Origin of the sequence: Agromyces sp. NDB4Y10, from assembly GCF_001620055.1 — a bacterium.
GTDB classification, from domain to species: Bacteria; Actinomycetota; Actinomycetes; order Actinomycetales; family Microbacteriaceae; genus Agromyces; species Agromyces indicus.
This window is the reverse complement of record NZ_LQGY01000058.1, coordinates 1-44,093: the sequence shown is the minus strand read 5'-3', so window position 1 is coordinate 44,093 and position 44,093 is coordinate 1. Positions and strand designations below refer to the sequence as shown.

45 protein-coding genes and 1 tRNA gene are annotated in these 44,093 nt (G+C 71.9%); 31 read left to right on the top strand and 15 right to left on the bottom strand.

Features of this window, described 5'->3' with window-relative positions; all coding sequences use genetic code 11:
* From AVP42_RS14025 to AVP42_RS14005, 5 genes are all read left to right on the top strand, one after another.
* Nucleotides 1–1,292: S1C family serine protease (locus AVP42_RS14025; protein WP_157356852.1), on the top strand; the 1,292-nt coding region annotated here is incomplete at its 5' end.
* A 117-nt stretch (nucleotides 1,293–1,409) separates the two neighbouring features.
* Nucleotides 1,410–2,465 (top strand): glycosyltransferase family 2 protein, encoded by a 1,056-nt coding sequence (locus AVP42_RS14020; RefSeq protein ID WP_067950093.1) that lies wholly within the window; start codon nucleotides 1,410–1,412, stop codon nucleotides 2,463–2,465.
* Nucleotides 2,466–2,467: 2 nt separating this feature from the next.
* Nucleotides 2,468–3,280: a CDP-alcohol phosphatidyltransferase family protein gene (locus AVP42_RS14015; RefSeq protein WP_067950091.1), complete on the top strand. Its 813-nt coding sequence runs from the start codon at nucleotides 2,468–2,470 to the stop codon at nucleotides 3,278–3,280.
* Nucleotides 3,267–4,166 (top strand): glycosyltransferase family 2 protein, encoded by a 900-nt coding sequence (locus AVP42_RS14010; protein ID WP_067950089.1) that lies wholly within the window; start codon nucleotides 3,267–3,269, stop codon nucleotides 4,164–4,166. The genes AVP42_RS14015 and AVP42_RS14010 overlap by 14 nt, the downstream gene beginning before the upstream one ends.
* A gap of 29 nt (nucleotides 4,167–4,195) precedes the next feature.
* Nucleotides 4,196–5,500, top strand: a complete 1,305-nt coding sequence (locus tag AVP42_RS14005; RefSeq protein WP_067950087.1) for a hypothetical protein — start codon at nucleotides 4,196–4,198, stop codon at nucleotides 5,498–5,500.
* Here the strand turns inward: AVP42_RS14005 and AVP42_RS14000 are convergent.
* The 4 genes from AVP42_RS14000 to AVP42_RS13985 form a co-directional block, all read right to left on the bottom strand.
* Nucleotides 5,497–6,492 (bottom strand): hypothetical protein, encoded by a 996-nt coding sequence (locus AVP42_RS14000; RefSeq protein ID WP_067950085.1) that lies wholly within the window; start codon nucleotides 6,490–6,492, stop codon nucleotides 5,497–5,499. The genes AVP42_RS14005 and AVP42_RS14000 overlap by 4 nt on opposite strands.
* Before the next feature lie 64 nt (nucleotides 6,493–6,556).
* A complete protein-coding gene (locus AVP42_RS13995) occupies nucleotides 6,557–7,297 on the bottom strand; it encodes an ABC transporter ATP-binding protein (RefSeq protein WP_067950083.1) in 741 nt (246 codons plus the stop codon).
* A complete protein-coding gene (locus tag AVP42_RS13990) occupies nucleotides 7,297–8,094 on the bottom strand; it encodes an ABC transporter permease (RefSeq protein ID WP_067950081.1) in 798 nt (265 codons plus the stop codon). Before AVP42_RS13990 ends, AVP42_RS13995 begins: the two co-directional genes overlap by 1 nt.
* 114 nt (nucleotides 8,095–8,208) lie before the next feature.
* Nucleotides 8,209–8,901 (bottom strand): NTP transferase domain-containing protein, encoded by a 693-nt coding sequence (locus AVP42_RS13985; RefSeq protein WP_067950079.1) that lies wholly within the window; start codon nucleotides 8,899–8,901, stop codon nucleotides 8,209–8,211.
* A gap of 323 nt (nucleotides 8,902–9,224) precedes the next feature.
* Here AVP42_RS13985 and AVP42_RS16950 point away from each other — a divergent pair, with 323 nt between their 5' ends.
* Genes AVP42_RS16950 through AVP42_RS13970 form a run of 3 tightly spaced genes read left to right on the top strand, consistent with a single transcriptional unit; the run spans nucleotide 9,225 to nucleotide 12,988 of the window.
* Nucleotides 9,225–11,129: an ABC transporter ATP-binding protein gene (locus AVP42_RS16950; RefSeq protein ID WP_231878640.1), complete on the top strand. Its 1,905-nt coding sequence runs from the start codon at nucleotides 9,225–9,227 to the stop codon at nucleotides 11,127–11,129.
* Nucleotides 11,105–12,679, top strand: a complete 1,575-nt coding sequence (locus AVP42_RS13975) for a hypothetical protein (RefSeq protein ID WP_231878639.1) — start codon at nucleotides 11,105–11,107, stop codon at nucleotides 12,677–12,679. The genes AVP42_RS16950 and AVP42_RS13975 overlap by 25 nt, the downstream gene beginning before the upstream one ends.
* Before the next feature lie 21 nt (nucleotides 12,680–12,700).
* Complete coding sequence (locus tag AVP42_RS13970) at nucleotides 12,701–12,988, top strand: DUF3039 domain-containing protein (RefSeq protein WP_067950077.1); 288 nt, start codon at nucleotides 12,701–12,703, stop codon at nucleotides 12,986–12,988.
* A 36-nt stretch (nucleotides 12,989–13,024) separates the two neighbouring features.
* Here the strand turns inward: AVP42_RS13970 and AVP42_RS13965 are convergent, their stop codons facing one another.
* Nucleotides 13,025–14,347 (bottom strand): nicotinate phosphoribosyltransferase, encoded by a 1,323-nt coding sequence (locus AVP42_RS13965; protein WP_255361492.1) that lies wholly within the window; start codon nucleotides 14,345–14,347, stop codon nucleotides 13,025–13,027.
* 103 nt (nucleotides 14,348–14,450) lie between these two features.
* On the opposite strand from AVP42_RS13965, the gene murI reads away from it, so the two are divergent.
* From murI to AVP42_RS13945, 4 genes are all read left to right on the top strand, one after another.
* Nucleotides 14,451–15,326: a glutamate racemase gene (gene murI, locus AVP42_RS13960; protein ID WP_067950075.1), complete on the top strand. Its 876-nt coding sequence runs from the start codon at nucleotides 14,451–14,453 to the stop codon at nucleotides 15,324–15,326.
* On the top strand, nucleotides 15,323–16,093 hold the full coding sequence (gene rph / locus AVP42_RS13955) for a ribonuclease PH (protein WP_067950073.1): 771 nt from the start codon (nucleotides 15,323–15,325) through the stop codon (nucleotides 16,091–16,093). The genes murI and rph overlap by 4 nt, the downstream gene beginning before the upstream one ends.
* 14 nt (nucleotides 16,094–16,107) lie before the next feature.
* On the top strand, nucleotides 16,108–16,734 hold the full coding sequence (rdgB, locus tag AVP42_RS13950) for an RdgB/HAM1 family non-canonical purine NTP pyrophosphatase (protein ID WP_067950103.1): 627 nt from the start codon (nucleotides 16,108–16,110) through the stop codon (nucleotides 16,732–16,734).
* An 80-nt stretch (nucleotides 16,735–16,814) separates the two neighbouring features.
* Nucleotides 16,815–17,744 (top strand): cation diffusion facilitator family transporter, encoded by a 930-nt coding sequence (locus AVP42_RS13945; RefSeq protein ID WP_067950071.1) that lies wholly within the window; start codon nucleotides 16,815–16,817, stop codon nucleotides 17,742–17,744.
* 33 nt (nucleotides 17,745–17,777) lie between these two features.
* On the opposite strand, the gene AVP42_RS13940 is transcribed toward AVP42_RS13945, so the two are convergent.
* From AVP42_RS13940 to AVP42_RS13930, 3 genes are all read right to left on the bottom strand, one after another.
* Nucleotides 17,778–18,596: a DedA family protein gene (locus tag AVP42_RS13940; protein WP_067950069.1), complete on the bottom strand. Its 819-nt coding sequence runs from the start codon at nucleotides 18,594–18,596 to the stop codon at nucleotides 17,778–17,780.
* A gap of 104 nt (nucleotides 18,597–18,700) precedes the next feature.
* Nucleotides 18,701–19,447 carry a response regulator gene (locus tag AVP42_RS13935; protein WP_067950067.1) on the bottom strand — a complete coding sequence of 249 codons (747 nt, stop codon included), beginning with the start codon at nucleotides 19,445–19,447 and terminating at the stop codon, nucleotides 18,701–18,703.
* Complete coding sequence (locus AVP42_RS13930) at nucleotides 19,440–21,080, bottom strand: ATP-binding protein (protein ID WP_067950065.1); 1,641 nt, start codon at nucleotides 21,078–21,080, stop codon at nucleotides 19,440–19,442. The genes AVP42_RS13935 and AVP42_RS13930 overlap by 8 nt, the downstream gene beginning before the upstream one ends.
* A 181-nt stretch (nucleotides 21,081–21,261) precedes the next feature.
* Between AVP42_RS13930 and AVP42_RS13925 the strand changes: the two genes are divergently transcribed.
* The 4 genes from AVP42_RS13925 (at nucleotide 21,262) to AVP42_RS13910 (ending at nucleotide 25,517) form a co-directional block, all read left to right on the top strand.
* Nucleotides 21,262–22,683 (top strand): cation:dicarboxylate symporter family transporter, encoded by a 1,422-nt coding sequence (locus AVP42_RS13925; RefSeq protein ID WP_067950063.1) that lies wholly within the window; start codon nucleotides 21,262–21,264, stop codon nucleotides 22,681–22,683.
* On the top strand, nucleotides 22,680–23,639 hold the full coding sequence (locus tag AVP42_RS13920) for a CoA ester lyase (RefSeq protein WP_082847292.1): 960 nt from the start codon (nucleotides 22,680–22,682) through the stop codon (nucleotides 23,637–23,639). Before AVP42_RS13925 ends, AVP42_RS13920 begins: the two co-directional genes overlap by 4 nt.
* A 120-nt stretch (nucleotides 23,640–23,759) precedes the next feature.
* Nucleotides 23,760–24,620 carry a M23 family metallopeptidase gene (locus AVP42_RS13915; protein WP_067950061.1) on the top strand — a complete coding sequence of 287 codons (861 nt, stop codon included), beginning with the start codon at nucleotides 23,760–23,762 and terminating at the stop codon, nucleotides 24,618–24,620.
* 102 nt (nucleotides 24,621–24,722) lie between these two features.
* Nucleotides 24,723–25,517: a ZIP family metal transporter gene (locus AVP42_RS13910; protein ID WP_067950059.1), complete on the top strand. Its 795-nt coding sequence runs from the start codon at nucleotides 24,723–24,725 to the stop codon at nucleotides 25,515–25,517.
* A 10-nt stretch (nucleotides 25,518–25,527) separates the two neighbouring features.
* Here AVP42_RS13910 and AVP42_RS13905 read toward each other — a convergent pair whose 3' ends face one another.
* Both AVP42_RS13905 and AVP42_RS13900 read right to left on the bottom strand, forming a co-directional pair.
* A complete protein-coding gene (locus AVP42_RS13905) occupies nucleotides 25,528–25,770 on the bottom strand; it encodes a DUF1653 domain-containing protein (protein WP_231878638.1) in 243 nt (80 codons plus the stop codon).
* Nucleotides 25,771–25,854: 84 nt separating this feature from the next.
* Nucleotides 25,855–27,513, bottom strand: coding sequence for a thiamine pyrophosphate-binding protein (locus AVP42_RS13900; RefSeq protein ID WP_067950057.1), 1,659 nt, complete (start codon nucleotides 27,511–27,513; stop codon nucleotides 25,855–25,857).
* 237 nt (nucleotides 27,514–27,750) lie between these two features.
* Between AVP42_RS13900 and merB the strand changes: the two genes are divergently transcribed.
* From merB to AVP42_RS13880, 4 genes are all read left to right on the top strand, one after another.
* The gene (gene merB, locus AVP42_RS13895) at nucleotides 27,751–28,416 is read left to right on the top strand and encodes an organomercurial lyase (RefSeq protein WP_067950055.1); all 666 of its coding nucleotides are present in this window, start codon (nucleotides 27,751–27,753) and stop codon (nucleotides 28,414–28,416) included.
* Between the two features lie 59 nt (nucleotides 28,417–28,475).
* Nucleotides 28,476–28,913: an alternative ribosome rescue aminoacyl-tRNA hydrolase ArfB gene (arfB, locus tag AVP42_RS13890; RefSeq protein ID WP_067950053.1), complete on the top strand. Its 438-nt coding sequence runs from the start codon at nucleotides 28,476–28,478 to the stop codon at nucleotides 28,911–28,913.
* Between the two features lie 152 nt (nucleotides 28,914–29,065).
* Nucleotides 29,066–29,341, top strand: a complete 276-nt coding sequence (locus tag AVP42_RS13885) for a hypothetical protein (protein ID WP_067950051.1) — start codon at nucleotides 29,066–29,068, stop codon at nucleotides 29,339–29,341.
* A 230-nt stretch (nucleotides 29,342–29,571) separates the two neighbouring features.
* Nucleotides 29,572–30,168 carry a DUF1992 domain-containing protein gene (locus AVP42_RS13880; protein ID WP_067950049.1) on the top strand — a complete coding sequence of 199 codons (597 nt, stop codon included), beginning with the start codon at nucleotides 29,572–29,574 and terminating at the stop codon, nucleotides 30,166–30,168.
* Between the two features lie 73 nt (nucleotides 30,169–30,241).
* Here AVP42_RS13880 and AVP42_RS13875 read toward each other — a convergent pair whose 3' ends face one another.
* Nucleotides 30,242–30,865: a TetR/AcrR family transcriptional regulator gene (locus AVP42_RS13875; RefSeq protein WP_067950047.1), complete on the bottom strand. Its 624-nt coding sequence runs from the start codon at nucleotides 30,863–30,865 to the stop codon at nucleotides 30,242–30,244.
* A 108-nt stretch (nucleotides 30,866–30,973) separates the two neighbouring features.
* Here AVP42_RS13875 and AVP42_RS13870 point away from each other — a divergent pair, with 108 nt between their 5' ends.
* Entirely contained in the window at nucleotides 30,974–32,137 is a 1,164-nt protein-coding gene (locus AVP42_RS13870; protein ID WP_067950045.1) for a GDSL-type esterase/lipase family protein, read from the top strand.
* Here the strand turns inward: AVP42_RS13870 and AVP42_RS13865 are convergent.
* Nucleotides 32,124–32,741, bottom strand: a complete 618-nt coding sequence (locus AVP42_RS13865) for a TetR/AcrR family transcriptional regulator (RefSeq protein ID WP_067950043.1) — start codon at nucleotides 32,739–32,741, stop codon at nucleotides 32,124–32,126. The genes AVP42_RS13870 and AVP42_RS13865 overlap by 14 nt on opposite strands.
* A 115-nt stretch (nucleotides 32,742–32,856) precedes the next feature.
* Between AVP42_RS13865 and AVP42_RS13860 the strand changes: the two genes are divergently transcribed.
* Entirely contained in the window at nucleotides 32,857–33,801 is a 945-nt protein-coding gene (locus AVP42_RS13860) for a prolyl oligopeptidase family serine peptidase (protein ID WP_067950041.1), read from the top strand.
* A 290-nt stretch (nucleotides 33,802–34,091) separates the two neighbouring features.
* Complete coding sequence (locus tag AVP42_RS13855) at nucleotides 34,092–35,024, top strand: hypothetical protein (protein WP_157356850.1); 933 nt, start codon at nucleotides 34,092–34,094, stop codon at nucleotides 35,022–35,024.
* A gap of 57 nt (nucleotides 35,025–35,081) precedes the next feature.
* Here AVP42_RS13855 and AVP42_RS13850 read toward each other — a convergent pair whose 3' ends face one another.
* Nucleotides 35,082–35,321 (bottom strand): hypothetical protein, encoded by a 240-nt coding sequence (locus AVP42_RS13850; protein ID WP_067950037.1) that lies wholly within the window; start codon nucleotides 35,319–35,321, stop codon nucleotides 35,082–35,084.
* 336 nt (nucleotides 35,322–35,657) lie between these two features.
* Here AVP42_RS13850 and AVP42_RS13845 point away from each other — a divergent pair, with 336 nt between their 5' ends.
* Nucleotides 35,658–36,602, top strand: coding sequence for an ABC transporter ATP-binding protein (locus tag AVP42_RS13845; protein ID WP_067950097.1), 945 nt, complete (start codon nucleotides 35,658–35,660; stop codon nucleotides 36,600–36,602).
* 2 nt (nucleotides 36,603–36,604) lie between these two features.
* Complete coding sequence (locus AVP42_RS13840) at nucleotides 36,605–37,438, top strand: ABC transporter permease (protein ID WP_067950035.1); 834 nt, start codon at nucleotides 36,605–36,607, stop codon at nucleotides 37,436–37,438.
* A 7-nt stretch (nucleotides 37,439–37,445) separates the two neighbouring features.
* Here the strand turns inward: AVP42_RS13840 and AVP42_RS13835 are convergent, their stop codons facing one another.
* Nucleotides 37,446–37,838 (bottom strand): helix-turn-helix domain-containing protein, encoded by a 393-nt coding sequence (locus AVP42_RS13835; RefSeq protein WP_197467032.1) that lies wholly within the window; start codon nucleotides 37,836–37,838, stop codon nucleotides 37,446–37,448.
* A 110-nt stretch (nucleotides 37,839–37,948) separates the two neighbouring features.
* Here AVP42_RS13835 and AVP42_RS13830 point away from each other — a divergent pair, with 110 nt between their 5' ends.
* Together AVP42_RS13830 and AVP42_RS17000 are read left to right on the top strand one after the other, a co-directional pair.
* Nucleotides 37,949–38,350: a RidA family protein gene (locus tag AVP42_RS13830; RefSeq protein WP_067950031.1), complete on the top strand. Its 402-nt coding sequence runs from the start codon at nucleotides 37,949–37,951 to the stop codon at nucleotides 38,348–38,350.
* An 86-nt stretch (nucleotides 38,351–38,436) separates the two neighbouring features.
* A complete protein-coding gene (locus AVP42_RS17000; protein ID WP_067950029.1) occupies nucleotides 38,437–38,859 on the top strand; it encodes a pyridoxamine 5'-phosphate oxidase family protein in 423 nt (140 codons plus the stop codon).
* A gap of 80 nt (nucleotides 38,860–38,939) precedes the next feature.
* Here the strand turns inward: AVP42_RS17000 and AVP42_RS13820 are convergent.
* Nucleotides 38,940–39,021, bottom strand: a tRNA-Leu gene (locus AVP42_RS13820).
* A 46-nt stretch (nucleotides 39,022–39,067) separates the two neighbouring features.
* Here AVP42_RS13820 and AVP42_RS13815 point away from each other — a divergent pair.
* The 4 genes from AVP42_RS13815 to AVP42_RS13800 form a co-directional block, all read left to right on the top strand.
* Entirely contained in the window at nucleotides 39,068–39,379 is a 312-nt protein-coding gene (locus tag AVP42_RS13815; RefSeq protein ID WP_067950027.1) for a hypothetical protein, read from the top strand.
* Nucleotides 39,380–39,481: 102 nt separating this feature from the next.
* On the top strand, nucleotides 39,482–41,749 hold the full coding sequence (locus tag AVP42_RS13810) for a PAS domain S-box protein (protein ID WP_067950025.1): 2,268 nt from the start codon (nucleotides 39,482–39,484) through the stop codon (nucleotides 41,747–41,749).
* A 4-nt stretch (nucleotides 41,750–41,753) separates the two neighbouring features.
* Nucleotides 41,754–43,415, top strand: a complete 1,662-nt coding sequence (locus AVP42_RS13805; RefSeq protein WP_067950023.1) for an FAD-dependent oxidoreductase — start codon at nucleotides 41,754–41,756, stop codon at nucleotides 43,413–43,415.
* Between the two features lie 46 nt (nucleotides 43,416–43,461).
* Nucleotides 43,462–44,093: hypothetical protein (locus AVP42_RS13800; RefSeq protein ID WP_067950021.1), on the top strand; the 632-nt coding region annotated here is incomplete at its 3' end.

The window sequence follows — 44,093 nt, the reverse complement described above, 5'->3', positions numbered from 1 at the left end:
CCGCGGGCCGCCCGGACGACGGCGGCGGCTCCGTGCCGCCCGCGTTCGGCGGACCGGCGCCCGCCGCATCCGCTGCCCCCGAGGGTCCGCAGAAGCGCCGGGCCGGGTTCGGCATCGCCGCCGCGGTCGTCGCGGCCGCGCTCATCGGCGGCGCGTCCGGCGCGGGCATCACCGCGCTCATGAACGACGACGGCGACGACACCGTGCTCCAGTCGAGCACGGGCGAGCGGATCGTCATCAACGACACGGAGTCGGTGAACCAGATCTCGGCGGTCGCCGCAGCGGCGAGCCCGAGCGTCGTCACCATCGCGGTGTCCGGCGGCCAGGGCCAGGGCACGGGATCCGGCGTGATCCTCTCCGAGGACGGCTACGTGCTCACGAACACCCACGTGGTGACGCTCGACGGCGCCACCGGCGACCCGAGCATCCAGGTGCGCACCGACGACGGCCGGCTGTACTCGGCCGAGCTCGTCGGCACCGACCCGCTGAGCGACCTCGCCGTGATCAAGCTCGTCGACGCGTCCGGCCTCAGCCCGATCGAGTTCGCCGACTCCGACGAGCTCAACGTCGGCGACACCGCGATCGCGATCGGCGCACCGCTCGGCCTGTCCGGCACGGTGACCAACGGCATCGTGAGCGCGCTGAACCGCAGCATCGACGTGCAGTCCGCTGCGGCGCCCGAGACGCCCGACGACGGCGGCGAAGGCGAGGGCGAGCAGGGCGAGAGCCCCTTCGACTTCTGGAACTTCGACGTGCCCGGCCAGCAGGGGCAGTCGCAGGGCAGCGGCCTCATCTCGATCCCGGTGATCCAGACGGATGCCGCGATCAACCCCGGCAACTCCGGCGGTGCGCTCCTCGACTCCGAGGGTCGGCTGATCGGCGTCAACGTCGCGATCCTCTCGGCGGGCGGCTCGTCGGGCGAGGCCGGGAACATCGGGGTGGGCTTCGCCGTCCCGTCGAACCTCGCCGAGCGCGTGGCGAACGAGATCATCGAGAACGGTGCGGCCACGCACGGCCTCCTCGGCGCGACCGTCACGTCCGCGCAGGCGGCGGGGGAGGGCTCGACCGTGGGCGCGCTCATCTCCGAGGTCACGCCGGGCGGTGCGGCCGAGGCGGCGGGACTCGAGGCGGGCGATGTCGTCACGGCGCTGAACGGCATCCCCATCACCGACCAGACCGACCTCACCGCGCAGGTCCGGGCGCTCCCCGGCGGCGCCGATGCCGAGCTGACGTACACGCGCGACGGCGAGTCGAGCACGGTCACCGTGACGCTCGGCACCTTCGAGGGCTGATCGCGTCGTCGTCCCTTCGGACGGGGCCCGGACCGCATGCGGTCCGGGCCCCGTCGCGTCCCGGTCGGCGCACCCCCTGCTGCTAGGCTCGATCGACCCAGTGCACGAGTGAGGACCATGCCCGAGCAGCACCATCCGGCGGAGCTGTCGCCGCCGATCGGCGTCTCCTACGTCATGCCCGTGTTGAACGACGCCTCCCATGTGCGCGCGGCCGTCGCGTCGATCCTCGAGCAGGACTACGACGGGCCGGTCGAGGTGCTCATCGCACTGGGCCCGTCGATCGACGGCACGAACGAACTCGTCGCCGACCTCGCCGAGCGCGACGCCCGCGTGCGCGTGCTCGAGAACGCGGTCGGGTCCACGCCCGCCGGCCTCAACATCGGCATCCGCGCGGCCGCTCACCCGGTGGTGGTCCGGGTGGACTCGCACTCGATGCTGCCCGCCGAGTACACGCGCATCGCCGTCGAGACCCTCGTCCGCACCGGCGCCGACAACGTCGGCGGCATCATGGACGCCCGCGGCGAGACGTCGTTCGAGCGCGCGGTCGCGCTCGCCTACACGACCCCCGTCGGCCTCGGCGGGGCCGCGTTCCACGTCGGCGGCCAGGAGGGCCCGGCCGACACCGTCTACCTCGGCGTCTTCCGGCGCAGCGCCCTCGAACGCGTGGGCCTGTTCGACGAGACCATCAAGCGCGGGCAGGACTGGGAGTTGAACCGGCGCCTGCGCGACACCGGCGGAACCGTCTGGTTCACCCCGGAGCTCGCCGTCACCTATCGTCCCCGTTCCACGGTGGAGCGGCTCGCCCGGCAGATGCTCTCGACGGGCCTGTGGCGTGGCGAGCTCGCGCGCCGGTTCCCCGCCGACAACGGCATCCGCTACTTCGTGCCGCCCCTGATGGTGGTCGGCGTCGTCGTCGGAACCCTGCTCGGGATCGGCGGCCTCGTGCAGCTCGCGGTGGGCGCGACCCCGTGGCTGCTCCTCGGCTTCGCCGTGCCGGGCGTGTACCTGCTCTTCGTGCTGCTCGCGGCGCTCGCGTACGCTCGCGGCCGCGGCGCCGGGGTGTTCGGTTGGTTCCTCGTGGTGCTGCCGTGCATCCACGTGTCGTGGGGAACGGGCTTCGTGCTCGGCTACCTCTCGCTCACGAGCAACATCGCGAGCCACACGGGAAGGTGAGCATGACGGAGACTTCGCCGGGCCGCGGGCGGCCGACGAGCATCGCCGAGCTGCGCGCGGTCACGCAGCCGCCCGAGGTGCGCAACCGCCGCAACGCGGAGCACTGGACGGCGTCGCTGTACCTCCGCGACCTCTCGCCGTACCTCACCTGGCTCCTGCTGCGCACGCGCATCTCGGCGAACGGGGTGACGGGGCTCATGATCCTCGTCGGCTGGTCGACCGCAGCGGCGCTACTCATCCCGGGCGTGTGGGGTGCGCTCCTCGCGGTCCTGCTCGGCCAGTTGCAGATGCTCGTCGACTGCTGCGACGGCGAGGTCGCGCGCTGGCGCGGCACGCGGTCGCCCGCCGGGGTGTTCCTCGACAAGGTCGGCCACTACTCGACCGAGGCGCTGATCCCGATCGCGCTCGGCATCCGCGCCGCCGCGTATCCGCTCGAGTTCCCGGCGGACTTCCTGTGGACCACGGTCGGCGCGCTCCTCGCGCTCGTCATCGTGCTGAACAAGGCGCTGAACGACATGGTGCACGTGGCCCGGGCGAACGCCGGGCTGCCGAAGCTCGCCGACACCCACGGCGAGACCGCGCCCCGGGGCGGGCTCATCGCGAAGCTCCGCCGCGCCGCACGCTTCCTCCCGTTCCACCGGCTCTACCACTCGGTCGAGCTCACGCTGATCGCGCTGGCGGCGGCGCTCGTCGGCCTGGTCGCCGGCCAGCCCGAGGTCGACCGCATCGTGGTCCTCGCGCTGCTGCCGCTCGCGACGCTCGCCCTCCTCGGTCACTTCGTCGCGATCATGGCGTCCCGCCGTGTCCGGGCCTGACCTCTCGCCGGTGCCGCGCGTCGGCGTCGTCGTCCTCACGCAGGGGCGGCGCCCGGTCGAGCTCGCGCGCGGCATCCGGAGCGTGCTCGACCAGGCGGGCGTCGCGGTCGACGTCGTGTGCGTCGGCAACGGGTGGGACCCCGCGACCGCCGACCCGCGGCTGCCGGACGAGGTGCGCACCGTGCACCTGCCCGAGAACCTCGGCATCCCGGCCGGACGCAACCGCGGTGTCCCGCACGTCGCGGGCGAGGTGCTGTTCTTCCTCGACGACGACGCGTTCCTGCCGAGCCCGACCTTCCTCGCCGACGGATGCCGCCTCCTGGCCGAGCATCCCGACGTGGGCCTCGTGCAGCCCCGCGTCGTCGACCCGACGGGAAGCACCGCCCCCCGCCGGTGGATCCCGCGGATCCGCAAGGGCGATCCGGCGCACTCGAGCAACGTCTTCTCCTGCTGGGAGGGCGCGGTGCTCATGCCGCGCTCGGCGTTCGACGCGACCGGCGGCTGGGCCGACCCGTTCTTCTACGCGCACGAGGGCATCGAGCTGGCGTGGCGCGTCTGGGACTCGGGCCGACGCGCGTGGTACGCGGGCGACCTCGAGGCCGCGCATCCGGTGATCGATCCGGCGCGACACGCGTACTACTACCGCCTCAATGCACGGAACCGGGTGTGGCTCGCGCGCCGCAACCTGCCCGCGGTGCTCGTGCCGCTCTACGTCGGATCGTGGACGGCCATCCAGGTGCTGCGGTGGGCGCGGCATCCGAAGGCCCTCTCGGCCTGGTTCGCCGGGTGGCGAGCGGGATGGCGCGAGGACCCGGGGCAGCGGCGCCCCATGTCGTGGCGCACCGTGTGGCGGATGACGCTGGCCGGGAGACCGCCCGTCGTGTGAGGCCCGCGAGCGGCGGCTACCCTTGGACGGTGGGTTTGAGGACTGATGCGCGTCGTGCCGTGAAACTCGTCCAGAACGTCGTTCGCTCGCGGAGCGCGCAGCGACGGCTGGCACGGGAACTCGCCGCCCGACCGCCGCTCGAACCGCACCGGTACCGGATCGGCGTCTACTTCGCCGACGGCAAGGTCAACCTCTACCAGCTGCGCCAGTGGTACCAGCCGCTCGCCCGGCTCGCCGAGCGGCACCCGGTGCTCATCCTCAGCCGGGCCTCCGGCGCAGCGCTCCAGCTCCTCGAGGAGTCGCCGCTGCCCGTCGCGTACGTGCGCCGCGTCGCCGACCTCGAACAGGTCATCCACGACCAGGACCTCCACCTGGTGTTCTACGTCAACCAGAACGCCAAGAACTTCCAGATGATGCGGTACGGGCGCCGTTGGCACGTGTTCATCAACCACGGCGAGTCCGACAAGATGTACATGACCACGAACCAGTTCAAGGCGTACGACTACGCGCTGATCGCGGGGGATGCCGCCCGCACCCGCCTCGAGAAGGTCCTCTGGGACTACGACTTCGACAAGCGCGCGATCCCGATCGGCCGACCGCAGGCCGACCACTACCTCGACGGCTCGCCGCTGCCGTACACGCCCGACGACCGCGAGGTGGTGCTGTACGCGCCCACCTGGGAGGGCGACCGGGGAGCGGCGGCGTACGGGTCGATCGCCTCGCACGGCGTCGCGCTCGTGACGAGCCTGCTCGCGACGGGTCGTCACCGGGTGATCTACCGTCCGCACCCGCGGTCGGGAGTCGTCGACCACGAGTACGGCGCCGCCAACCGGGCCATCATCCAGGCGATCGGCGCGGCGAACGCGGCCGACCCGACCGCGCAGCACGTCTTCGACGACGGCCCGGCCCTCGGGTGGCAGCTCGCCGCGGCGGATGTCGCGATCGTCGACATCTCGGCGATGGTCTACGACCGTCTCGCCGCGGGTCGGCCGCTGCTCGTCACGCGACCGGTCAATCCCGAGGCGCAGATCGACACGGGCGGCTACCTGTCGGCGTGCGAGTGGCTCGACGCCGCCGACGGCGAGGCGATGGCGGCGCGCGTCGACGAGGTGGCGCACGACGAGGCGGCGCTCCAGCGGCTGGGGTTCTGGGTCGAGCGGTACTTCGGCGACACGACGCCGGGCGCGACGACCGCGCGATTCCATGCGGCGGTCGACCGACTCATGGCCGAGTGGGAGCGCTTCGCGGCGCTGCACGCCGACGACCCGGAGATCGAGGAGCACGACGCGGAGGGCGAGGTCGCCGAGCGGTCCGACGAGATCGACGTCGACTAGCGGTCGGCTCCGGCCTCGGGCCCGTCGGGTGCGGGTGCGCCGCCCTCGACCTCGGCCTGCTCGTCGTCGCGCCGGCGCCGGCCGATGGCACGTCCGGCCGAGCGGATGCCACGACTCGTCGCCCCGGCCACGGCCGCCCCGATGGACGCCCCGCGTCGCGCCGTCCGCGTGACGGCCGAGACGCCGGCATCCCGCGGCTCGAGTTCCACGGGAAGTATCGCGGGCGCCGCGCCGAACGCGAGCCGGGCGTGCTGGAGCACGCGCCGGCCGAGCACGTGGTTGCCCACGCCGCCGATGGCCGCGCCGATGCCGAACGGGATGGCGCGGCCGATGATGCCGGCGCCCCCGCGGACCGCGAACTGCTTGATGAACTTCCGCCGCAGCCGGTCGACGACCTGGCCCATCACGGCCTTGGGCAGGCTGCTCGTGATGATCTCGCCCCAGTAGGCGTCCCGGCTCACGCCGCCGCCGACGGCCCGGGCGGCGAACTGCTTGACCAGGTCGACGCCCTCGCGGCCCATCATGAGGGTCATGACGAGCGCGCGCGCGCGGTCGGGGTTCTCGACGTGCAGGCCGTGCACCTCGGCCACCGACTGCGCGAACAGCGCCGTCGCCTCGAGGAATGCGGCGGTCTCGACCCCCGAGAGCGCGAGCGTGACGCCCGTGCCGATGCCGGGCACCACGGCGGTCGCGCCGACGGCGGCACCGCCCGTCGTCACCGCGGTGAGGTAGCGGCGCTCCAGGATGCGCACGATCTCGTCGGGCGTCGCGTGCGGGTGGTTGCGCCGGATGGTGCGCAGGTGCGCGAGCACCACGGGACGCTGGATCGAGATGAGCCGGTCGAGCCCGCGCTCGAGCCCCTCGGCCCGGTTCGCGGCATCCGGCTGCTGGTGCCCCGCGCTCGCGAAGGCGGGGTCGTCGGGCACCTCGGTGCCCGCCTCACGCGGGGCGCCGGGACCCATCGAGGTGATGCGGTGCACTCGGTCGGACATGGCGAGCATCCTAGGACGCCATCGTGGGAACCCGCCGCAGGATCGCAGGGCTTGACGATGCCGGTCAGCGTGTGCCGTAGTCGGCGTTGTACCGGTCGATGACCTCGTCGATGCCCGCGTCGAGCACCAGGCGGCCCTTGTCGAGGTACAGTCCGCGGGTGCAGAAGCGGCGCAGGTCGCGTTCGTTGTGCGAGACGAAGAACAGCGTGCGGCCGCTCTCGAGCAGTTCCTCGATGCGCCGGTAGCACTTCTCGCGGAACGCCTTGTCGCCGACGGCGAGGACCTCGTCGACGAGGAGGATCGGCTCGTCGAGCTGGGACACCACGGCGAAGGCCACGCGGACCTTCATGCCGCTGGACAGGTGCTTGTACGGGGTGTCGAGGAAGTCGGCGATCTCGGCGAAGTCGATGATCTCGTCGAACTTCGCGTCGATCTGCGCCCGGTTCATGCCGTGGAGCCCGGCGGTGAGGTAGACGTTGTCGCGCACCGTGAGGTCGTCGACGAATCCGCCCGTGATCTCGATGAGAGGGGCCACCCCGCCGTTGACGACGACCTCGCCCTCATCGGGGATCAGCACGCCCGCGACGAGCTTCAGGAGCGTCGACTTGCCCTGGCCGTTGCGGCCGACCACGCCGATCGCCTCGCCGGGCAGCACGTCGACGCTGAGTCCGCGGAGCGGCCAGAACTCGTCCGGCCGGATCTTCCGACGGCTGCGGGAGAAGAGGTCCTTGAAGGTGCGCCGGCCCCGGCGGTTGCGGCGGAAGCGGATGCCGAGGTCGATGGTGCGGATGGCGGCGTCGGTCATCAGATCTCCTTCAGCACCTGACGCTCGGCGTTGCGGAACACCCACAGTCCGACGGCGAGGAACGCCGCCGACATGGCCGCCGCGACGCCCACGGCGAACCAGTCGAGCTCACCGGGGAAGAAGCCCGCCCGGTAGAGGCTGAAGATGCCCGTGAGCGGGTTGAACGCGGCCCAGAAGTGGAGCGGCTCGGGCAGGTTCGAGATGCCGTAGATGATGGGGGAGGCGTAGAAGAGGAACCGCAGCACGAGCTTCGTCGCACGCTCGAGGTCGCGGAAGAACACCACCAGCGGGGCGACGATCATGCCGATGCCGGCGGTGAGCGCCGCCTGCAGCACGATCGCAAGCGGGAAGTACGCGAGTTCCCAGCCGACCCGGGCGCCGCCGAAGATCGCGAACAGCGCCAGCACGGGCAGGGCGAGCACGAACTCGATGCCCTTCGAGAGCACGATGCGGTTGACCCAGATGGTCCGCGGCAGCTTGGTCGACCGCACGAGCTTGGCGTCCTTCAGGAACGCCCGCGTCGAGTCGGACACGGCGCCGTTGAACCACATCCAGGGCAGGAGGCCGGCCAGCAGGAACACGATGTACGGCTCGGTGCCGACCAGTCGCTGGAAGACCTGGGTGAAGACGAACCAGTAGATCGCCGCCATCACCAGCGGGTCGAGGATCGACCACAGGTAGCCGAGCGCCGACGTGGTGTACCGCACCTTCAGGTCGCGCGTGGTCAGCAACCAGAGCGAGTGACGGTACTCCGACCACCGCGTCCGCGAGAACGGATGCGAGTCGGCGTAGCTCATGGCTCTCATCGTAGAGGCCCCGCGCACGGCTCCCGAACCGCGCGGGCGGGCCCCGACATGCGAGAAGCGGATGCCACGTGGCATCCGCTTCTCACGCTGTCGGTGGGGCGCAGGTCACACGAAGTGGTTGGCCCGCTCGAGGTCCTCGGCGAAGTCGATCTCGACCGCGTAGAGGTCGGAGACGTCCATCGGCTCGACGAGCATGCCGTTCTGCTCGATCGCGAGCTCGATGCCGCGCTCGAAGTAGTCCTGGTCGCCGACGCGCTGGAGGTGGGCGAGCAGCGTCGCCTTGTCGCGGCTGGAGATGTAGTTGATGCCCACGGCCTCGCCGAGCCCGCCCTTGACGGTCTTGGAGAGTTCCTTGATGTAGCCCTCGGCGCTCGTGGTGTACTTCACCTCTTCGTCGGACACCTTCGCGGTGTTCACGGTGACGAACGACTGGTCGCGCGCGATGAACGGCAGCGCCCGGTCGAGGATGCGCGGGTCGAAGACGACGTCGCCGTTCATCCAGAGCACGCCGCCGGGCTGCGATGCCTGCAGCGCGCGCATGAGCGACTTCGAGGTGTTCGTCTGGTCGTACTCCTCGTTGTAGACGAAGGACGCCTGCGGGAACGCCTCGATGATGTGCTCGAGCTTGTAGCCGACGACGATGGTGACCGCGGCGTTCCGACCGAACGCGTGCTCGATGTTGTCGAACTGCTGGCGCATGATCGTGCGGCCGTCGCTGAGCTCGGTGAGCGGCTTGGGGAGGCTTCGCCCGAGCCGGCTCCCCATGCCGGCTGCGAGGATCACGATCTGGGTGGTCACTGCATCTCCTTCATCGGTCGGATGAAGCGGCGCGCCGTGTCACGACGAGTTCGCCAGGAGTTCATCCGGAAGTTGTTGGGTGGACACGCCGTTATGCCGATCCTCAGGATACCGGGTCGGACCGTTCGAGCCCTACCCCTTGCGCCCGTCGTGGCGGTTTCGTGATGTGACGCCCAGCCGTTGCCCAGTTTCATGGCCCGAAACCCGGCGCGGCGTGCAGGGGATTCGGAGGCGGGGACGACGCGACTTGGTAGGTTGTCGTGGTGACTTCCGTTTCGCGATCAGGCCCTGACGACGAGACTCCCGAAGGCACCGGCACGGGGGTGTCCGCCGATCGGGGGGCGTCCGTCGCGCCCGAGACCACGGATGCCGCGGCGAGCCCGGCGCGTCCCGTGAAGGCGAAGCCCGCAGCCAAGCCGAGGTCGTCGGCGGCGCGGTCGTCGTCGGCCCGCACGAAGGCGTCGACGACGTCGAAGCCGGCAGCGAAGACGAGCACCGCGAAGTCGGCGAGCACGAAGACGACCGCGGCGAAGGCGGATGACGCCCCGAAGGCGGATGACGCGAGCGGCGCCGACGCCGCGCCGAAGCCCGCCCGCAAGCCCGCCGCCCGCCGCTCGAACCCGACCGCGGCCAAGGCACCGGCGCCCGTGGAGGCTGGTCCCGCGGACTCCGACGCGACCGAGGCCGCCTCCGCGGCTCCCGGTGACGCCGCGACGTCGGCGGCGGCGCCCGCGTCTGCCGCGGCGAAGACCACCGCGGCCCGCAAGCCCGCAGCCCGCAAGCCCGCGGCCCGCAAGCCATCGTCGCGATCGACGGCCGCGCCCGCCGAGGTCGAGCCCGAGGCGGTCGACGCCTCGCCCGAGGAACCGACCGAGGCCGCCGCGTCGAAGCGCAGCGCCGCATCGCGGTCGGCGTCGTCGTCGGCCGCAGCGAAGCGCACGGCCGCCGCGAAGAACGCCCGGACGCCCTCCATCTCGCTCGCCCAGGCGAAGGAGCGCGCGGCGGACGCGCGGAAGAAGGCCGTCGCCCGCCAGCGCGTGGCTGCCGCGATGACCACCGACACCACCGAGGCCGAGCGCCCGCCGCGCCGTTCTGATGACTCGGTCGCGCCGGCGAAGGCCGATCCGGCACCGGTGGCGGAGGAGGCACCGGTCGTCGAGGCGCCCGTCGCCGAGGAGCCGGTCGTCGAGGCGCCCGCTGAGGACGTCGTCGTCGAGGAGCCCGAGGCCGGCAGGTCGGTCGCCGAGGAGTCCCTGGCCGAGGAGCCCGCGGCAGCCGAGCCGGTGGTCGAGGAGCCGGTGGCGGAGGAGCCGGCGGCCGAGCCCGTCGAGGCGCCGTCGGAGGTCGACGACGACGCTCGTGCCGTGGGCGACGAGCGCGGCGTCGCCGTGATCCCGGTCGGCTCGTCGAAGCCCGCTCCGCGCAAGAAGCGCACCCTGCGGGTGGCCCGTCCGGCTCCGGAGGCCGCGTCGCGCGTCCTCGCGATCGACGGACTCGTGAAGCGCTACGGCGACACCACCGCCGTCGACGCGATCAGCCTCGAGGTGCGCGCCGGGTCGTTCTACGGCATCGTCGGGCCGAACGGCGCCGGCAAGACCACCACGCTCTCGATGGTCACGGGCCTGCTCCGGCCGGACGCCGGCACGGTGCACATCAACGACATCGACGTGTGGAAGGATCCGCGTGCGGCCAAGCGCGCGACGGGCGTGCTGCCCGACCGGCTCCGACTGTTCGATCGCCTGACCGGTTCCGAGCTCCTCTACTACTCCGGCTCGCTGCGCGGACTCGACCATGCGACCGTGCTCGACCGCAGCGCCGACCTCGCGACCGCGTTCGGCCTCGAGGACGCCCTGGACCGCCTCGTCGCCGACTACTCCGCCGGCATGACGAAGAAGATCGCCTTGGCCTGCGCCATGATCCACTCGCCGCGGCTGCTCGTGCTCGACGAGCCGTTCGAGTCCGTCGATCCCGTCTCGGCGGCGAACCTCACCGACATCCTCGAGCGCTACGTGGCAGGCGGCGGCACGGTCCTGCTGTCGAGCCACAGCATGGACCTCATCGAGCGCGTCTGCGACTCGGCGGCGATCATCGTCGGCGGTCGGGTGCTCGCATCCGGACCGCTCGACGAGGTGCGCCAGGGGCAGACCCTCGAGGACCGCTTCGTCGAGCTCGCCGGCGGACGCAAGGCAGCGGAGGGGCTGGAATGGTTGCACAGTTTCTCCGACTGAAGCTCCGGCTGCTGCGGAACATCTTCCGACGCAGCCCCTGGCAGGTCGTCGGCATCACGGTGGGCCTCGTCTACGGACTCGGCGCCGCCATCGTCGTGTTCCTCCTGCTGTCCGGACTCCGCGGCAGCGATGACGTGACCCTCGTGCGCGACGTGCTCGTGGTCGCGGGCTCGGCCGTCGTCGTCGGATTCCTGCTCGTGCCGCTCGTCTTCGGCGTCGACGACACGATGGACCCGCGCCGGTTCGCGCTCTTCGGCCTGCCCGACCGCACGCTCGCGCTGGGGCTCGCGATCGCCGCGACCGTCGGGGTGCCCGCGTTCGCGCTCGCCATCGCCCTCCTCGGCACGGTGGTGACCTGGTCCCGCGGGATCCCCGAGACGCTGCTCGCGATCATCGCGGCCGCCCTCGCCTTCGCGACATGCCTGCTCGCGGCGCGCCTCACGGCCGGGCTCGGCGGACTCCTCCTCGAGACCCGCCGCGCGCGCGAGGTGGGCGGCGTCATCGGCGTGCTCCTCGTCGTGATGGCCGCGCCCGTCGTCGTCGCGCTCGCGACCGTCGACTGGGCCTCCTCCGGCCGGAGCGCGCTCGCGGCGATCGGCGGCATCCTGTCGTGGACCCCGCTGGGCGCGGCCTTCGCCGTGCCCGGCGACGCCGCGGCGGGCGAGTGGGGTCCGGCCATCCTGAAGCTCGTCATCGCCGCGGCGACGGTGTGGCTCGCCTGGCGCGCGTGGGAGCGACTGGTCGCCCACATGCTCGTGACCCCCGGCCGCGAGGCCGCGCCGCGGTCGTACCACGGGCTGGGGTGGTTCGGCCGGATGCCGCACGGCGCCACGGGCGCCATCGCGGCGCGCAGCATCACCTACTGGTTCCGCGACGCCCGCTACTGGGTGGCGCTCGTCATGGTGCCGGTCACCCCGCTGCTCGTGATCGTCCCGCTGGCCATCGCCGGCGTGCCCGCCACCTACCTCGGGCTCATCCCCGTGCCGCTCATCTGCCTGCTGCTGGGCTGGAGCCTGCACAACGACACCGCGTACGACAGCACCGCCGTCTGGCTCCACGTGGCCTCCGGTGTTCGCGGCGTGGCCGACCGCATCGGCCGCCTCGTGCCCGTGCTCATCTCCGGCGTCCTCGTCATCGGCCTCGGCAGTGCGGTGACCGTGTTCGTCATCAACGACTGGCGGCTGCTGCCGTCGCTGCTCGGCGTCAGCACCGCGCTCCTGCTCGCCGGGCTCGGCATCGGCTCGATCACGTCCGCGGCGCTGCCGTACCCGGTCGTGAAGCCGGGTGACAGCCCGTTCCAGCAGCCGCAGTCCAGCGGCACCGTCACCGCCCTCGTGCAGTCCGTCACGATGCTCGGCACCGTGCTGGTCGCGGCGCCCGCGATCGTGTTCGCCGGCCTCGGGATCTTCCTCGACCCCGCCTGGCATGCGGCGTCGCTCGCATCGGGCGTCGGCCTCGGACTCATCGTGCTCGTGCTCGGCGTCCTCGTCGGCGGCCGCGTGTTCAACCGCCGCGCCCCCGAGATTCTCCAGGCCGCCGTCCGCGCCTGAGTCGCGCGTAGAATCGAGCGCATGATCCGTCCCGTGCAGGCGAGCATCGCCGACCCCGACGCACCCGGCGGCGGCACTACGGTGCTCGACCGCGAACTCGAGAAGCTCCTCGAAGAGGAGGCCATCGAACCCGGCGACCACGAGCGGTTCTCGCACTACGTGAAGAAGGACCAGATCCTCGAGTCGGCGCTCACCGGCAAGCCCGTCAAGGCGCTCTGCGGCAAGAAGTGGACGCCGGGCCGCGACCCGGAGAAGTTCCCGGTCTGCCCGACGTGCAAGGAGATCTACGAGCGGCTGAAGCAGGGCTGACCCGCTCGCCGTCCGGGGGCGGGGAGCCCGCGGGCCTCAGCGGTAGGAGGTGGGGATGACCGCCTCGCCGCGGCCGAGCCGGAACGCCTCGATGGGCAGCTCCTGCATGACCTCGGCCCGGTGGGCGCGTGCGGCCTGCACGCCCGCGTGGCCCGTGTACGCGGCATCCGCTCGACCCTCGCGCATGAGCGGCACCATGAGCGGCCGCAGCGAGTCGTCGTCGGCGAACTCCGCCTCGCCCCCGGGTCCGTCGCCGACGAAGACGAGCTCCTCGCGCGCCGTGCGCGTGCGATCGAGTCGACGGGCGGCGTTCTTGCGCCCGCCGATGCTGAGCTTGTTCGTGGACGCCTTCGCGACGTCGACCCATTCGCCGTCGTCGCCGCGCCGGGCGACGAGCTTGAACACCATGCCGGCCGCCGGGAAGCCCGAGCCGGTCACGACCGACGTGCCCACCCCGTACGCGTCGACCGGCGCCCCCGAGAGGGCCGCGATCGTGTACTCGTCCAAGTCGCTCGTGACGGTGATGCGGGTCCGCACGGCGCCGAGCGAGTCGAGCTGCTCGCGCACCGCCGCGACCACGGTCGGGAGGTCGCCCGAGTCGATGCGCACCGCGCCGAGCTCGGTGCCCGCGACCCGGATCGCCGTCTCGACGCCGCGCTCGATGTCGTACGTGTCGACGAGGAGCGTGGTGCCGGGGCCCAGGGCCTCGACCTGAGCGCGGAACGCCGCCTCCTCGCTGTCGTGCAGGAGCGTGAACGCGTGCGCCGCGGTGCCCATCGTCGGGATGCCCCAGCTGCGGCCGGCCTCCAGGTTGCTCGTGGCGTCGAAGCCGGCGATGTAGGCGGCGCGCGCGGCGGCGATCGCCGAGCCCTCGTTGGTTCGCCGCGACCCCATCTCGGCGATCGGTCGGCCGAGCGCCACCGACACCATGCGCGCGGCGGCGCTCGCGACCGACGAGTCGTAGTTCAGCACCGACAGCACGACGGTCTCGAGCATGACGGCCTCGGCGAACGACGCGCGGATCGTCAGGAGCGGGGAGCCCGGGAAGTACGCCTCGCCCTCGCGGTAGCCCCAGATGTCGCCGCTGAACCGGTAGTCGGCCAGCCAGTCGAGCGTCTCGTCGCGCACCACGTGCTGCTCGCGCAGGAACTCGAGCTCCTCGTCGCCGAAGCGGAACCGCTCGATGAGCTCGAGCAGCCGCCCGGTGCCGGCGACCACGCCGTAGCGGCGACCCTCCGGCAGGCGGCGCGCGAACGCCTCGAACAGGCTCTCGCGGTGGGCGGTGCCGTCGAGCAGCGCGGCATCCACCATCGTCAGCTCGTAGCGGTCGGTGAACAGCGCAGCAGACCCGGTCGTCACGCGCCCAGCCTAGCCCCGGGGCGAGCGGATGCCGCGGGGCGGCGATGCGCGTCACGCGGGCCGGCGGGCAGCCGCGGCATCCGCTCATCTAGGCTGGGTACCCGTGACGGACGCACCAATCGGGATCTTCGACTCGGGCGTCGGCGGACTCACCGTTGCCCGCGCCGTTCGCGATCAGCTCCCGAACGAGGCGATCCTCTACGTCGGCGACCTCGAGCACTCGCCGTACGGGCCGAAGCCCATCGCCGACGTGCGCCGGTACGCGCTCGCGGTGCTCGACGACCTCGTCGCGCAGGGCGTGAAGATGCTCGTGATCGCGTGCAACACCGCATCGTCGGCCATGCTGCGCGATGCGCGCGAACGGTACGACGTGCCCGTGGTCGAGGTGATCCAGCCCGCGGTGCGGCGCGCGGTCGCCGCGACCCGCACTGGCCGAGTCGGCGTCATCGGCACCGCCGGCACGATCCAGTCGCGCGCCTACGACGACGCGTTCGCCGCGGCGCCGCACCTCGAGCTGACCTCGGCCGCCTGCCCGCGGTTCGTCGAGTTCGTCGAGGCGGGGGTCACGACCGGGCCCGAGGTGCTCGCCGTCGCCGAGGAGTACCTCGCGCCGCTCCGCTCGGCCGACGTCGACACCGTGGTGCTCGGCTGCACGCACTACCCGTTCCTCAAGGGTGCGATCTCGTACGTCATGGGCGACGGCGTCTCGCTCGTCTCGAGCGACGTCGAGACCGCCAACGACGTCTACCGCGTGCTCGTCTCGCAGGGTCTCGAACGTCGCGCTCCGACCCCGCCCGTGCACCGCTTCGAGGCGACCGGCGGGTCGAGCGCCGCCTTCCTCGACCTCGCGCACCGACTCATCGGCCCCGACATCTCGAGCGTCGAGCTCGTGCAGACGGGCGCCCTCACCCTTCCAGGCCTCCGCGACCGCGGTCCGGCCGGCCACACCGCATCCGTCACCGACAGGAGAACCACGTGACCGAGCACTCCCACCCCGACCTGGTGCGCGCCGACGGCCGCACGCCCGACGCCCTCCGCGAGGTCGTCATCGAGCGCGGCTGGAGCGCCCACGCCGAGGGCAGCGCCCTCATCTCGTTCGGGCAGACCAAGGTGCTCTGCACCGCGAGCTTCACCAACGGCGTGCCCCGCTGGATGACCGGCAAGGGCACGGGCTGGGTCACCGCGGAGTACGCGATGCTGCCCCGGTCGACGAACACCCGCAACGACCGCGAATCGGTCAAGGGCCGCATCGGCGGGCGCACGCACGAGATCAGCCGACTGATCGGCCGAAGCCTCCGCGCGGTCGTCGACACGAAGGCGCTCGGCGAGAACACCATCCAGATCGACTGCGACGTGCTGCAGGCCGACGGCGGCACGCGCACCGCCGCGATCACGGGCGCCTACGTGGCCCTCGCCGATGCCATCGAGTGGGCCCGCGGCAAGCGGTTCATCGCGCAGAAGGCGACCCCGCTCATCGACACGGTCGCCGCCGTGTCGGTCGGCATCATCGACGGCACCCCGATGCTCGACCTCGCCTACGTCGAGGACGTGCGCGCCGAGACCGACATGAACGTCGTCGCGACCGGGCGCGGGCTGTTCGTCGAGGTGCAGGGCACCGCCGAGGGCGCGCCGTTCGACCGCCGCGAACTCGACGCGCTGCTCGACCTCGCACTCGCCGGCACCGCCGACCTCGCCGCCGCCCAGCGGCACGCGCTCGACGCGGCCCTGCCGGGCCGGGGCGAGTGACCGGGGGCGAACGGATGCCGCAGCCGCTCGAGATCGTCCTCGCCACCCACAACGCCCACAAGGTCGAGGAGTTCCAGCACATCCTCGGCGAGCACGTGCCGGGCGTGACCGTCCTGCCCTACGACGGGCCGGAGCCCGTCGAGGACGGCACGTCGTTCGACGACAACGCCTTCATCAAGGCGCGGGCTGCGGCATCCCATACCGGGCGCATCGCGCTGGCCGACGACTCGGGCATCGCGGTCGACGTGATGGGCGGGGCGCCGGGCATCTTCTCGGCGCGCTGGGCCGGACCGGGTCGCGGCGCCGAGGCCAACCTCGAGCTGCTCCTGGCGCAGCTGTCCGACATCCGCGACCCGCACCGCACGGCGCACTTCCACTGCACGATCGCGCTCGTGGTTCCGGATGCCGCGGGCGGGGCGCCCTACGAGTTCGCCGCCGTCGGCACGTGGCCGGGCCGGATCGCCACCGAGCGCGCCGGGGTCAACGGCTTCGGCTACGACCCGATCTTCGTGCCCGACGGCTTCGACGTGTCGGCCGCGGAGCTCGCACCCGAGGTGAAGAACCGGCACAGCCACCGCGCCCGCGCGTTCGCGGCGCTGCTGCCCGAGCTCGAGCGGATCGCGGCCGCGCGTCGCGACTGACGCGGGGGAGCGCCGCCCGAGAACGGCTCTCATTCCCATCAGCGCCGGGGCGCGTCATCCGCGCCTACGCTGGAAGGACCATGGCCCACACGCACGACCACTCGCACGCCGCACACGCCGCGAACCGCACCCGGCTCGGCGTGGCGATCGGGATCATCGGCGTGTTCCTCGTCGTGCAGGTGATCGGCGGCCTGCTCAGCGGTTCGCTGGCGCTGCTCGCCGACGCGGGGCACATGGCCGGCGACCTGCTCGGGCTCGTCCTGGCGCTCGGTGCGGCCGTCGTCGCGGCCCGTCCGGCGACCGACCGCCAGACCTACGGGTTCCGCCGGTTCGAGGTGTTCGGCGCGCTCGCGAACGGCGTGATCCTCGTCGTCGTCGCGGTCGCCGTGACGGCCGGCGCGATCGGGCGGCTGCTCGCGGGCGGCGGGGGCGAGGCGCACGAGGTCGCCGGCGGGCCCATGCTCGCGGTCGCGATCGCCGGCCTCGTGGCGAACCTCGTGGCCCTGTTCGTGCTGCGCGGCGGCGCGAAGGACTCGATCAACCTGCGCGGCGCCTACCTCGAGGTGCTCGGCGACACGCTCGGCTCGGCGCTCGTCATCGTCGCCGCCGTGGTCATCGTCACCACCGGCTGGGATGCGGCCGACCCGATCGCGTCGCTCCTCATCGCCGCCCTGATCCTGCCGCGGGCGCTCATGCTGCTCCGCGACGTCATGCGGGTGCTGAGCCAGTCGGCGCCGGCCGAGACGGACGTCGCGGAGATCCGCGACCACCTGCTCGGCACGCCCGGCGTGGTCGCGGTGCACGACGTGCACGTCTGGGCGATCACGACGGGCGCCCACGTCTTCAGCGCCCACGTCGAGGTCGAGCCGGCGGTGTTCGCCGAGGGACGCGTCGGCGCGCTGCTCGACGAGCTCGGCGGCTGCCTCAGCGACCACTTCGACGTCGCCCACTCGACGTTCCAGCTCGAGCCCGAGGGGCGCGCCGGACGGGAGCCGCAGCTCCACGCGTGAGGCGAGCGGATGCCACGCGGCATCCGTTCGCGGTCAGCGCTCGCCGGGCGGCCGCTCGTCGCCGTGGCCCGGGTGGCCGTGGCCGTCGTGGTCGCCGTCGAAGTGCGGCGGACGGTCGAACACGTCGGGGTCGAGGACGAGCTCCTCGGCCTCGTCCTCATCGGTGACGACGTCTTCACCGGCCTGCTCGGCGCGGCGGGCCTTGGCCCGCTCGCGGAAGTAGTGCCAGGCGGTCACGAGCGCCGTGCCGCCGACCGCCACGAGCAGGATCACGTCGATGTACTCGCGCACGAGGAAGGCCACGGGCGGGATGAAGCCGATGAGGTAGCCGAACATCGTGAGGCCGAAGCCCCAGATCACGGCGCCGATGAAGTTGTAGAGCGTGTACCGGCCGCGCTGCATGTGGCCCACGCCGGCGGCGACGGGCGCGAACGTGCGGACGATCGGCACGAAGCGGGCGAGGATGATCGTGAGGCCGCCGAAGCGCTCGAAGAAGGCGTTGGTGCGCTCGACGTTCTTGACGCTGAAGACGCCGCTCTCCTTGCGTTCGAACACCCTCGGCCCGCCGCGATGGCCGATCTCGTAGCCGACCTCGCCGCCGACGAACGCCGCGAGCCCGATGAGCAGCGCGACGACCCACGCGGCGACCCCGAAGACGCCGTTCGGCAGCGCCGGCGTCGAGTGCGCGAGCAGGCCGGAGATGATGAGCAGCGTGTCGCCCGGCAGCAGGAAGCCGACGAGCAGGCCCGTCTCGGCGAACACGATGAAGCAGACCACGAGCAACGCCCACGGGCCGGCCGCGCCGATGATGTTCTCGGGATCCAGCCAGGGGATCAGCGCGGTGTGGATCACGGACGGCTCCTGTCGACGGACCCGGCGGAGGGCCGGTCACGGGTGCGTGGTGTCCGTGCAGTCTACCGAGCGCGACGCGGTGCGACGCCCGGGTCGTCCCGGAGTCAACCGAGCGGATGACGGACGGGCCGATCGTCGGCATGCCGGCGGCGGTACTCCACCTCCGGCCTGCCCGGCGCGCCGTAGCGGTTCGCGCGCTCGACCGCCCCGGTGTCCGCGAGGTGCTCGAGGTAGCGCCGCGCGGTCACGCGCGAGAGGTCCAGGGCGGCGGCGAGTTCGCCGGCCGAGACGCCGGCGTCGCCCGGCGCGTCCCGGATCGCCGTTCGGACCCGGTCGAGCGTCTCGCGCGTGAGCCCCTTCGGCAGGTCGCCGCCCGATGAGGTGCGGAGCGCGGCGAACGACGCGTCGACCTCCTGCTGGTCGGTCACTCCGGCACCGTGCACGCGCGACCGGTAGTCGCGGTACGCGCCGAGCTTCTCGGCGAACGCCGCGAAGGCGAAGGGCTTGATGAGGTACTGGACGACGCCGAGCGACACGGCGGAGCGGACCACTGCGGCATCCCGCACCGCCGTCACCGCGATGACGTCGATCTCGATGCCGGCCGCACGGAGCGAGCGGCACAGCTCGATTCCGGTCGTGTCGGGCAGGTTCACGTCGAGCAGGATCAGGTCGACCCCGGCCACCCGCCCGTCGGCGTCCCGCGCGTCGCGCAGGACGCGCACCGCCTCGGCGCCCGTGTGCGCGATCCCGGCGACCTCGAAGCCGGCGAGGCGCCCCACGTACGCCGCGTGCGCCTCGGCGGTGAGCGGCTCGTCCTCGACGACGAGCACGCGGATCGGCGCGTCAGGCATCGGCGGACTCCGGGTGCACCGTCGCCGCCGCCGCGGGGAGCGGCAGCGTCACCTCGAACCGCGACCCGTCGACCTCCAGTGCACCGCCGAGTCGCGCCACGGATTGGCGCACGAGGGCGAGGCCGATGCCGTGCCCGTGGTCGCCGCCTCCGGCGGTGGCCTGCTTGGTCGTGACGCCGAGGTCGAACACCCGGGCGCCCGCGGCCGGCCCGGGGCCACCGTCGGCGACGGCCACCACGAGGCATCCGTCGCGCGTGTCGATCGCGACGTCGACCGCGGGTGCGGGTGTCGTCGCCGCGGCGTCGAGCGCGTTGTCGATGAGGTTCCCGACGATCGTGATGGTCTCGCGCGGGTCGATACCCGTGGCGGGGAGCCGTTCGGGCAGGTCGACGTCGAAGCGGATGCCGCGCTCGCCGGCCTGCGCCGCCTTGCCGAGCAGCAGGGCGAGGAGCACCGGCTCCTCGACGGCGGAGAGCAGCCGGTCGGCGAGGGCCTGGCTGAGCGCGAGCTCGCTCGAGGCCAGCTCGACGGCCTCCTCGGTGCGACCGAGCTCGATGAGCGCGATGATCGTGTGCAGGCGGTTGGCGAACTCGTGCGCCTGCGATCGCAACGCATCGGAGAGCGTCGTCATCGTGGCGAGTTCGCCCGTGAGCTCCTGCAGGCGGGTGTGGTCGCGGAGCGTCGTGACGGTGCCCACGCGGCGTGCGCCGCGGTCGCCGGGGCGCTCTCGGGAGACGATGACGTCGCGGTCGACGACGAGCACGTGGGTGGGCGTGATCACGATCTCGTCGACGACGGCGTCGTCGCGGGCGAGCACGTCGGCGACCGCGGGCGCGAGGTCGAGCGCCTCGAGGGCGGCGGGCGCGGCGTCCCGTCCGGCGGGCTTCGGCAGTCCCAGCAGCTCGACCGCACGGTCGTTGGCGAGCACGACGCGGTTCCGGTCGTCCTGCAGCACGAGCCCCTCGCCGATCGAGTGCAGCACGCCCTCGTAGTACGCGAACATGCGGCTCATCTCCTCGGCGCCGCGCCCCCACGTGACCCGCCGCAGGTAGCGACTGAGCAGCCACGCGCCGAGCGCGCCGAGCGCGATCATCACCCCCGCCGCGATCACGACCGTCGCGATCCTCGCGCCGAGCGCCACCTGCGTGGTGGACACCGTGATGCCCGCGGCGACGAGCGCGACGATCTCGCCCGCGGCATCCTCGATCGGCACCACCGAGCGCACCGACGGCCCGAGGGTCCCCGTGTACGTCTCGCTGAACGGCTCGCCGCCCAGCGCGCGGTCGATGTTGCCGAGGTACGCCCGGCCGATCTCGGCGGGGTCCGGGTGGGTGAAGCGCACGCGATCGGGCGCCATGATCGTCACGAAGTCGATCCGCGCCTCGCGCATGACGTCGACGGCATACGGCTGCAGGTCGGCCGACGGGTCGTCGCCCTGCACCGCGGCGACCACGAACGGATCGTTCGCGATGGTCTGCGCGACCGCCATCGTCGTCGACGCGGCATCCCGTTCGACATCGGCGCGCGCGTCGGCCCAGATCAGGGCGACGGCGATCCCGGCGAGGACGACGATCACCGCGAGCTGCAGCGCGAACAGCTTCGCGGCGATGCTCCACCCGCGGATCCGCCGCACCGTGTCCTCCTCGCAACGCCGTCGTCGGTCTCACCCTACGACCGTCGGCGGCGGCCGGGGCCGCGTCGACCGCGAACAGTATGAACACAAGCGGATGGCGCGGCATCCGCTCGCGCATGCTGGCCCGACACCCCGACTCGTCGCCCCCGGCGACGACCGACCAAGGAAGGCAGGGACGGCAATGGCGCTCCAGTCTCGCGTCGACGGCTCGAAGCCCAAGCGGAGGATCGACCCGTCGCACTACCTCTACATCGCGGTGATCGCGGCGGTCGTCGCCGGCGCCGTCGTCGGCCTCGCGGCCCCCGAGTTCGCCGTCGGCCTGAAGCCCATCGGCGAGGCGTTCGTGCTGCTCATCAAGATGATGATCGCCCCGATCATCTTCTGCACCATCGTGCTCGGCGTCGGCTCGATCGCGAAGGCGGCGACCGTCGGCAAGGTCGGCGGGCTCGCCCTGCTCTACTTCATGCTCATGTCGACGTTCGCGCTCGGCATCGGACTCGTCGTCGGCAACCTGGTGCACCCGGGCGAGGGCCTCAACATCGCGGGCGCCTCGTACGACGCCGGAACCGGCGAGGCGAAGACCACGACGGAGTTCATCCTCGGCATCATCCCGACCTCGATGCTGTCGTCGCTCACCGACGGCAACATCCTCCAGGTGCTCTTCGTGGCGCTCCTCGTCGGGTTCGCCCTGCAGAAGATGGGCGCGAAGGGCACGCCGATCCTCGGCGCCATCCGCCAGATCCAGGCGCTCGTGTTCCGCATCCTCGCCATGATCATGTGGGTCGCCCCGATCGGGGCGTTCGGCGCGATCGCCGCGGTCGTCGGCAACACCGGTGTCGCCGCGATCATCTCGCTCGGCACGCTCATGATCGCCTTCTACGTGACCTGCGCGCTGTTCATCGTCGTGGTGCTCGGCACACTGCTGTGGACCGTCGCCCGGGTGTCGATCTTCCGCATGATGAAGTACCTCGGCCGGGAATACCTGCTCATCGTCTCGACCTCGTCGAGCGAGGTCGTGCTGCCTCGCCTCATCGCGAAGATGGAGCACGCGGGCGTGTCCAAGCCGGTCGCCGGCATCACCATCCCGACCGGGTACTCGTTCAACCTCGACGGCACGGCGATCTACCTGACGATGGCGTCGCTGTTCATCGCGTCGGCCATGGGCACGCCGCTCTCGCTCGGCGAGCAGATCGGCCTGCTGCTGTTCATGATGGTCGCCTCGAAGGGCGCGGCCGGCGTCACCGGCGCTGGCCTCGCGACGCTCGCGGGCGGACTCCAGGCGCACCGTCCCGACCTCGTCGACGGCGTCGGCGTGATCGTCGGCATCGACCGGTTCATGTCGGAGGCGCGCGCCCTCACCAACTTCACCGGCAACGCCGTGGCCGCCCTCCTCGTCGGCACGTGGACCCGGGAGCTCGACCGCGAGCAGCTGCGGTCGGTGCTCGCAGGGGAGCGACCCTTCGACGAGGCGACCATGAGCGTCGACGACCACCTCTCCGCCGACGAGCAGGCCGAGGTCGAGCGCGAGCAGCGTCCGTCGACCGAGTCGATCGCCGCGATCGTCGGCGAACTCCAGGCCGAGAAGGCCGGAGCGCGCCGGTGAGCACGCAGGTCACCGGCACGACCGGCGCCGTCGACGCGGGACGCCCCGCGCCGGCGGCGCCGGCCGCGGCATCCGTCACCACCTCGACGAAGGTGGCACCGGCCATCGCCCGCTCGTGGCTGCTCGTGCCCGGTACCGCGGACCGGCTCGCCGACCGCATCCGCTCGTCGTCGGCCGACGTCGTCGTGGTCGACCTCGAGGACGGCGTCGCGCCCGACCGCAAGGGCGAGGCCCGACGCGCGCTCGCCGCGGCCGTCGCCGAGCTCGACCGCGCCGGCATCGCCGAGCGGCCGTGGGTGCGCATCGCCGACGCGGCATCCGACGAGTGGCGAGCGGATGTCGCGCTCCTGCGCGGCCGCGACCTCGCCGCGGGCGTCGTGCTCGCCAAGGTCGAGGCGGCGGGGCACGTGCGACGCACGCTCGACGGGCTCGGGGGAGCGGCATCCCTGCCCCTCGTCGCGCTCGTGGAGAGCGCGCTCGGCGTCGAATCGGCGCTGGAGATCGCGTCGGCCCCCGGCGTGACCCGCCTCGCGTTCGGCAGCGGCGACTTCCGGCTCGACACGGGCGCCGCCGACGACCCCATGGCCCTGCTGTACGCGCGGTCGCGGCTGGTGTCGACGAGCCGGGCGGCCGGGCTCCCCGGGCCGGTCGACGGGCCGACGGTCGCCCGCGACGCGGCGGTGCTCGCCGAGGCGTCGCGCCACGCGGCATCCGTCGGCCTGACCGGGCGCCTGTGCCTCCGCGAGGAGCAGGTGGGTGCCGTGCACCAGGCGATGAGCCCGTCCACGGCCGAGATCGCGTGGGCGCTGGGCGTGCTCGAGACCATCGAGCGGTCCGGCATCCGCGACGGCAGCGACCTGCCGCGCCTCGCGCGGGCCCGCGGCGTGTGCGATGCGGCGGAGTCGTTCGGGCTCGACCTGGCGGTCGCTCCGGCGACGTCCGCATACGCGGACTGAGCACGACGTCGTCGTCTGCACCGAAAGCCCCCGCTCGGGGGACGACGTGAGGTGAGGAATCCTCTAGTCTGATGCCGCGACCGACAGGGTCGGCATGCGTCGCGACATCGGGGGGACGCGATGGCCGAGTGGCAGGACTTCTATCGAGCGCCCGGCGGCGCCTTCGGCATCCTGCCGAACTCGCAGTTCTACGGGCCGCAGGGGCACCGCGGCAAGGACTTCATCCACGGCGCCGGCACGCCCATCCCGGCCTACCTCCCGGGTCGCGTCGCGAGCCTGCCGCGATCATCCGTGCTCGGCCGCTGCGTCGTCGTCGAGCTCGACGAAGGCCGCTTCGCGGGCTGGGCGCACGTGCGCGGCATCGCGGTCTCGGTGGGGACGCGGGTGCGACCGGGCGACACGCTCGCCCACGTCGCCGGTGCGGGCGACTCGCCCGGCACCGCATGGGCCGGTGCCCATGCGCACACGACGCTCGGCCGAAGCGTCGACTCGATCTTCTCGGGCCGGGTCGAGGACCCGATGGGGCTCATCCGCCCCGCCATCTCCTCAGCCGCGCCCGCGATCCTGATGGTGGAGGATGACATGTTCAGCGACAGCGACCGGACGCGCATGAACAACATCTGGGCCGGCCTGTTCTCCGGGGCGTCGGTCGAGACCGACCCCGGCGTCGTGCGCCGATTCAACTACGGCGTGCTGCCGATCGTGGCGCACAACCAGACCCTGATCGCCCAGCAGGCGGCGCGTATCGCGGCGCTCGAACGCGCCGTCGCGGAGCTCGCCGTGAGCACCGGCGCCCGCATCGAGCCGCCGCCCGTCCTCGACATCCCGGAGCCGCCGTTCGCCGAGCCGATGATGCCGGAGCTGCCGGTTTCGGTCGAGGTCGACAACGTCGACGGCATCGAGGTGCTGAACGCGCGAGGCGGCGACGAGGGCCTCGGCGAGGAGTTCGGGGGAGCCGACGGAGAGCGCGTCGAGCGTTGAGCCGCCCCGCCGTCCGTGCCCCACGCCGGACGGCGCGGGCCCTCCGAGCCGCCGTCGTCAACCACCTTCCGCGCCGTCGGGGCGGCGCTCCATACTGAGCCCGTGGGCACGGCGCTCCTGTTCGGCGCGGTCGCGTCCAGCGCACTGCTGCTGGGCGCGTTCCTCGGCGTGCGCGTCGCGTTCCCGAAGCGCCTGCTGGCCATGCTGCTGTCGTTCGCGGCAGGCGCCCTCATCACCGCGCTCGCCTTCGAGCTCTTCGAGGACGCCTACGAGCAGGGTGGCATCGTGCGCGCCGCGATCGGCCTCTTCGTCGGCGCCGTCGTCTTCACCGGGTTGAGCGCGCTGCTCGACCGCTGGGCGCAGCCGACGCGGCGGGCGAAGCCGACCGCCGAAGTCGAGGGCAGCGTGAAGCTCGACACGGATGCCGCGGCGTCCGACCGTCCGCCCACGTCGGCGTCGACCCGCGGCACGGCCGGCCTCGCGCTCCTCGCCGCGGTGACCCTTGACGGGGTGCCGGAGAACCTGGCCCTCGGCGTCTCCTTGGGCGCCGCCGGCTCCGGGGGGCTCGCGCTGCTCGCGGCGATCTTCGTCTCGAACCTGCCGGAGGCACTCGTCGGCGCGTCGTCGATGCGGTCGCAGGGGCGCTCGACCGCCTCCATCCTGAGCCTCTGGACGGGCTGCGCGGTGCTCCTCGTGATCGCGGTGGTCGTCGGTGCCGGGCCGCTCGCGAACTCGGACCCGGAGACCGTCTCGCTGCCGCTCGCATTCGCCGCCGGCGCCGTCATCGCCTCGCTCGCCGACACGATCATGCCCGAGGCGTACGAGCACGGGGGCCCTGCGGTGGCGATGAGCACGGCCGCGGGGTTCGTGCTGTCGTTCGTGCTGTCGCTGGCCTGACCGCCGACGATCAGCCGTCGGGCTCGGCGATGCGGCGGAACCTCGGCACGGTGCGCCCCTCGTGCACGACGGCCTCGGCGAACATCGCCGCGGGCCGCACCCAGGTCCCGCGGTCGCCGGACAGCTGGCGGTACACCACCAGCCATTCCTCCGTCTCGCTGTGCCGGGCGGTGGTCAGCACCTCGTAGCGGGGGCCCTTGTAGTGCTCGTACAGGCCGGGTTCGATGTCCGGCGTCGGTTCGGGGGCGGTCACCCGCCCCATCGTACGGATGCCGCGGCCCGCTCATCCCCGACGCCGCCGCCGACGGTGCGAGGCGGGGTCGAGGTGCTCCCGCCCTCAGCGGTTCGCGTGCAGGATCTCCCGCTGGTACGGCGCGACGACCCGGTCGGAGACCCGGCAGTCGAGCAGCAGGAACCGGCGCTCGCCGACGGGCTCCGCCGCCCACTCGGCGAGCCGATCGAGGTCGGCGAGCTCACGCACCACGACGGCCTCCGCGCCGACCGCCGCGGCGAGTCCCGCGAAGTCGGCCTGGGGGATCCGCATCGGCTCGGGTGCGAGGCCCTTCGCGCCGTAGACGTGCACCTCGGCCCCGTAGACGGCATCGTTCCACACGACGGCGATGCCGCGCCCGCCCGCGGTGCGCACCGCCGACTCGAGATCGGCGAGCGCCATGAGGCCGCCGCCGTCGCCCGTCGTGAGCACGACCGTCGCGTCGGGCCGCGCCGCCGCAGCGCCCGGCACGCTCGGGAAGCCGAGTCCGATCGACTGGAACGCGGTGCCGACCATGATCATCCGGTCGGGCGAGGCGACGGGCCAGTACATGTTCGCCCAGCCGATGAAGTGCCCGCCGTCCGAGACGACCACGCGGTCCTCCGGCAGCAGTTCGGCCAGCCGCGCAGCGACCGACCGCGGGTCGAGCCGGCCATCCTCGGCGGTGCCCGTGCCCGGGTCGTGCCGAACGGATGCCGCGACGTCGACGCGTTCGCGCCATCCGCCGTCGGGTCGCGACGTCCCGGTCGCACCGAGCTCGGCGACGAGGGCCCGCGCCACGAGCGCCGCATCGCCGCGGACGTACGCACCGACGTGCGGATGCGTCGCCGTGGGCGCCGTGTCGACCTGCGTCACGTGCGCACCCGGAGCGAACAGCTCGCCGAACCGCATCGTGAACTGGTTGAGCGACGCGCCGAACACGACCGCGACGTCGGCCTCCCGCACGAGCTCCATCGCGCCCTCGGCGCCGAAGCCGCCCGCCACCCCGAGGTCGAAGCGCGCGTCGGGGAAGATGCCGCGCCCGAGCGCCGTGGTCGCCGTCAGCGCGCCCGTCGCCGCGGCGAGCTCGCCCAGCGCCGCACCGGCACCGGCGAGCCACGCGCCGCGGCCGGCGAGCAGGAGGGGCCGCTCCGCGATCGCGAGCCGCTCCGCCAGGCGACGGATCGCCGTCGCGCCGAAGTCGCCCGCCGGCTCGAGCGGCGCCGGCAGCCGGAGCGGCACGGTGGGCGGCACATCGCCCGCCTCGAACGACGCGACGTCGTAGGGGATCGCGAGCACCGTCGGCACCCGGTACGACAGGGCGTGCTCGATCGCGATCACCGTCGTCGCTGCGGCATCCGTTCGCCCCACCGTGTAGGTGCGCGCGCCCACCGCCGATGCGAGCGCGATCTGGTCGACGCCCCACGGCCGCGGACCCGAGGTGGGTTCGTCGCCGACGACGAGCACGAGCGGGACTCCCGCCTGGACGGCCTCCGCGAGGCCCGTGAGCGTGTTGGTGAACCCGGCGCCGTACGTCGCGGTCGCCGCGGCCAGCCGGCCCGACGCCCGGAAGTGCGCGTCGGCGGCGACGACCCCGCCGACCTCGTGGCGGACGGCGACGAACGCGGCATCCGTCTCGCGCTCGAGCGCATCGAGGAAGTAGGCGTTGCCGTTGCCCATCACCCCGAAGACGTGGTCGACGTGGGCGGCGAGGGTGCGGGCGACGTGCGCGGAGACGGTGGGCATGGCGAAGCCTCTCGAGACATGACGGACGGGGAGGGGTTCCGTATGTGTCTCGCGAGGAGCCGGGACGGCTGCGTCGCTTCGTGCCCCTTTTCCGAGCACCGGCGCATCGGAGCGCCTGGACGGGCCGAGTCTACCGGGCGTCCGGCGGGGTGGGACGCCCGGCTGCGACGACCCGGCGTGACGGGTGCGCCGACGCCGGCACTGGCGTCGTGCCCTGCGCGGGAGGAGACTTCACCCATGGACGATCGCGATGAGGCGGTCCGCCTCGCTGTCTACCGCGGACTCGCCGCAAGCGGGCGGATGCCCGCCGCCGATGCCCTCGCTGCGCACGCCTCGCTCAGCGAGGCCGAGGTCGCCGACGCCCTCGAACGCCTGGCGGCCGCCCGCCATGTCGTCTTCGACGAGGAGCACCGGATCGTGCTCGCGCATCCGTTCGCGACCCGCAGCTTCGGGTTCTCGGTCATGGGCGGACGCACCATCTGGTGGGGCGGCTGCGCGTGGGATGCGTTCGCGATCCCGCACCTCGTGCCCGACGAGCCGCACGCGCTCATCGCCACGACCTGCCCCGCGTGCGGGAGCCCGCACGCCTGGACGGTCTCGCGGGCGGAGGAGCCCGACGCGCCGCAGGTCGCGCACTTCCTGGTGCCGGTCGCGCACGTGTGGGACGACGTGGTGCACACCTGTTCGCACCAGCGCATCTTCTGCTCCGAGGACTGCGTCGATGCCTGGCTCTCGCGTACGGGAAACGAGCGGGGGTACGTCATGGACCTGCCGACGCTCTGGCGGCTCGCCGCGCACTGGTACGAGGGCCGCCTGGACTCGCCCTATCGCCGCCGTGAGCCGGCCGAGGCGCGGGAGTACTTCGCGAGCGTCGGGCTCACCGGGCCGTTCTGGGGGAGTTGAGCGGGCCGAAGGTCGGTGACGGATGCCGCGGGCGCCATCGGGCGGTGGATGATGGTGGCATGCCCGCCGCCCACCGTCCCGGTCTTCGCGTCGACGCGGCGTTGACGATCCCGGAGGCGGAACTCGGCTGGCGGTTCTCGCGGTCGTCTGGTCCCGGCGGTCAAGGTGTCAACACCGCCGACTCCCGGGTCGAACTCGTGTGGGACGTCGCGGCGTCGGCCGTCCTCTCCCCGGCCCAGCGGGAACGCCTCCTCGAACGGCTGGGGAATCGCCTCGTCGGCGGAGTGCTCACTATCGCCGCGTCCGAGCACCGTGCGCAGTTGCGCAACCGGGACGCGGCGCGTGCTCGCCTGGCCGACGTGGTGGCCGAGGCGCTGCGCCCGCCGTCGCCCCCGCGGCGACCGACCAAGCCGAGCCGCGGCGCGAAGGAACGGCGCCTGGACGCGAAGAAGCGGCGGACCGACGTGAAGCGCCTGCGGCGCCCTCCCCAGGACTGAGGATCGCGAGCCGCGGCCCTCGGCGTGATTTCTCCTGCTGCTCCCGACGGATGTCAATACCCCTCCGCGATCGCCCACCGACTGATTGGGTGTACGGCGGTGCATCTCGCACCGGGCAACACCTGACTGCCAACCCGAAGGGCACACATCTGATGACGAACACCACCCGGAACGTCGAGACCCGACGATCGACCGAGACCAAGGCCGCGTTCAAGACCACCGAGTTCATCGCGTACGTCGTGGTCCTCGTGGGCGTCCTGATCGCGTCGGCGGTCGTCGACAACGGTGAGGACGGACAGGGATTCGGCGCCGAGCAGGCGTGGTTCTTCGTCACCCTGCTGACGATCGGATACATGATCAGCCGCGGCCTCGCGAAGGCCGGAAGCCGCGATTTCGCCGACCGCGACGAGCGCGCCGACCGACGCTGAGTCGCATCGACGAGTGAGCGGGGAGCAATCCCCCTCACGCGCGGACGGGCCGGGCCACTCCTCGCAGCGGACGTGCGACCCAGCCGAGCTTTCGTGGGACCCTCGGGCAGAGCCCGAGGGTCCCATGCCGTTCCGTGCCCGCCCCGCTGAGCGGCGCCTCCGCCGGCCGGGCGCTTCGCCGCCCGACGTATCGTGGAAGACGGACGCCCGTCGCCGCGAGGAGGTCGAGGATGAGCGAGGATCCCCAGCGCGCCGCGTCGCAGTACCGGTCGGATCGCGTCGCGCGAGAGGAGGCCCTCGCCCGCGGCGAGGACCCCGACACGGCCGAGCGGGCACCGGACGGTCCCCGCTGGTCCAACGCGGCCGAACGCGCGGCGTACGTCGAGAACGTCATCCAGCAGGCCATCCGACGCGGGGAGTTCGACGACCTGCCCGGCGCGGGGAAGCCGCTCGAGGGACTGAATGGGCGGCATGACGCGGATTGGTGGATCCGTCGGAAGATCGAGCGCGAGCGGCTCACCGGACTCGGACCGCCCGCGCTGACCCTCCGCGTGGAGGACGCCGAACTCGACGACCGGCTCGACCGGATGCATCGCGAGTCGGAGGTCCGCGAGGCGATCGAGGACTTCAACCGACGCGTGATCGAGGCGCGCCGCCAACTGCTGGGCGGGCCGCCCGTCGTCACCCCGACTCGCGATGCCGACCGTGAGGTCCGCGCCTGGCGCGAACGCCGCGAGGCGCGCCAGCGGCGTGCGGCCGAGGAGCGCGAACGCCAGGAGCAGGCGGCACGATCGACCCGGTCGAGGTGGTGGCGTCGCCGCGACTGAGCCGGGTGACGCGGCCGCGCCGGCTGCTCGCCCAGTCGGTGGATGCGCGATGCGGGCGCAGGGTGCGGGCGCCCTACTCGGACGCCGCGGGTCGAGCGCCGCCCTCGAGCGTCGGCCGCGGGCGCACCCCGTCGAGGATGATCCGGAGCGACTCGTCGACCTGGCCGGGGGCGAGCGGACGAGTGCGAAGCAGCACTTGGAAGAGGATGGTGCCGTAAAGCATGTCGACCAGGGTGGCCGCATCGATGTCGGGGCGGATGTGACCGAGTTCCTGCGCGGCCTCGAGTCGCCGCCGGAGGGCGTCGATGCCGGGGCGAACCATCGCGTCGTGTGCCTCCGCAAGTGCGGCGTCGGAGAGGCTGGCGGTGAGCAGCGCATGGTAGACCGCCCCGATCGGCGTCGCTCCGTAGAGGTGGGCGGCCCTGAGCAACTCGCCCCGGAGATCGGCGAACAGGTCGCCGGTGTCCGCGAGCTCGCCGTCCCGGCCCATCCGCTGCTGCAGTGCCTCCAGGAGCACGGCGCCCTTCGAGGGCCACCAGCGGTAGATGGTCTGCTTTCCCACCCGTGCCCGCTTGGCGATCCCTTCGATCGAGGTCTTCTCGTACCCGACTTCGATCGCGGTGTCGATCGCGGCATCGAGGATCGCCCGGCGGGCGTGCTCGTTCCGACGATACGAGTCTGGTGGGGACGTCGACATGCGCCGATCCTAGCGGAAATGGAACGCCGCGTCTCTTGACGAGACGGAGCGTTTTGACACAAGACGACCCGTCTCGTAGGCTTCAGGTCTCGCGGAGAGGAGTCGACCATGCATGCCATCCCGATCACCCCGGACCTGATCAGCGGCGTCCTCGATTCGGAGGTCACCTCTCGCGGAGGCATCCGAGTGCATCGGCTCCCGCGCTGGGTCCGGGAACAATTCCCCGACCCGCAACTCATGATGGCGGCAGGTCAACCGGCGGGAGTCCGAGTCGCGTTCGTCACCAGTGCGACCGTCGTGGAGCTGGTCGTCCATGCGACTCGCGTCGGATACCGGGGCTTCGAACGCCCGCGCGGCAACATCGAACTCGCGGCCGACCGCGTCGTCCTCGACCGGTCCGTGCTGAGCGGGGGAGACGTGTACGAGACGGATCTCCGCACCGGACAGGTCGATCTCGTGCGCGGTGACGTCCATGTCGCTCGGTTCGAAGGACTGCCCGCTCGAAGCAAGCGCGTCGAGATCTGGCTTCCCCACAACGAAAGCGTCGAGCTCCTCGAGCTGCGCGCCGATGAGGCCGCGGTTCCAGCACCATCGGCCGGACCGGTGTGGGTGCACCACGGCAGTTCGATCAGCCAGGGTTCGAATGCCACGAGCCCGACCGGAACGTGGGTCGCCGTGGCCGCGCAACGCGCCGGCGTCGATCTGCGCAACCTCGGTGTCGGCGGGAGCGCGGCGGTCGATCCGTTCATGGCGCGCGTGATCCGCGACACGCCTGCGGACCTGATCAGCCTGAAGCTCGGCATCAACGTGGTCAATCTCGATGCCATGCGTCGGCGCGCGTTCGTTCCCGCCGTGCGCGGCTTCCTCGACACCATCCGCGAGGGGCACCCACGTACGCCGATCCTCGTCATCTCGCCGCTGTACGCGGCCATACATGAGAACACGGTCGGGCCGACGATCATCGACCCGGCGTCCTTCGACACGGGTCGCGCATCCTTCGTCGCGGCGGGCGACGCAGACGAGACCTCCGGGCGGCTCACCCTTCGCGTGGTACGCGACCTGCTCGCCACCCTCGTCCAGGAGCGTCAACGGGATGACGCAGCGCTCCAGTACCTCGACGGCACGGTCCTGTATGGAGAGGCGGATGCGCAGGCCCGTCCGCTCCCGGACGGCCTCCATCCCGACAGCGCCACTCATCGAGTGATCGGAGAGCGTTTCGCCGACTTCGCCTTCGCGGCCGACGGCCCGTTCGCCGGCCTCAGGTGGAACTGATGCCGGCGAGTGCGCCCGAGACGAGGGCCTGCACCAGCTGGTCGGCGTCGTAGTCGGAATCGCCGGCGGCTCCGATGCAGAGGTTGCCGATGCCCTTCAGCAGGCTGTACCCGTTCACGACCGGCTGCCCGGCCGAGGAGGGCCCCCGCTCCGCCCGCGCGGCATCGAGGAGCGAACCGCAGACGGGGACGAGGCGGTCGACGAAGTACCCGTGGAGCGCGTCGGATCCTGCATTGTCGCCGCGCAGCGCGCCGGCGAGTCCGTGCTTGGTCACGAGGAACTCCACGAACAACGCCACCCATGCCCGCAATGCCGCCTCTGCGGTCGCACTCTCGGCCAGCAGCCTCGGTCCGGCTTCCGCGCACGCCTCGACCTGGTGTCGATACACGGCGACGACCAGCTCTGCTCGCGTGGGGAAATGGCGGTAGATGGTGCCCATCCCGACGCCGGCCCGGGCGGCGATCACCCGGACCGGGGCATCGACGCCGTGCTCCACGAACACGGCCGCGGCCGCCGCGAGGAGCTCGTGCTGGTCCCGGCGTGGACGGCCGACGCGGCGGGTCGCCTCCGCCTCGGCGGGTCGCTCGATCGGTTCGGGCGTCATGATTCATCCTCGGCTCGACGATGGACTTGCTTAACGGAACAGCGCTCCGTATTGTTGCGGAGCGGCGCTCCGATATCAGTATCGCAGAAGGCGCCTCTCAGAAAGGGACTTCGCCATGACCTCCTCGATCCTGCACGCCTTGGACGGCGTCGTCGGCGCCGGCAACCCCGTCGTCTCCGCCGCCCCGATCGAACTCTCCGCACCCGGCAGACCGGTGCCCCTCGTCGCGCGCATCTCCGCGCCGGTGACGGGATCGGACCTGCCCGTCGTGGTGTTCTCGCACGGCAACGGCTGGAACCTCGACGGGTACGCACCCCTCGCGGCGTTCTGGGCGTCCCGCGGTTTCGTGGTGATCCAGCCCACGCACCTCGACTCGCGCCGGTACGGCTTCGGGTTCGAGCACCCGGTGTTCCCGAGCATCTGGACCGAGCGGATCGCGGACCTCACCCGCATCCTCGATCAGTTGGACACCATCGAGGCGGCCGTTCCGGGCCTCGCCGGACGCGTCGATCGGAGCCGCGTCGCTGCTGCCGGACACTCGTGGGGCGGGCAGACCGTGCAGTCGCTGTTGGGCGCGCGAATCCTGGACGAAGCGGGCAACGTCGGTGATGACCTGTCCGACGCCCGCGTCAGCGCGGGCATCCTCCTCTCCGCCACCGGACTCGGCGGTGACCACCTGCACCCCTTCGCACAGGCGAACTTCCCGTTCATGCACCCCTCGTTCCGGGAGATGGACACCCCGACCCTCGTCGTCGCGGGCGACCGGGACCAGTCCAAGATGTCCAGCCGAGGGCCAGACTGGTTCACCGACGCCTACACGCACAGCCCCGGCGCCACCGACCTGCTCACGTTCCACGGTGCCGAGCACGCACTCGGCGGCATCGTCGGTTACGAGGTCGCCGAGACCACCGACGAGAGCCCCGAACGCGTCGCGGTCATCCAGCGTCTGACCAGTGCGTACCTCCGCACCGCACTCCACCTCGACGAGCACAGCTGGCCCGCCGCTCGAGCCGCATTCGAGGCCAGCACCGAACCGATCGGTCGCGTGGACAGCAAGTAGCACCGCGCCCGAAACGGCGGGACGACGGTCGACACCGCATGCTCGACGGCGGCGCTGACTAGGATGGCCGCCCGCCCACCCTGGAGTCCCGCCCGAAGGATCGACGCCGCCGTGCGGAAAGGAACGACATGGCCGAACCGCGACCCAGGGACCTCGCCCTTCACCGGATGTCGGCGACGATTCGACTCGCAGTCGGCTGCATCGCGGCACTGTCCGTCGTGCTGTCCGCCGGTTGCGCCGGGATCCCGCAGCCGATTCGGGAGGAGCCCACCGCACCTGCCGAGAACCCCGTGCCCGACAGCGCGCCCGCGGAAATCGACCCGCCGGCGCCCGGGTTCCCCGGGCTGACCTGCGACACGCTCATCGGTCCAGGAGCCGCGAGCGAACTCCTCGGTGCGCGGGTCGATGCGCCGGAGGCGCACCTCCCGGATCCGGTCATCCTGCAGGACAACGGCATCGAATGCTCCTGGGGCTCGTCGATCGTCGTCGACGGATTCGTCGTGGAACGCGACGCTCCGGCGATCGTCCTCCGTGCGACACCCCACGGGGCCGAGTACTGGCAGGGCTACGTGAGCGGGAGCGGCCACAACCAATGGGACGACACGCTCGGCGATGCCTCCGGCATCGTCTGCGAACCGGGGGAGCCGGCGAGCTGCACGTTGTCCGTGCTGTCGGGCGAGGTCTTCGCCGAGATCAGCGCGTTCGGCATGCCGTCGGGGCCGGCGCAATCGACGGCAGCCCTCCGCGACCTCGGCGCGACGCTGCTGCCGCTCCTGGTCGCGAGCGCCGAGTCGGTCGAGACGCCTCGGCCCCAGGTGCGACACCGAACCGAACGGTGCCGCGCCCTGCTCGGGCAGGGTGCGGATGCGGCGGGCGTCGACGGGTCCGCCCTCGCACCCGATCGGGTGCCGAGGCGCTCGATGACGAACACCGCCATCGATCTCACGGGATCCACCGTGTGCGAACTCGACTTCGGTGATGACGAACGCCTTCAGGTGCTCGTCGTTCCCGACGGCGGATGGATGCAGCCGGCCGATGAGGCGCTCCCCGAAGGTTCGGCCTCGACGGAGACCGACGGGGCGCTGCGCGTGCAGCTCGACGAGGGCGTCTGGATGGCGACGGTCGTCCTCGGTCGAGACCTCGTCCAGGTCCGCTGGCGTGGCGACGCGGAATCCGAGCATGCACGAGCCGTCGTGGACGGGCTGCTCGCTCGAGACGACTGATCCAGTCGGCCGCGAGTGCCGGCGGCGCCACCGGGTGACTCCCGTGCCATCCGAAGGTCAACCCACCGCTTCCTGCCGCTTGATGGCTCGGCCGACCGGGATCTTCGCGATCAACGCGGACGCGGCGACGCCGACTGCCACGTACTGGATGGCTGGCAGGCTCGTGAAGACCCGGGCCACGCTGTCGGGCAGCGCGGTGAACAGGCCGAAGTCGAAGTAGTAGTGGCCGATGTAGGCCGAGAAGACCATCGCCGACAGGATGATGACGGCGCTGAGCGCGAGATCGAGGATTCTCATGATCCTCGAGGATGGCCGCGCCTCCGGCTGCCCGGTAGTGACATCGTGTCATGACAGCGGGTGACACCACGGCACTACCCGCCCTTGCTCCGTCCGAGTGCAATGGGTCCATGGCAATCGACCCCGGGTCCATCGACATCCGACTACGCGTCGGCTTCTGGCCGCGACCCTTTCGCATCCTGCGGGAGAACCTCCGCCCATCCCTGATCCTCGGGTTCCCGGAATCCGGGAGGCCGCGATCCGCCCGCTTGACCCTGTCCTGAGCACACCGTTTCTCATTGCGGGGGACGGAACCACCGATCCCGATGCTCGTGCGAACGAGCAGGAAGAAAGATGATGATCGAAGCACAAGCCCTCTCGAAGCGATACGGCCGCAAGACGGCCGTCGATACCGTCTCGTTCACCGTCCAGCCCGGACGCGTGACCGGGTTCCTCGGCCCGAACGGGGCCGGCAAGTCCACCACCATGCGCATGATCATGGGCCTCGACAACCCGACCGGCGGACGCGTCACCGTGAACGGGCGGCCGTACGCAGCGCACAAGGCCCCGCTTCACGAAGTCGGCGCGCTCCTCGACGCCAAGGCGGTCCACACCAGGCGCTCCGCCTACAACCACCTCCGGGCCATGGCGGCGACGCATGGCATCCCGAACCGCCGGGTGAACGACGTCATCGAGCTCACCGGGCTCGGCCCCGTCGCCAGGAAGCGCGTCGGCGGATTCTCGCTCGGCATGGGCCAGCGGCTCGGCATCGCGGTCGCCTTGCTCGGGGATCCGCACACCGTGATCCTGGACGAGCCGGTGAACGGCCTCGATCCCGAGGGCGTCCAGTGGGTCCGGCATCTCGCCCGGGATCTGGCCGGCGAAGGTCGCACGGTCTTCCTGTCGTCGCATCTCATGTCGGAGATGGCGCTGACCGCGGACCACCTCATCGTCATCGGACGTGGCCGGATCATCGCGGACGCGCCGATCCAGTCCATCATCGACGCGCAGAGCACGGCGCGCGTCCGGGTGCGAGCGGAACGCCCACAGGACCTCCTCGGGGCACTCGCCGGCGACGGCGTGACCTCGCAGGTGCTCGAACCCGAGCTCGTCGAGATCAGCGGCGTCGAGGCGCGTCGTGTCGCGGAGGTCGCCCTCCGAGAGCGCGTCCTGGTCTACGAACTCACACCGCTGCAACTGTCGCTCGAGGGCGCATACATGCAGTTGACGAGGGGCGAAGTCGAATACGAATCCCGAAGCCTCTCGAACACCTCGACCCTCGCATCCACGGAAGGACGCTGACCATGACCGCACCCACCGCAACCTCGTCCATACCGACCACGCCGACCACCCGCGCCGAGGCCGGCTCCGGGATCACCTTCGGTCGCGTGCTGAGGTCCGAGTGGATCAAGGTCACCACCGTTCCGTCGACGGTCATCCTGATCGTCATCACCCTCGTGGTGATGATCGGGCTCGCCGCGGTGGTGGCCTGGTCGCTGGGCTTGGCCGCCGATGCCGCGCCGCCCGGCGCCGCGTTCGCCGTCCCCTCATCCGGCCTGGCATTCGGGCAGCTGCTCATCGCCTCGCTCGCCGTGGTGCTCGTCGCCTCGGAATGGGGTACCGGCATGATCCGCTCGACCATGGTGGCGGTCCCCGGGCGCACGCAGGCGCTGGTTGCCAAGGCGGCGGTCATCGCGGCGATCTCGTTCGTCGTCGGATTCGTCAGCGCTCTCGGGTCCTACTTCGTCACGCAGCCGATCCTCGATGCGCAGGGCCTCGGGTTCGCCCTCGGCGAGGAGGGCGTCTTCCTCAGCGTGGTCAACACCGGGACGTTCCTGGCGCTCGTCGCACTGATCTCGATGGCCACCGGCACGCTCCTGCGCAACACGGCCGGCGGTATCGTCACCGTCGTCGGCGTCTTCTTCGTGTTGCCGGTGGTGCTCCAGACCCTCGCGGGGTTGGCCGACTGGGTCGCGGACGTCGGGCGGTTCCTGCCCGGAGAGGCGGGCCAGCAGATGGTCGCCGTCAGTACCACCGACGGCGCGCTCAGCCCCCTGGAAGGTGGACTCACGATGGCGGCGTGGGCGGTCGGACTCCAGGTCATCGCCCTGGTCGTGACGAAGAAGCGGGACGTCTAGCGTCGGGTCACCGGCTACCGCGTCCCTCCCCGTCGGCATCCAGGCGCGCGTCGTACCGGGCGCGCGCCTGGTCGACGGCGGTCAGGTTCGCGACCGCCCACTCGCTCATCGCGACGAGCGGGGATTCGATCGAGCGACCGAGCTCGGTGATGCGGTACTCGACGGCGACCGGGGACGACGAGATCACGATGCGCTCGACCATGCCGTTCCGTTCGAGTCGCCGCAACGTCAGGGTGAGCGACTTCTGGGTGATCCCGCCGAGGCTCCTCTTCAGGCGACTGAAGCGCTGGGGGGAGTCGCAGAGCAGCATCAGCACCGAGATCGACCACTTGTCGAGCACCTCGTCGAGCAGACGCCGACGTTCGCCCACGAGCTCGTCCAGGCCACTTCCGTCGGCCACGGTTTCCTCCATTCACCCAGGTATCGTTGAAGTATCCAGAGTAGACCTAGTACACATGAGATACCACATCCTCGCCGTCTCACGCGAGGGGCACGCTGGAAGGAGAACTCATGGCTGTGCAGCTCATCACCCCCGACGACCTGTTCGATTCGCCCATCTACCGCCAGGTCTCATCGTCGGTCGGATCCCGGCTCGTCGAAGTCGCCGGTCAGGTCGGATGGGACGAGAGCGCCGAGCTGGTCGCCGACGACCTCGCCGGCCAGCTCGTGCAGGCCTATCGCAACGTCGGTCGGGCCCTGAACGCCGCTGGGGCGACCTTCGCGGATGTCACGCGATATCGCGTCTTCGTGACCGAGTGGTCCCTCGACCAGATGCCGCAGTTCATGCAAGGTCACGAGCAGGCGGTGGCGGAACTCGGCCTCACTGCCGCGCCGGCCTCCCTCATCGGCGTCGCGGCGCTCTTCGACCCTCGCATCCGCGTGGAGATCGAAGCGTCCGCGATCGTCGAGTGACTGATGCGCACCACGGCAGCGGCTTCGCTCCGCCCGGCGTCCGCGTGCGCGGCGCGGGTCGAACCGCGCCCCGATCGGAGGATCCCATGAATCCGGAACTCACGGCAGACGACCTCGAGCTGCTGAACCGCCCGCTTCACGCCATGCTCACCGTTCGCCCCCACCCTTCGAGATGGCCGGCTCCGAGACCGGTGTGGTTCGAGGTCGCCGACGGAGGACGTCTCCAGATGTTCAGCGTGGTGGGAACGCCGCGTCTGGCTCGGCTTCGAGAGGACCCCCGCGCATCGGTGATCGTCGCTGCGCCGGTGGGCGAACCCGAACACTGGGTGTCGATCGAGGGCCGCATCGACCACCACGAGGAGGGCGCACGCGAGCTCATGCTCCGGTTGATCGATCGGTACTACGGCGCCGACCTGGAGGCGAACCGCGCTGCGATCCGCGCGTTGCACCGCAGCGAGGTGGTGCGGCTCGTGCTGCACCCAGAGCGAGTCCAGCGCTACCGCATCTAGGTTGCGATCGCCCGCCGGACGCACCCCGGCGCGCGCCTTCGGTCAGGGAGAGCCAGCCAGTCCAGTCCAATCCGGTCCAGTGCGGAAGGTGGGACTTGAACCCACACGCCCGAAGGCACAGGAACCTAAATCCTGCGTGTCTGCCGATTTCACCACTCCCGCGAGTGCCCGTTCAGTCTAGGCGGCGCGATGCGGTTGACTGGGGCGCATGGTGCAACGACCGGATGGCGGCGGCGACGCCGACGGTGCCCCGCGCGGCGGCGCGCTCCGCTGGTTCGGCACCGTGTCGCCCGCGGCGGTGATCGGGCTGCTGCTCGCCGCCCTTTCGTTGGCGCTGCCGGCACTGTGGGCGCTCGGGGTCTCGGGGATCGCGGTTGCGCTCGGTGTGCAGGGTCGTCGACGGTTCCGGGAGGATCCGTCGACGGGACCGGGATGGATCTCGATGGCCGCGATCATCCTCGGCGGGTTCGTGTTCGTCAGCCAGGGAGCGCTCATCCTGTTCGCGACCGTCGGCAACTGACGCCCCCTGTTCGGGGCCTCCGTCGACGCTGGCCGCGCCTCGGGCGCGTCGCTACTCTGGCGGTGAGCCGTCCGGCGCGATGCAGCGGGGGAGGTGGGGCTCGTGGGCGACCGCGGAGTGATCCTCGTCGTCTCCGACGACGCCCGGGCAGCCGGCGATCTGCGGGACCTGCTCGGCGTCGACGCGTACGACGTGGTGCACGCGCCCGGCGACCTGGAGCGGTCGACCGAGGCGCTCGCGGCCGCGCCCGATCTCATCGTGGTCGACGTCGGACTCGAGCGGGCGGACCCGTTCGAGCTCGCCGCTGACCTGCACCACGCGGGTCGCGCGCGCGACCTGCCCGTCGTGTTCCTCGTCGCCGAGTCCGACGTCGAGCTCCGGGTGCGGGGGCTGCAGGTCGGCGACGACCTGATCTCGACGCCGCTCGATCCGCACGAGGCGCTCGCGCGGGTGCAACGGCAGGTGACGATCTCGCGGTCGCGGGCGGCGCTGCGGGAGTCGGAGGCGAAGTTCCGTTCCGTGATGGAGTCGGCGATCGACGCGATCATCTCCACCGACGCCGACGGCGTGATCCGCAGCTGGAACAGCGCCGCCGCCGACCTGTTCGGTCACGCCGAGGAGGAGGCCGTCGGGCGGACGCTCGACCTCATCATCCCCGAACGGTTCCGCGAACGGCATCGCACCGCGATCGAACGCGTCAGCCACGGCGGTCCGACGAACCTCATCGGACGGACGGTCGAGTTCGCGGGGCTCCGCAGCGACGGCACGGAGTTCCCCATCGAACTGGCGCTCAGCACCTGGTTCCTCGACGCCGACCGCTACTACACCGGGATCATCCGCGACATCAGCGATCGCGTCCGCGCCGAGGAGCGGTTCCGGTCGGTGACCGACTCCGCCGTCGACGCCATCATCTCGGCCGACCACACCGGGCGCATCGTGTCGTGGAACCCCGCGGCCACTCGCATCCTGGGGCACAGCGAGGCCGACGCGTTGGGCCGCTCGCTCGAACTCGTGATCCCCGCGCGGTATCGCGAGCAGCACCGCGCCGGGATGGCGCGGTACGCGGCCACGGGCGAGGCCCACGTCATCGGCACGACGGTCGAGCTGGAGGCGCTCACGGCGTCGGGCGCCGAGATCCCCGTGGAGCTCTCGCTCTCGACCTGGACCGTGGGCGGCGACCGGTACTACACCGGCATCATCCGCGACCTCGCGGAGCGCCGGGCGGCCGAAGCGGCGCTGCGTCGCAGCGAGGAGGAGTTCCGCGCGAAGGAGGCGGAGTTCCGGGCGCGCAACGCCGCCCTCGAGGAGACCATCCAGCGCATCAACAGCATGCAGGACCAGTTGCTCCTGCAGGAGAAGATGGCCTCCATCGGACGGCTGAGCGCGGGCATGGCGCACGAGATGAACAATCCGGCATCTGCTGCCCAGCGCGGGGCCGCCCAGGCCTCGGAGGTGTTCGCGCGGCTGCAGGAGGCGCAGATCGAGCTCGGACGGCTCGGCCTCTACGGCTCCCGGCTCGACAAGCTCCGCGAGCTCGACGCGCTCGCGGCGCGGCGGGCGCGGGATCCGGTCGAACTCGGCGCGGTCGAGCGCAGCGACCGCGAGGCCGAGGTCGAGGACTGGTTGGAGCGCTACGACGTCCGCTCCGGCGGCGACCTGGCCGCCTCGATCGTGAACCTCGGCGTCACGCGCGACGGCCTGGACGAGCTCGGCATGGTGTTCGGCGATGAGCGGCTACCGGTCGTCGTGGAGTGGCTGGGACTGAAGTCCGCCATCTACGCCCTGTTGTCGGAGATCGTGGTGGGGACGAACCGCATCGTCGAACTCGTGAGGGCGCTCAAGATGTACACGTACATGGACCAGACCCCGGTCCAGGACGTCGACGTGCGCACGGGCCTCGACGACACGCTCGTGATCCTGCACAACAAGCTCAAGCACGGCGTGCGAGTGGTGCGCGAGTTCGACGCCGACCTGCCGCTGATCCAGGCCTACGCGAGCGAGCTCAACCAGGTGTGGACCAACCTCATCGACAACGCCATCGACGCGATGGGCGGCCAGGGCACGCTCACGCTGCGGGCGCGACGCGCGGGCGACCGGGTCGAGGTGCAGGTCGAGGACGACGGGCCGGGCGTGCCCGCCGACATCCGTTCGAAGCTCTTCGACCTGTTCTTCACGACGAAGGCCCCCGGCGAGGGCACCGGCCTGGGCCTTGCGATCTCGCGAAACATCATCGTGAAGAAGCACGGCGGCGAGTTCGACCTCGAGTCGCGCGACGGGTGCACGCGGTTCACGGTGCGCCTGCCGATCGGCGTCGCACCCGACGGCGAGACCGGCGCGCCGGCCGGCGCCCTGCAGCAGGAGGAGGGGTGATCGGATGGCGAAGCCCGTCATCATGACCGTCGACGACGAGCCGCAGGTGCTGAACGCGGTCGCCCGCGACCTGCAGTCGCGGTACCGCGAGGACTACCGCATCGTGAAGGCCGGCTCGGGCCAGGAGGCGCTCGAGGCGATCGCCGAGTTCGAGCGCCGCGGCACGCCGGTGGCTCTGTTCGTGGTCGACCAGCGCATGCCCGGCATGTCGGGCACCGAGTTCCTCACCGAGGCCATCGCGCATTACCCCGACGCGAAGCGCGTACTCCTCACGGCGTACGCCGACACGGATGCCGCGATCACGAGCATCAACAAGATCGACCTCGACTACTACCTGCTGAAGCCGTGGGATCCGCCCGAGGAGCGGTTCTTCCCGGTGCTGAACGACCTCCTCGACGACTGGCAGGCGAACACGCCGCCGGTCTACGAGGGCATCCGGGTCGCCGGGGCGCTGTGGTCGCCGACGACGCACGCGGTGAAGGACTTCCTCGCGCGGAGCCAGATCCCGTACCAGTGGCTCGACATCGAGCGCAACGAGGGGGCGCGGGCCCTCGTCGAGGCGACCACGCCCGGCAGCACCCGCCTGCCGGTGGTGTTCCTGCCGGACGGCACGGTGCTCTCGTGCCCCGACCTGCACGAGCTCGCCGAGCGCATCGGGCTGCGCGCGCCGCCGCAGGCGCCCTTCTACGACCTGATCGTGATCGGCGCCGGGCCGGCGGGTCTCGCCGCGGCGGTGTACGGCGCGTCCGAGGGGCTGCGGACGGCCGTGATCGAGCGCGAGGTGCCGGGCGGCCAGGCGGGCACGAGCTCCCGCATCGAGAACTACCTCGGCTTCCCGCACGGCATCAGCGGTGCCGACCTCGCGCGCCGCGCCGTCACGCAGGCCAAGCGGCTCGGCGCGGAGATCCTGAATCCGCAGGCGGTCACGGGCATCCGGGTGGAGGACTCGTACAAGATCGTCACGCTCGACGACGGCAGCGAGCTGCGCTCCCGGGCGCTGGTGCTCTCGACCGGCGTCGAGGCGCGCACCCTCGGCATCCCCGGCGAGGAACGGCTCAACGGGGCATCCGTCTACTACGGTGCCGCGGCGAGCGAGGCCGTCAGCTACAGCGGATGCCGCGTGGTGGTCGTCGGCGGTGCGAACTCGGCCGGCCAGGGTGCGATGTTCCTGTCGCGGTACGCCGAGCACGTGACGATCCTGGTTCGCGGCGACTCGCTCGCGAAGAGCATGTCGCAGTACCTCATCGACCAGATCGAGGCGACGCCGAACATCACCGTGCGACCGCACGCCCAGGTGACCGAGCTCGAGGGGGAGGACCGCCTGACCTCGATGACGGTGCGCGACACGGTGACGGGCGCCGAGGAGGACCTGCCCGCCGACGCGATGTTCATCTTCATCGGCGCGGTCCCCGGTTCCGACCTCGTGCGCGGACTGCTCGAGCTCGACGACCACGGGTTCGTGCTCACGGGACCGGACCTCGTGCACGACGGTCGGCGGCCGCGCGGGTGGACGCTGCGGCGCGACCCGCTGCTGCTCGAGACGAGCGTGCCGGGCATCTTCGCGGCGGGCGACGTCCGCCACGACGTGATGCGCCGCGTCGCGTCGGCCGTCGGGCAGGGGGCGCTCGCGGTGAGTCTCGTGCACCAGTACCTCGAGACGGTCTGAGGGCGAGCGGATGCCGCGTGGCATCCGTTCGCGACATGATGGGGCGATGGCGACCGATGCCCTGACCGACGCGGCCGACGCACTGTACGCGCTCGTGCCGGAGGAGTTCACGGCGGCGCGCAACGCCCGCGCGGCGGAGGCGAAGGCGTCGGACCGGGGTCTGTCCAAGCGCATCTCGGGGTTGAAGCGACCGTCGCCGGCGGCGTGGATCGTGAACCGCCTCGCGCGCGAGCACGCCGACGACGTGGGCGACCTCGTGGGCCTCGGCGGGGAGCTCGCCGACGCGCAGGGCTCGGGCGACGGCCGCGCGCTCACGGCGCTCGTCGCCGAACGGCGTCGAGCGGTCGCGGGGCTCCTGCGGCAGGCGACCGAGCTCGCGGAGGCCGCGGATCGGAGTCCGTCGCGCGCGGTGCTCGACGAGGTCGAGCAGACCCTCGTCGCGGCGACGGTGTCGGCCGAGGCGGGTGCGGCCGTGCTGACCGGGCGGCTGGTGCGGTCGCTGCAGGCCGTCGGGTCGGAGGTGGACGTGTCGGGCGCCGTCGCGGGGGAGGTCCGTGACGTGCCGCGCGCGCCGGTCGCGGCCGGCGACGCGGGAGGGGACGCGCCAGCCGCAGAGTCCGCGCCCGAGGAGGACGCCGACCTCGCCGGCGACCGCGCCGAGGCCGAACGGGCCGAGGC

What these genes read in the sequence shown, in the direction of transcription:
- rdgB (WP_067950103.1), top strand. Translation starts at nt 16,108, where the DNA reads ATGCCGCAGCCGCTCGAGATCGTCCTCGCCACCCACAACGCCCACAAG.
- arfB (WP_067950053.1), top strand. Translation starts at nt 28,476, where the DNA reads ATGCCCGCCGCCCACCGTCCCGGTCTTCGCGTCGACGCGGCGTTGACG.
- AVP42_RS13900 (WP_067950057.1), bottom strand. Translation starts at nt 27,513, where the DNA reads ATGCCCACCGTCTCCGCGCACGTCGCCCGCACCCTCGCCGCCCACGTC.
- AVP42_RS13815 (WP_067950027.1), top strand. Translation starts at nt 39,068, where the DNA reads ATGGTGCAACGACCGGATGGCGGCGGCGACGCCGACGGTGCCCCGCGC.
- AVP42_RS13850 (WP_067950037.1), bottom strand. Translation starts at nt 35,321, where the DNA reads ATGAGAATCCTCGATCTCGCGCTCAGCGCCGTCATCATCCTGTCGGCG.
- AVP42_RS13865 (WP_067950043.1), bottom strand. Translation starts at nt 32,741, where the DNA reads ATGACGCCCGAACCGATCGAGCGACCCGCCGAGGCGGAGGCGACCCGC.
- AVP42_RS13875 (WP_067950047.1), bottom strand. Translation starts at nt 30,865, where the DNA reads ATGTCGACGTCCCCACCAGACTCGTATCGTCGGAACGAGCACGCCCGC.
- AVP42_RS14020 (WP_067950093.1), top strand. Translation starts at nt 1,410, where the DNA reads ATGCCCGAGCAGCACCATCCGGCGGAGCTGTCGCCGCCGATCGGCGTC.
- AVP42_RS13885 (WP_067950051.1), top strand. Translation starts at nt 29,066, where the DNA reads ATGACGAACACCACCCGGAACGTCGAGACCCGACGATCGACCGAGACC.
- merB (WP_067950055.1), top strand. Translation starts at nt 27,751, where the DNA reads ATGGACGATCGCGATGAGGCGGTCCGCCTCGCTGTCTACCGCGGACTC.
- AVP42_RS13970 (WP_067950077.1), top strand. Translation starts at nt 12,701, where the DNA reads ATGATCCGTCCCGTGCAGGCGAGCATCGCCGACCCCGACGCACCCGGC.
- AVP42_RS13915 (WP_067950061.1), top strand. Translation starts at nt 23,760, where the DNA reads ATGGCCGAGTGGCAGGACTTCTATCGAGCGCCCGGCGGCGCCTTCGGC.
- AVP42_RS13975 (WP_231878639.1), top strand. Translation starts at nt 11,105, where the DNA reads ATGGTTGCACAGTTTCTCCGACTGAAGCTCCGGCTGCTGCGGAACATC.
- AVP42_RS14015 (WP_067950091.1), top strand. Translation starts at nt 2,468, where the DNA reads ATGACGGAGACTTCGCCGGGCCGCGGGCGGCCGACGAGCATCGCCGAG.
- AVP42_RS13935 (WP_067950067.1), bottom strand. Translation starts at nt 19,447, where the DNA reads ATGCCTGACGCGCCGATCCGCGTGCTCGTCGTCGAGGACGAGCCGCTC.
- AVP42_RS13995 (WP_067950083.1), bottom strand. Translation starts at nt 7,297, where the DNA reads ATGACCGACGCCGCCATCCGCACCATCGACCTCGGCATCCGCTTCCGC.
- AVP42_RS13880 (WP_067950049.1), top strand. Translation starts at nt 29,572, where the DNA reads ATGAGCGAGGATCCCCAGCGCGCCGCGTCGCAGTACCGGTCGGATCGC.
- AVP42_RS13845 (WP_067950097.1), top strand. Translation starts at nt 35,658, where the DNA reads ATGATCGAAGCACAAGCCCTCTCGAAGCGATACGGCCGCAAGACGGCC.
- AVP42_RS13925 (WP_067950063.1), top strand. Translation starts at nt 21,262, where the DNA reads ATGGCGCTCCAGTCTCGCGTCGACGGCTCGAAGCCCAAGCGGAGGATC.
- AVP42_RS13805 (WP_067950023.1), top strand. Translation starts at nt 41,754, where the DNA reads ATGGCGAAGCCCGTCATCATGACCGTCGACGACGAGCCGCAGGTGCTG.
- AVP42_RS13860 (WP_067950041.1), top strand. Translation starts at nt 32,857, where the DNA reads ATGACCTCCTCGATCCTGCACGCCTTGGACGGCGTCGTCGGCGCCGGC.
- AVP42_RS13830 (WP_067950031.1), top strand. Translation starts at nt 37,949, where the DNA reads ATGGCTGTGCAGCTCATCACCCCCGACGACCTGTTCGATTCGCCCATC.
- AVP42_RS13870 (WP_067950045.1), top strand. Translation starts at nt 30,974, where the DNA reads ATGCATGCCATCCCGATCACCCCGGACCTGATCAGCGGCGTCCTCGAT.
- AVP42_RS13945 (WP_067950071.1), top strand. Translation starts at nt 16,815, where the DNA reads ATGGCCCACACGCACGACCACTCGCACGCCGCACACGCCGCGAACCGC.
- AVP42_RS13840 (WP_067950035.1), top strand. Translation starts at nt 36,605, where the DNA reads ATGACCGCACCCACCGCAACCTCGTCCATACCGACCACGCCGACCACC.
- AVP42_RS13990 (WP_067950081.1), bottom strand. Translation starts at nt 8,094, where the DNA reads ATGAGCTACGCCGACTCGCATCCGTTCTCGCGGACGCGGTGGTCGGAG.
- AVP42_RS14000 (WP_067950085.1), bottom strand. Translation starts at nt 6,492, where the DNA reads ATGTCCGACCGAGTGCACCGCATCACCTCGATGGGTCCCGGCGCCCCG.
- AVP42_RS17000 (WP_067950029.1), top strand. Translation starts at nt 38,437, where the DNA reads ATGAATCCGGAACTCACGGCAGACGACCTCGAGCTGCTGAACCGCCCG.